Source organism: Kitasatospora sp. NPDC054939 (assembly GCF_053610105.1).
The window spans coordinates 51,379-103,825 of sequence record NZ_JBSGXP010000003.1 but is presented as its reverse complement, the minus strand read 5'-3'; the positions used below and the strand labels follow the sequence as shown (position 1 = coordinate 103,825).

General features: G+C 69.8%; 74 protein-coding genes (1 of these 74 cut by a window edge). 26 read left to right on the top strand and 48 right to left on the bottom strand.

Annotated elements, in window-relative coordinates; genetic code table 11:
• The 4 genes from ACWGB8_RS02120 to ACWGB8_RS02105 all read right to left on the bottom strand — a co-directional run.
• Positions 1-287, bottom strand: the 5' portion of a protein-coding gene (locus ACWGB8_RS02120) for a hypothetical protein (protein ID WP_452209318.1). It extends 124 nt beyond the left edge of the window; only the first 287 of its 411 coding nucleotides appear in the window; its start codon is at positions 285-287; its stop codon lies beyond the left edge, outside the window.
• A complete protein-coding gene (locus ACWGB8_RS02115; protein WP_452209317.1) occupies positions 241-591 on the bottom strand; it encodes a hypothetical protein in 351 nt (116 codons plus the stop codon). The genes ACWGB8_RS02120 and ACWGB8_RS02115 overlap by 47 nt, the downstream gene beginning before the upstream one ends.
• Positions 592-689: 98 nt before the next feature.
• Positions 690-1,046, bottom strand: a complete 357-nt coding sequence (locus tag ACWGB8_RS02110) for a hypothetical protein (protein ID WP_452209316.1) — start codon at positions 1,044-1,046, stop codon at positions 690-692.
• The gene (locus ACWGB8_RS02105) at positions 1,046-1,882 is read right to left on the bottom strand and encodes a peptidoglycan recognition protein family protein (RefSeq protein ID WP_452209314.1); all 837 of its coding nucleotides are present in this window, start codon (positions 1,880-1,882) and stop codon (positions 1,046-1,048) included. The genes ACWGB8_RS02110 and ACWGB8_RS02105 overlap by 1 nt, the downstream gene beginning before the upstream one ends.
• Positions 1,883-2,407: 525 nt before the next feature.
• On the opposite strand from ACWGB8_RS02105, the gene ACWGB8_RS02100 reads away from it, so the two are divergent.
• From ACWGB8_RS02100 to ACWGB8_RS02055, 10 genes are read left to right on the top strand one after another with little or no spacing between them, the layout of a single operon-like run.
• Complete coding sequence (locus ACWGB8_RS02100) at positions 2,408-3,265, top strand: glycosyltransferase family 4 protein (protein WP_452209312.1); 858 nt, start codon at positions 2,408-2,410, stop codon at positions 3,263-3,265.
• Positions 3,262-4,290, top strand: coding sequence for an NAD-dependent epimerase/dehydratase family protein (locus tag ACWGB8_RS02095; protein ID WP_452209310.1), 1,029 nt, complete (start codon positions 3,262-3,264; stop codon positions 4,288-4,290). Before ACWGB8_RS02100 ends, ACWGB8_RS02095 begins: the two co-directional genes overlap by 4 nt.
• Positions 4,287-4,985, top strand: coding sequence for a hypothetical protein (locus ACWGB8_RS02090; protein WP_452209308.1), 699 nt, complete (start codon positions 4,287-4,289; stop codon positions 4,983-4,985). The genes ACWGB8_RS02095 and ACWGB8_RS02090 overlap by 4 nt, the downstream gene beginning before the upstream one ends.
• Entirely contained in the window at positions 4,978-5,199 is a 222-nt protein-coding gene (locus tag ACWGB8_RS02085; RefSeq protein WP_452209306.1) for a hypothetical protein, read from the top strand. The genes ACWGB8_RS02090 and ACWGB8_RS02085 overlap by 8 nt, the downstream gene beginning before the upstream one ends.
• On the top strand, positions 5,196-5,831 hold the full coding sequence (locus ACWGB8_RS02080; RefSeq protein ID WP_452209304.1) for a class I SAM-dependent methyltransferase: 636 nt from the start codon (positions 5,196-5,198) through the stop codon (positions 5,829-5,831). Before ACWGB8_RS02085 ends, ACWGB8_RS02080 begins: the two co-directional genes overlap by 4 nt.
• Positions 5,824-6,372: a hypothetical protein gene (locus ACWGB8_RS02075; protein WP_452209302.1), complete on the top strand. Its 549-nt coding sequence runs from the start codon at positions 5,824-5,826 to the stop codon at positions 6,370-6,372. Before ACWGB8_RS02080 ends, ACWGB8_RS02075 begins: the two co-directional genes overlap by 8 nt.
• Positions 6,369-7,451, top strand: a complete 1,083-nt coding sequence (locus ACWGB8_RS02070; RefSeq protein ID WP_452209300.1) for a hypothetical protein — start codon at positions 6,369-6,371, stop codon at positions 7,449-7,451. The genes ACWGB8_RS02075 and ACWGB8_RS02070 overlap by 4 nt, the downstream gene beginning before the upstream one ends.
• 2 nt (positions 7,452-7,453) lie before the next feature.
• Positions 7,454-8,326 (top strand): NAD-dependent epimerase/dehydratase family protein, encoded by an 873-nt coding sequence (locus ACWGB8_RS02065; RefSeq protein ID WP_452209298.1) that lies wholly within the window; start codon positions 7,454-7,456, stop codon positions 8,324-8,326.
• On the top strand, positions 8,310-8,918 hold the full coding sequence (locus tag ACWGB8_RS02060; RefSeq protein WP_452209296.1) for a glycosyltransferase family 2 protein: 609 nt from the start codon (positions 8,310-8,312) through the stop codon (positions 8,916-8,918). The genes ACWGB8_RS02065 and ACWGB8_RS02060 overlap by 17 nt, the downstream gene beginning before the upstream one ends.
• A gap of 12 nt (positions 8,919-8,930) precedes the next feature.
• Positions 8,931-9,125, top strand: a complete 195-nt coding sequence (locus tag ACWGB8_RS02055; RefSeq protein ID WP_452209294.1) for a hypothetical protein — start codon at positions 8,931-8,933, stop codon at positions 9,123-9,125.
• Here ACWGB8_RS02055 and ACWGB8_RS02050 read toward each other — a convergent pair.
• The 43 genes from ACWGB8_RS02050 to ACWGB8_RS01840 form a co-directional block, all read right to left on the bottom strand.
• Positions 9,110-10,087, bottom strand: coding sequence for a hypothetical protein (locus ACWGB8_RS02050; protein ID WP_452209293.1), 978 nt, complete (start codon positions 10,085-10,087; stop codon positions 9,110-9,112). The genes ACWGB8_RS02055 and ACWGB8_RS02050 overlap by 16 nt on opposite strands.
• Positions 10,087-10,503, bottom strand: a complete 417-nt coding sequence (locus ACWGB8_RS02045; RefSeq protein WP_452209291.1) for a hypothetical protein — start codon at positions 10,501-10,503, stop codon at positions 10,087-10,089. The genes ACWGB8_RS02050 and ACWGB8_RS02045 overlap by 1 nt, the downstream gene beginning before the upstream one ends.
• Before the next feature lie 11 nt (positions 10,504-10,514).
• Positions 10,515-13,340, bottom strand: coding sequence for a fibronectin type III domain-containing protein (locus ACWGB8_RS02040; RefSeq protein WP_452209290.1), 2,826 nt, complete (start codon positions 13,338-13,340; stop codon positions 10,515-10,517).
• Complete coding sequence (locus ACWGB8_RS02035) at positions 13,340-14,554, bottom strand: hypothetical protein (protein WP_452209288.1); 1,215 nt, start codon at positions 14,552-14,554, stop codon at positions 13,340-13,342. The genes ACWGB8_RS02040 and ACWGB8_RS02035 overlap by 1 nt, the downstream gene beginning before the upstream one ends.
• A complete protein-coding gene (locus tag ACWGB8_RS02030) occupies positions 14,551-18,747 on the bottom strand; it encodes a hypothetical protein (RefSeq protein ID WP_452209286.1) in 4,197 nt (1,398 codons plus the stop codon). The genes ACWGB8_RS02035 and ACWGB8_RS02030 overlap by 4 nt, the downstream gene beginning before the upstream one ends.
• 22 nt (positions 18,748-18,769) lie before the next feature.
• Positions 18,770-19,045 (bottom strand): hypothetical protein, encoded by a 276-nt coding sequence (locus ACWGB8_RS02025; RefSeq protein WP_452209285.1) that lies wholly within the window; start codon positions 19,043-19,045, stop codon positions 18,770-18,772.
• 44 nt (positions 19,046-19,089) lie between these two features.
• Complete coding sequence (locus ACWGB8_RS02020; RefSeq protein WP_452209283.1) at positions 19,090-19,467, bottom strand: hypothetical protein; 378 nt, start codon at positions 19,465-19,467, stop codon at positions 19,090-19,092.
• A 77-nt stretch (positions 19,468-19,544) separates the two neighbouring features.
• Positions 19,545-20,111: a phage tail tube protein gene (locus ACWGB8_RS02015; protein ID WP_452209281.1), complete on the bottom strand. Its 567-nt coding sequence runs from the start codon at positions 20,109-20,111 to the stop codon at positions 19,545-19,547.
• Between the two features lie 71 nt (positions 20,112-20,182).
• Positions 20,183-20,410 (bottom strand): hypothetical protein, encoded by a 228-nt coding sequence (locus ACWGB8_RS02010; RefSeq protein WP_452209279.1) that lies wholly within the window; start codon positions 20,408-20,410, stop codon positions 20,183-20,185.
• Positions 20,407-20,853, bottom strand: coding sequence for a hypothetical protein (locus tag ACWGB8_RS02005; RefSeq protein WP_452209277.1), 447 nt, complete (start codon positions 20,851-20,853; stop codon positions 20,407-20,409). The genes ACWGB8_RS02010 and ACWGB8_RS02005 overlap by 4 nt, the downstream gene beginning before the upstream one ends.
• Positions 20,850-21,209 (bottom strand): HK97-gp10 family putative phage morphogenesis protein, encoded by a 360-nt coding sequence (locus tag ACWGB8_RS02000; RefSeq protein ID WP_452209276.1) that lies wholly within the window; start codon positions 21,207-21,209, stop codon positions 20,850-20,852. The genes ACWGB8_RS02005 and ACWGB8_RS02000 overlap by 4 nt, the downstream gene beginning before the upstream one ends.
• A gap of 66 nt (positions 21,210-21,275) precedes the next feature.
• Positions 21,276-21,611 (bottom strand): hypothetical protein, encoded by a 336-nt coding sequence (locus tag ACWGB8_RS01995; RefSeq protein ID WP_452209274.1) that lies wholly within the window; start codon positions 21,609-21,611, stop codon positions 21,276-21,278.
• Positions 21,608-22,060: a hypothetical protein gene (locus tag ACWGB8_RS01990; protein ID WP_452209272.1), complete on the bottom strand. Its 453-nt coding sequence runs from the start codon at positions 22,058-22,060 to the stop codon at positions 21,608-21,610. The genes ACWGB8_RS01995 and ACWGB8_RS01990 overlap by 4 nt, the downstream gene beginning before the upstream one ends.
• A gap of 72 nt (positions 22,061-22,132) precedes the next feature.
• A complete protein-coding gene (locus ACWGB8_RS01985; protein ID WP_452209388.1) occupies positions 22,133-23,062 on the bottom strand; it encodes a phage major capsid protein in 930 nt (309 codons plus the stop codon).
• Between the two features lie 106 nt (positions 23,063-23,168).
• Positions 23,169-23,888: a phage scaffolding protein gene (locus ACWGB8_RS01980; RefSeq protein ID WP_452209271.1), complete on the bottom strand. Its 720-nt coding sequence runs from the start codon at positions 23,886-23,888 to the stop codon at positions 23,169-23,171.
• Between the two features lie 83 nt (positions 23,889-23,971).
• A complete protein-coding gene (locus ACWGB8_RS01975; protein WP_452209269.1) occupies positions 23,972-24,958 on the bottom strand; it encodes a hypothetical protein in 987 nt (328 codons plus the stop codon).
• The gene (locus tag ACWGB8_RS01970; RefSeq protein ID WP_452209267.1) at positions 24,951-26,534 is read right to left on the bottom strand and encodes a phage portal protein; all 1,584 of its coding nucleotides are present in this window, start codon (positions 26,532-26,534) and stop codon (positions 24,951-24,953) included. The genes ACWGB8_RS01975 and ACWGB8_RS01970 overlap by 8 nt, the downstream gene beginning before the upstream one ends.
• Before the next feature lie 74 nt (positions 26,535-26,608).
• A complete protein-coding gene (locus ACWGB8_RS01965) occupies positions 26,609-28,171 on the bottom strand; it encodes a hypothetical protein (protein ID WP_452209266.1) in 1,563 nt (520 codons plus the stop codon).
• Positions 28,172-28,174: 3 nt separating this feature from the next.
• A complete protein-coding gene (locus ACWGB8_RS01960; protein WP_452209264.1) occupies positions 28,175-28,435 on the bottom strand; it encodes a hypothetical protein in 261 nt (86 codons plus the stop codon).
• On the bottom strand, positions 28,435-28,899 hold the full coding sequence (locus ACWGB8_RS01955; protein WP_452209262.1) for a hypothetical protein: 465 nt from the start codon (positions 28,897-28,899) through the stop codon (positions 28,435-28,437). Before ACWGB8_RS01955 ends, ACWGB8_RS01960 begins: the two co-directional genes overlap by 1 nt.
• A 57-nt stretch (positions 28,900-28,956) precedes the next feature.
• A complete protein-coding gene (locus tag ACWGB8_RS01950) occupies positions 28,957-29,121 on the bottom strand; it encodes a hypothetical protein (RefSeq protein WP_452209260.1) in 165 nt (54 codons plus the stop codon).
• A gap of 10 nt (positions 29,122-29,131) precedes the next feature.
• Positions 29,132-31,243, bottom strand: coding sequence for a hypothetical protein (locus tag ACWGB8_RS01945; protein WP_452209259.1), 2,112 nt, complete (start codon positions 31,241-31,243; stop codon positions 29,132-29,134).
• A gap of 28 nt (positions 31,244-31,271) precedes the next feature.
• Complete coding sequence (locus ACWGB8_RS01940) at positions 31,272-31,718, bottom strand: hypothetical protein (protein ID WP_452209257.1); 447 nt, start codon at positions 31,716-31,718, stop codon at positions 31,272-31,274.
• Positions 31,719-31,867: 149 nt separating this feature from the next.
• On the bottom strand, positions 31,868-32,245 hold the full coding sequence (locus ACWGB8_RS01935) for a DUF6221 family protein (RefSeq protein WP_452209255.1): 378 nt from the start codon (positions 32,243-32,245) through the stop codon (positions 31,868-31,870).
• On the bottom strand, positions 32,242-32,532 hold the full coding sequence (locus tag ACWGB8_RS01930; RefSeq protein ID WP_452209254.1) for a hypothetical protein: 291 nt from the start codon (positions 32,530-32,532) through the stop codon (positions 32,242-32,244). The genes ACWGB8_RS01935 and ACWGB8_RS01930 overlap by 4 nt, the downstream gene beginning before the upstream one ends.
• Positions 32,533-32,588: 56 nt before the next feature.
• A complete protein-coding gene (locus ACWGB8_RS01925; protein WP_452209252.1) occupies positions 32,589-34,283 on the bottom strand; it encodes a TROVE domain-containing protein in 1,695 nt (564 codons plus the stop codon).
• A 333-nt stretch (positions 34,284-34,616) separates the two neighbouring features.
• Positions 34,617-36,572, bottom strand: coding sequence for a hypothetical protein (locus ACWGB8_RS01920; protein ID WP_452209250.1), 1,956 nt, complete (start codon positions 36,570-36,572; stop codon positions 34,617-34,619).
• A gap of 96 nt (positions 36,573-36,668) precedes the next feature.
• Entirely contained in the window at positions 36,669-37,997 is a 1,329-nt protein-coding gene (locus ACWGB8_RS01915) for a DUF2637 domain-containing protein (RefSeq protein WP_452209248.1), read from the bottom strand.
• Between the two features lie 14 nt (positions 37,998-38,011).
• A complete protein-coding gene (locus ACWGB8_RS01910; RefSeq protein ID WP_452209247.1) occupies positions 38,012-38,347 on the bottom strand; it encodes a hypothetical protein in 336 nt (111 codons plus the stop codon).
• Between the two features lie 4 nt (positions 38,348-38,351).
• Complete coding sequence (locus ACWGB8_RS01905) at positions 38,352-38,546, bottom strand: hypothetical protein (protein ID WP_452209245.1); 195 nt, start codon at positions 38,544-38,546, stop codon at positions 38,352-38,354.
• 45 nt (positions 38,547-38,591) lie between these two features.
• A complete protein-coding gene (locus ACWGB8_RS01900) occupies positions 38,592-38,720 on the bottom strand; it encodes a hypothetical protein (RefSeq protein ID WP_452209244.1) in 129 nt (42 codons plus the stop codon).
• Positions 38,721-38,739: 19 nt separating this feature from the next.
• Positions 38,740-38,943: a hypothetical protein gene (locus ACWGB8_RS01895; protein ID WP_452209242.1), complete on the bottom strand. Its 204-nt coding sequence runs from the start codon at positions 38,941-38,943 to the stop codon at positions 38,740-38,742.
• A 19-nt stretch (positions 38,944-38,962) separates the two neighbouring features.
• Entirely contained in the window at positions 38,963-39,508 is a 546-nt protein-coding gene (locus ACWGB8_RS01890) for a DUF6197 family protein (protein WP_452209240.1), read from the bottom strand.
• Between the two features lie 45 nt (positions 39,509-39,553).
• Positions 39,554-39,763, bottom strand: a complete 210-nt coding sequence (locus ACWGB8_RS01885; protein WP_452209238.1) for a hypothetical protein — start codon at positions 39,761-39,763, stop codon at positions 39,554-39,556.
• Positions 39,764-39,780: 17 nt separating this feature from the next.
• The gene (locus ACWGB8_RS01880) at positions 39,781-40,101 is read right to left on the bottom strand and encodes a hypothetical protein (RefSeq protein ID WP_452209237.1); all 321 of its coding nucleotides are present in this window, start codon (positions 40,099-40,101) and stop codon (positions 39,781-39,783) included.
• Between the two features lie 3 nt (positions 40,102-40,104).
• The gene (locus ACWGB8_RS01875; protein ID WP_452209235.1) at positions 40,105-40,269 is read right to left on the bottom strand and encodes a hypothetical protein; all 165 of its coding nucleotides are present in this window, start codon (positions 40,267-40,269) and stop codon (positions 40,105-40,107) included.
• Between the two features lie 2 nt (positions 40,270-40,271).
• On the bottom strand, positions 40,272-40,706 hold the full coding sequence (locus ACWGB8_RS01870) for a hypothetical protein (RefSeq protein ID WP_452209233.1): 435 nt from the start codon (positions 40,704-40,706) through the stop codon (positions 40,272-40,274).
• Between the two features lie 92 nt (positions 40,707-40,798).
• Complete coding sequence (locus ACWGB8_RS01865) at positions 40,799-41,050, bottom strand: hypothetical protein (protein ID WP_452209231.1); 252 nt, start codon at positions 41,048-41,050, stop codon at positions 40,799-40,801.
• Position 41,051: 1 nt separating this feature from the next.
• Entirely contained in the window at positions 41,052-41,396 is a 345-nt protein-coding gene (locus ACWGB8_RS01860; RefSeq protein WP_452209229.1) for a hypothetical protein, read from the bottom strand.
• Entirely contained in the window at positions 41,396-41,590 is a 195-nt protein-coding gene (locus ACWGB8_RS01855; RefSeq protein ID WP_452209227.1) for a hypothetical protein, read from the bottom strand. The genes ACWGB8_RS01860 and ACWGB8_RS01855 overlap by 1 nt, the downstream gene beginning before the upstream one ends.
• Positions 41,590-41,814: a hypothetical protein gene (locus ACWGB8_RS01850; RefSeq protein ID WP_452209226.1), complete on the bottom strand. Its 225-nt coding sequence runs from the start codon at positions 41,812-41,814 to the stop codon at positions 41,590-41,592. The genes ACWGB8_RS01855 and ACWGB8_RS01850 overlap by 1 nt, the downstream gene beginning before the upstream one ends.
• On the bottom strand, positions 41,814-41,990 hold the full coding sequence (locus tag ACWGB8_RS01845; RefSeq protein ID WP_452209224.1) for a hypothetical protein: 177 nt from the start codon (positions 41,988-41,990) through the stop codon (positions 41,814-41,816). The genes ACWGB8_RS01850 and ACWGB8_RS01845 overlap by 1 nt, the downstream gene beginning before the upstream one ends.
• A gap of 315 nt (positions 41,991-42,305) precedes the next feature.
• A complete protein-coding gene (locus ACWGB8_RS01840) occupies positions 42,306-42,533 on the bottom strand; it encodes a helix-turn-helix domain-containing protein (RefSeq protein ID WP_452209223.1) in 228 nt (75 codons plus the stop codon).
• Positions 42,534-42,707: 174 nt separating this feature from the next.
• Between ACWGB8_RS01840 and ACWGB8_RS01835 the strand changes: the two genes are divergently transcribed.
• The 4 genes from ACWGB8_RS01835 (at position 42,708) to ACWGB8_RS01820 (ending at position 44,868) form a co-directional block, all read left to right on the top strand.
• Positions 42,708-43,247, top strand: a complete 540-nt coding sequence (locus ACWGB8_RS01835; RefSeq protein ID WP_452209221.1) for a GntR family transcriptional regulator — start codon at positions 42,708-42,710, stop codon at positions 43,245-43,247.
• A 3-nt stretch (positions 43,248-43,250) separates the two neighbouring features.
• Positions 43,251-44,063: a GntR family transcriptional regulator gene (locus ACWGB8_RS01830; RefSeq protein WP_452209220.1), complete on the top strand. Its 813-nt coding sequence runs from the start codon at positions 43,251-43,253 to the stop codon at positions 44,061-44,063.
• A 153-nt stretch (positions 44,064-44,216) separates the two neighbouring features.
• Entirely contained in the window at positions 44,217-44,504 is a 288-nt protein-coding gene (locus ACWGB8_RS01825) for a hypothetical protein (protein ID WP_452209218.1), read from the top strand.
• A 118-nt stretch (positions 44,505-44,622) separates the two neighbouring features.
• On the top strand, positions 44,623-44,868 hold the full coding sequence (locus tag ACWGB8_RS01820) for a hypothetical protein (RefSeq protein WP_452209216.1): 246 nt from the start codon (positions 44,623-44,625) through the stop codon (positions 44,866-44,868).
• Between the two features lie 57 nt (positions 44,869-44,925).
• On the opposite strand, the gene ACWGB8_RS01815 is transcribed toward ACWGB8_RS01820, so the two are convergent.
• Positions 44,926-45,348 carry a hypothetical protein gene (locus ACWGB8_RS01815; RefSeq protein ID WP_452209214.1) on the bottom strand — a complete coding sequence of 141 codons (423 nt, stop codon included), beginning with the start codon at positions 45,346-45,348 and terminating at the stop codon, positions 44,926-44,928.
• 126 nt (positions 45,349-45,474) lie between these two features.
• On the opposite strand from ACWGB8_RS01815, the gene ACWGB8_RS01810 reads away from it, so the two are divergent.
• From ACWGB8_RS01810 to ACWGB8_RS01755, 12 genes are all read left to right on the top strand, one after another.
• On the top strand, positions 45,475-46,020 hold the full coding sequence (locus ACWGB8_RS01810) for an endonuclease domain-containing protein (RefSeq protein WP_452209212.1): 546 nt from the start codon (positions 45,475-45,477) through the stop codon (positions 46,018-46,020).
• 164 nt (positions 46,021-46,184) lie between these two features.
• Positions 46,185-46,382, top strand: coding sequence for a hypothetical protein (locus ACWGB8_RS01805; RefSeq protein WP_452209210.1), 198 nt, complete (start codon positions 46,185-46,187; stop codon positions 46,380-46,382).
• Positions 46,383-46,387: 5 nt separating this feature from the next.
• Positions 46,388-46,600 carry a hypothetical protein gene (locus ACWGB8_RS01800; protein ID WP_452209209.1) on the top strand — a complete coding sequence of 71 codons (213 nt, stop codon included), beginning with the start codon at positions 46,388-46,390 and terminating at the stop codon, positions 46,598-46,600.
• On the top strand, positions 46,597-46,794 hold the full coding sequence (locus tag ACWGB8_RS01795) for a hypothetical protein (protein WP_452209207.1): 198 nt from the start codon (positions 46,597-46,599) through the stop codon (positions 46,792-46,794). Before ACWGB8_RS01800 ends, ACWGB8_RS01795 begins: the two co-directional genes overlap by 4 nt.
• Before the next feature lie 632 nt (positions 46,795-47,426).
• Positions 47,427-47,909: a hypothetical protein gene (locus tag ACWGB8_RS01790; RefSeq protein WP_452209205.1), complete on the top strand. Its 483-nt coding sequence runs from the start codon at positions 47,427-47,429 to the stop codon at positions 47,907-47,909.
• Between the two features lie 21 nt (positions 47,910-47,930).
• Positions 47,931-49,307 (top strand): replicative DNA helicase, encoded by a 1,377-nt coding sequence (dnaB, locus tag ACWGB8_RS01785; RefSeq protein ID WP_452209386.1) that lies wholly within the window; start codon positions 47,931-47,933, stop codon positions 49,305-49,307.
• An 84-nt stretch (positions 49,308-49,391) separates the two neighbouring features.
• A complete protein-coding gene (locus ACWGB8_RS01780) occupies positions 49,392-50,165 on the top strand; it encodes a hypothetical protein (protein WP_452209203.1) in 774 nt (257 codons plus the stop codon).
• Between the two features lie 3 nt (positions 50,166-50,168).
• Positions 50,169-50,399: a hypothetical protein gene (locus ACWGB8_RS01775; RefSeq protein ID WP_452209201.1), complete on the top strand. Its 231-nt coding sequence runs from the start codon at positions 50,169-50,171 to the stop codon at positions 50,397-50,399.
• Between the two features lie 3 nt (positions 50,400-50,402).
• On the top strand, positions 50,403-50,807 hold the full coding sequence (locus tag ACWGB8_RS01770; protein ID WP_452209199.1) for a hypothetical protein: 405 nt from the start codon (positions 50,403-50,405) through the stop codon (positions 50,805-50,807).
• Positions 50,807-51,010 (top strand): hypothetical protein, encoded by a 204-nt coding sequence (locus ACWGB8_RS01765; RefSeq protein ID WP_452209197.1) that lies wholly within the window; start codon positions 50,807-50,809, stop codon positions 51,008-51,010. Before ACWGB8_RS01770 ends, ACWGB8_RS01765 begins: the two co-directional genes overlap by 1 nt.
• Positions 51,011-51,047: 37 nt before the next feature.
• Complete coding sequence (locus tag ACWGB8_RS01760; protein WP_452209195.1) at positions 51,048-51,608, top strand: hypothetical protein; 561 nt, start codon at positions 51,048-51,050, stop codon at positions 51,606-51,608.
• A 208-nt stretch (positions 51,609-51,816) separates the two neighbouring features.
• The gene (locus ACWGB8_RS01755; RefSeq protein WP_452209193.1) at positions 51,817-52,047 is read left to right on the top strand and encodes a hypothetical protein; all 231 of its coding nucleotides are present in this window, start codon (positions 51,817-51,819) and stop codon (positions 52,045-52,047) included.
• Positions 52,048-52,447: the final 400 nt, after the last annotated feature.

Sequence of the window (52,447 nt, the reverse complement as noted above, 5' to 3'; positions counted from 1 at the left end):
GTCACCCGCTCGGTCTGCTGCTCGACCAGCTCGGTCAGGTGGTCGACCTTGGTCTCAAGATTCCCGATCTTGTTGTTGAAGTGCCGCCATATCTCCGGACTCACCTGAAGCTCATCGTGGGGAGGCTCCGGCACCTCGACCTGGCGGCCAACCTCACCCCGCGGCACCGACATCCGGGCGACCAGAACCGACCCGAACACGCCGACGACCGCGATGATCACCCCGATGACAGTGCCCTCGCTACCCGGCATGGCGACCACCACCTCCATGGCACTGCTGGCAGTCACGACGTCGTCGCCCCGTCACCTCCGCCACCACTACGAGCAGCAGGACGGGGGCGACCAGCAGCGGAACCGCTGCCCATGCCTGCGGGTACTGGCCTGTGATTGATGCCGCGATGTAGGCGAGGATCCAGATCAGGGGCGGCCCGGCGGCAGCGCCGAACCCCCAGGTGTCTCGGCCGGGGCGGAGCGCTGCGGCGATGCAGGCGAGGGCGCCGCAGCTGACCCAGACGATGCCCCAGCCTGGGAGGGCGAGTAAGTCGGTGAGCGCGGAGGCTGCGCGGGCGAGGCCGGCGCGTGTGGTCGTCATGAGGCCGACACCGTAGATCATCCACGGGATTCCGCATGACAGGAGAGCGGTGCCGCGCCAGCCGATGCGGCGCCGGAGCCGGGCCAGCGCGGCACCCATCAGACGTCCTGCGGGGTAGTGGCCTTGGCTGGTTCGGGTGCAGTGACCTGGGTGCGGGTCCACATGGCGACGGCGGCGGCGACAAGGGACATCACGACGGCCTGCTGGTCGGCGGACCATTCGAGCCCGAACCCGACGGCCAGGGCAAGGACTGCCTGGGCGGCGCCGAGGATCGCGGCGGACATGCCGTCCCGGGTCATGGCGGCGACGATGAGGCCGACCATGGCCGCGGCGACGGCGTTGATGAGGGTCTGCTGGTCGGAGGTGACGTCGAGGCCGAACGCCGAGAGGGTCTTGACGAGGATCGCGATGAGGCCGAGCCAGAGTGCAGGCTCGCGGCCGAGGATACGGGGCATCAGTTCTCCTTCGGGGTGACGGTGATCTGCAGTTCGATGCCGCTAGCGAGCGCCGCGGCGACGGCCGGTCCGACTACGGCCTGGACGACCTCGGCGAGCGTTGCCTTGAACTCCTCGTGCAGCTCCGGCACGATCTGCTGCATCCCCCACGGCGCGCCTTCCGGGACTTCGTTCTTCAGCACCGCCTTCTGCCAGTAGAGCTGGGCCCAGGCCAGGGTGTCCCTGACTTCGGGGCTCGCCGCGATCGCGGTGAGTTCTTGCTTGCTGTAGGGCATGTCGTCCTCCTCGGGGGCTGGGGTGGTGGGCTTGCCACTGGCGGCCGCGATGATCCCGGGCAGCACGATGTCGTGGAACTGTCGTACGCGTGCATCGCCGGGGCACGCGGTGCCGCCGTCGGACCACTGCGGGTACATGCGGTGGAAGCCGAAGCCGGGGTCGTCGTGGGAGCGGCAGGCCCTTAGGGGGATGCCGTGCTGGCGGTGCAGCCACAGGCCGAGTTCGATCAGGGCGCGCAGTTGGGCGTCCGTCCACGGGTCGGAGTGCGACGTGTTCGATGCCGTCTCCACCGACACAGCGCCGGTGCCGTCCGGGCGGCGGTTGGCGTACATGTTGGCGTCGGCCCTGGTCTCGGTGCCGATGTACTGCGCGAGCCGGCCGTCAAAGCCGAGCCCGAAGTGCGACTCCAGGCCCGTGGAGTCCCGCCAGAACTCGTAGGTCCGCTCGGGTGTCCACGGGGCCGCGATGCTGTGGAGGATGAGCTGGGTGGGGCGGATCGCGGGCTGCGCGTCACTTTCGGGCTGCAGCTCCAGCTTCTTCGCGCCTGGGTACCAGGCCATGTCGCGCTCCCGTCGTCACATTTGCTACCAGCAGTCCCCCGCGCACCGCCGATCCGGCCAGCCGGGCCCGTCCGCGCAGCTTCCACACGCCGATGGGCCCGGCCGCCACCAGAGCGGCACACGCGGACCCGGCGCAGGTCAGAGGGCCAACAGGTAGCCCTCCAGCCAGCCAGCACCTCATCTCCGCACCGGGCCCACACCACCACAGTCCCGCCCCCACGTGACCGGCCTGCAACGCCGTGACCTGCGTTTCTACCGGTTGTACGCCGCAGGATTACGGTCTGCGGCAGCAGTCCGGCGTCACCGTCCGCCGACGCTGCAGCGCGGGGCCCGGTCATGCGGGCCTGGGCCCCGCCGTCAAGCCCGCAACCGCCCGCAACAGGAGTCCTCGTGGCACCCCCTCTTCATGTCTTCGGCTGGCTCGCGGACAGGGCTGGCTGTGGATTCCTGCGGCTCCAGCTCCCTCTCGGCACGCTCGCGGCGGCCGGCTACCGGACCGTGTGCTCCGAAGGCATGGCGGAGGAGATGCAGACCGCCACACTCGTCGGGCAGCGGATCTGCAAGGAGCACCCGTCGGCCCGCTGGCAGCAGCTCTCCCGCCGTCCGGCAGGGGACCGGCCGCGGCTGGTCTTCGAGTTGGACGACGACCTGTGGCAGGTGGACTCCTCGTCGCCGGTCGCGCATGCCTTCTACACGCAGCCCGACGTGATGGAGCGCCTGGAGGCGAACATCCTGGCTGCCGACGTCGTGACGGTGACGATGGAGGCGCTGGCCGAGCAGGTCCGCCGGTACAACCCGAACGTCGTCGTGATCCCGAACTACCTGCCCGAGTGGCTGCTGACGCACGAGCGGCCCCGCCGCGAAGGCGTGGTCACGATCGGGTGGGGCGGGTCGGCGACGCACGCCATGGACGTGGCGGAGGTCGGCGGGCACCTGCGGCAGGTGATGCGCCGCAACCCTGGTACGGAGCTGCACCTCATCGGCTCCGACTACTCGCGGGAGCTCGGCGCCCGGGAACGGGTGCGGCACACCCAGTGGACGCGGACGGTGCCGGACTACTGGCGGGCGATCGATTTCGACATCATGCTCGCCCCGCTACGCGCCCACCCGTTCAACGCGAGCAAAAGCGCGCTGCGCCCGCTCGAAGCTGCCGCGCTCGGCATCCCCGTCATCGCCTCCGACTACGGGCCGTACGCCGACTTCGTGCAGCACGGCGTCACCGGCTACCTCGTCCGCCGCGACCACGAATGGGGCCGCTACCTGACCGAGTTGGTGAACGACGAGGCCATGCGCGAGGAGATGGGCGCCGCAGCCCGCCGCCAAGCCGCCGACTGGACGATCGAAGGCAACATCGACAAATGGAAGACGGTGCTGATCCCGTGACCAACGTCCTCCTCACCGGCGCCAGCGGCTTCGTCGGGGCCGCCGCCCTCGACCACCTCCTCACCCACACCGACTGGCAGATCACCTGCCCCGTCTCCTACCGGCACCACGGAGACGGCACCCGCATCACCGACGTCCTCGACCGTCACCCCAGCGAGCGCGGCCGTGTCACCGTCATCGCCCACGACCTGGCGCTGCCCATCACCGAGCCGCTGCGCCGACGTATCGGGCCCGTCGACTACATCTGGAACATCGCCTCCGAGTCCCACGTCGACAGGTCGCTCGCCGAGCCGACGCCGTTCATCCGCAACAACGTCGAACTGATGTTGAACGTCCTCGACTTCGCCCGCGAGGTCCAGCCCAAGCTGATGCTCCACATGTCCACGGACGAAGTCTTCGGACCGGCCGCCGGCGGCTACTCGCACCACGAGTGGGACGCGATCCGGCCGTCGAACCCGTACTCGGCGTCGAAGGCGGCGCAGGAGGCCATCGGTTACTCCTTCTGGAGGGCCTACAACCTGCCGCTGCTGGTCACGAACACGATGAACCTCATCGGGCCGGCGTTCCAGCACCCCGAGAAGTACCTGCCGAAGATCGCCCGCGCCGTCCTGCGCGGCGAGAAGCTGACCGTTCACGCCTCCCCCGAAGGGCAGTCCGGCAGCCGCTGCTGGCTCGACATCCGCGACTTCGCCGCAGCCTGGCTGTGGCTCACCAAGCTGTACACGGGCGACGACACGGTCACCTACTACCCGTCGATGCCTTCCGAGCTGCTGCGCTTCAACGTGGTCGGCGAGGAGGTGTCGAACCTCGACCTTGCGCTCCTGATGGCCGACGTCGCCGGGACGAGCCTGGACTACGAACTCGTCGACTACCACTCGCAGCGCCCCGGGCACGATCCCAGATACAGCCTCGACGGCTCCAAGCTGGCCGAGGCTGGCTGGGCTGGCCCGAGGCCGCTGCGGCAGACCCTGGCGGACATCGTGGCCTGGTACCGGGCGAACCCGCAGTGGCTGGAGGCGTCGTGACCGATCTGACGATCCTCGTTCCGACGCGCGGCCGGCCGGACAACCTCTGGCAGCTGTGGATGGCGTTCGTGGAGACCTGCACGGCCGACACGAAGTTGGTGGCGATCGTGGACGACGACGACCCGGCGCTGCCCGAGTACGAGCAGCGGATCGACTGGGCTGCCGGGCACCCCAATCTGCAGCTGCTGGTGGGGCCGCGGCTGCGCCTGGGCGGCACCCTCAACGCCGCGGCGCCGGTCTTCGCCGGGCAGTGTCCGCGGATCGGGTTCATGGGGGATGATCACCGGCCGCGAACCAACGGTTGGGACGCCTGCTACATCGAGGCGCTCGACCAGCTCGGCACTGGCATGGTGTATGCCGACGACCTGATTCAGGGGCGGGCGCTGCCGACGCAGATCGCGATGACCTCGGACCTCGTGCTCGCTACGGGCCACATGGTGCCGCCCGGCCTCGTACACCTGTGGATCGACAATGCGTGGCTGGCCCTGGGGCAGGCCCTGGAGGCGATCACCTACCTGCCGGACGTGATAGTCGAGCACGCCCACCCGATCGCGGGCCGCGCGGCGTGGGACGAGGGCTACGCCGAGGCCAACGCCGATGCCCGATTCGAAGCCGACCGGCAGACGTTCGAGCAGTGGCGTGACCAGGACCTGGTCCGCTGGGTCCAGCAGATCAAGGAGTACAGCGGTGACTGAGTCTCCTCAGCTCTTCTCCATCACGGCAATCGATCCTCGATCACTGCCTCACTCCATCACGATCAAGGGCGAGCAGGGCCAGGACCTGGTCACCATCCAGTCGACCGGCGAGCTGGAGTACGGCACCAACTACACCCCTGACGAAGCCGCCAAGGCGTTCTGGACCGCCGTCAGTGGATTCGCGCCCACGCGCCGCTGCGAGTGTGACCGATGACCGAATACAGGCTGTTCAACGGCAACGTCCCGCACGTCTCGACCGCTGCCTTCCACGCCAGCCGGGAGCGGGCCCCACACCTCGAACAGCCCGTGCACCGGCCCCGGCTGGACAAGGCCTACGAGCTGGTCCTGGACGCTGTCGAGCGCCACCAGCGATCCGGTGCCGGGCACCCGGCAGGAGTCACGGACCTCGGCTGCGGAGATGGTGGCCTGCTGTCCCTTCTGGCCCGGCACGAGGACAAGTACGACCGGTGCAACCTGAGCGCGTGGGGCTATGATTTCCAGCCGTCCAACCAGGCGGGCTGGGCGGAGCGGGGCGTCATGGCCGAGCTTCGCGACGCTTTCGCTCCGGACCATCCGGGCGTGATCCTCGGCGACATTGCGGTGATGACCGAGGTCCTGGAGCACCTTGCAGACCCCCACGGGGCTGTCCGGCGGGTGGGAGCGCGCTGCCGCTTCGTGGTGGCCTCCAGCCCGTGGACCGAGACCCCGGACAGCCACGACGAGTGCCATGCCTGGGCGTGGGACCACGACGGCTACCGGGCCCTGATCGAGCAGGGAGGCTACCAGGTGCTGCGGCACGAGACCGTCGGACAGTTCCAGGTCATCCTCGGAGAACGGCATGCGTAGGCAACTGCGCCCGTTCCACAGCCCAGCCGAACTCGCCCGCATCTACAGCCGGCCGTACGACCACACCCACTGGCCAGCGCATGTGGAGCGCGTCGCCCACACTGCCTCCGTCCTCGACCGGTTCGCCAGCTCGACGGGCGCCCGCACGGTGGCGGACATGTCGGCTGGCGACGGGGCCGTCCTTGCTCAGTCCCAGCACCAGTGGGAGGCCGTCTACACCGGTGACCTCACCACCAGCGGCTCCCTGGAGCTGACGATCCCGGCCCTACCGGACGTCGACATGTACGTGTGCTCCGAGACGCTGGAGCACGTCGAGGACCCCGATCTCGTCCTGCGGCTGATCCGCGAGAGGGCCGCGCACCTGCTGCTCACCACGCCGCACGGGGAGAAGACGGACGACAACCCGGAGCACTACTGGGGCTGGGACGCCCGCGGGCTCCTGTCGATGCTGCACGCCGCGGGCTGGCGGGACTGCGACGGGGGACTGTTCACCCCGCAGAGCAGCGACTACTACACCTTCCAGATCTGGACGTGCTCATGAACACTCGCTGGCACACCGTCGACCACGAGAAGCAAGACGGGCACCGGGCTGGGACCCTGTTGAACAGGTCGTTCTACCTGGACGGGACGCCGAGGCTGATCGCCCTGTGCAGGCTGTTCGGTCACCGCCCGGTGGTCGACGGCTACGGCTCCGGCGAGGATCGGCGCCAAGCCCGGTGGGTGGCATGCCGCCGATGCGGGATCCGCCCCGTCCCCCAGGGGAATCTCGACCCGGGGCAGTGGGCGCTCGGTCAGCGCTACGACGGGCCGTTCTCGCCCACCGCCCCCCAGGCCGAGACCAAGACCCCTGGCGCGATGTACAAGGCGCCCGGGGTGCCGGGCCCGTGGCCTACCAGCCCGAAGGCCGAGATCAGCGGCCAGCTGGTTATTGGGGGCGGGCAGTACCGGAGCCTCGGCGCGAAGTTCAAGGTCGGTAACTGCGGCAGCGAGAACGCGCTGAGCTGCCACGTTGCGTTCGGCCGGCTCGGCGCCCTCTACCTCAACTCGGGCAGCCACGCCCGGTGGGTGCAGCGGCGCCTCAACTCCGGCACTTACGCGTCCCGGGTGGTCGAAGCCACCGTCCACGACGGAAGCCTGTGGTGGAAGATCTGGGCGCCCCAGGACTCGTGGACCAAGGGAACGCCGCGGTGGATGGACGGCAGCACCGTTCTCGACCCCCGCGACCGCTGGCTCGGACCGGTCCGCTACTCCTACGAGGACGTTGGCCCCAAGCGCCCCGGGCGTGTGCTCATGCCCGAAGGGGACGGGCACACAGTCACCCTCCAGCTCCAGCGGCAGCGCAAGGGCCGACGCCGGGGACGACAGGTCGAGTCCTGGGTCGTCGACTGGTTGTGCCGCCCCGGCATTCCGGTCCGAAACCACGACTGGAAGGGTGACGAGATCATCAGCTCCAGCGTGGAGGTCTCCGAATCGGCCGTCGAGTACGGCCGGTGGCCGGAGGAGGCGTGCGCCCGAATCGCGGCGGACATGTCCCAGGACCGGTCGCGCCACCGCTGGCGTGGCGCGTCCACCTTTCCCCGGCCGGAGCCCGAGCCGGACTTCGACGTGGAGGTGGCCTGACGATGCGGGTCCTACTGACCGGGTCGGCCGGCTTCATCGGCCGCCACCTGTACCGCGCCTTCGACGCGCGCGGCTACCAGGTCACCACGTGCGACCTGCGGCCCGCACACCGCGGCGACGCCCTCGACCTGTTCCGCACCGACCGCACCCGCTACGACCTCGCGGTGCACTGCGCCGCGATCGTCGGCGGCCGGGCCAGCATCGACGGCTCCCCGCTCGGCGTCGGCACCAACCTGGCCCTCGACTCGTGGTTCATGCGCTGGCTCGTCGCGTCCCGCACCCGCAGGGCCGTCTACTACTCCAGCAGTGCCGCCTACCCCGTCGACCTCCAGGGGGAGGGCTCCGGGCATCGGCTGCGCGAGGACGACATCGACCTCGCCGCGCCCCGCCGGCCGGACGCCACCTACGGGCTCGCCAAGCTGACCGGCGAGCAGCTCGTGCCGTACGTCGAGGCGGAGGGCTGCCGGGTCCACGTGCTGCGCCCCATGTCCGGGTACGGCGCCGACCAGAGCATGGACTACCCGTTCCCCTCGTTCGTCGCCCGCGCCCTGCGCCGCGACGCCCCGTTCACGATCTGGGGCAGCGGCCGACAGGTCCGCGACTGGGTGCACGTCGACGACGTCGTAGGCGCCACCCTCGCCGCGGTCGACCAGGACGTCACCGGCCCGACGAACATCGGCACCGGCCGGCCGGTCAGCTTCAACCAGCTCGCCGAGATGGTCTGCGGCCAGGCCGGCTACCGGCCCCAGCTCAAGCACCTCCTCGACGCCCCCGACGGCGTCCAGTACCGCGTCGCCGACCCCACCAAGCTGTGCACCTTCTACCAGCCCCGCGTGACCCTGGAGGAGGGAATCCACCGTGCCCTCACCGCGTGAACCCCGCGTCACCGTCGTCATCCCCACACACCTCGCCCGGGTCCGCAGCGGCATGACCAAGCGTGCGATCGGCAGCGTCCTCGGCCAGACCCACCCTGCTGCCGCGCTCGTCGTCGAGCACGACCTCGCCCGGGCCGGCGCCGCGGCAACCCGGCACCGCGGGCTGATGAAGGCATCCACGGAGTGGGTGGCGTTCCTGGACTCAGACGACCAGTTCAAGCCCAGCCACCTCGCCGACCTGCTCGCTTGCGCCGAGGCAACCGGGGCCGACTACGTCTACTCGTGGTACGAGCCGGTCGGGTTCGGCGCTGACCCGCTGCCCCACTTCGGCAAGGCCTTCGACCCCGAGCACCCGACGCAGACCACGATCACGGTGCTCGTCCGTACCGAGCTTGCGCAGGCCGTGGGCTTCCGCGAGCCCCCGCCCGGCGCACTGATCAGAGGCGAGCGGTACGGCGAGGACTTCCAGTTCACCGTCGAATGCATCGCGGCCGGCGCCCGGATCGTGCACCTGCCGCGGCGAACCTGGCTGTGGAACTGCCACGGCGCGAACACGTCCGGCCAGCCGACCCGTGGCGACGCCGCAGCATAGGAAGGAGACGCAATGGCAACCGTCAGCAACGACCAGCTCGTCCCCGAGCTTCAGCGAAGGCTCGGCACCATGTGCAACGAAGTCGTGATCAGGGACGTAGCGATCGCGCAACTGGAGCACCGGATCGGGGAACTGGAGCACCGGATCGGGGAACTGGAGGCAGAGAAGGCCCTGCCCAGAGAGGCGCCCGGCTACGAGGCCGCCTGATAGGTGAGCGTCCAGAGCATGCGGTGCCCGCTTGCGATGGTGAGGGGGTCCGTCGGGCCGATGTTGCCGGCGCTGGCGCTGCTGCTGGTGGTCTTGACGACGAACGCGCACTTGTCCCCGTCCGAGGGGTTCGCGGAGGCGAGCCCGATGTAGTTGTTGCCGCTGGCAACGAGGTTCATGGAGCCGAGTCGGGTGAAGTCGTTGGCCTGCGACACCGGCAGGCTCATGAACCACAGGTTGGAACCGGTGGTCGTGGTGCTACCGATCAGGAGCTCGCCGGCCCAGTGGATGGTGCGCCCAATCCGGATCCACCGCGACGTCAACGTGCCATTGCCGAGCGACGGTTGCGCGCCGCCGCCGAGGCACGACCAGGTCGGCACGTAGGTGGTCCACGCGCCCATGCCGAGGTTGGCGGCGCCGGTGATGTTGCCGGTGACGGCGAGGGTGCCGCCGAGGCTGGTTGCGGAGCCGGTGCCGGAGACCGTGAGGTTGTTGCTCAGGGTGGTGGCGCCGGTGACGGCCAGGGTGGAGCTGAGGGTCGTGGCACCGGTGACTCCCAGAGTCGAGCTGAGCGTTGTGGCACCGGTGACGCCGAGGGTGGACGAGAGTGTCGTCCCGCCGGTCACCGCGAGCGTGGAGTTGAGCGAGACAGCGCCGGACACGGCGAGGGTCGAGCCGAGAGTCAGGGCCGACAGGAACGACCCGCCGGCTGCGGCGATCTGCTTCCACGAACCGGACGCTGGCACCGAGCCGTTGGAGACGTAGATGCGGCTGGTGTCCGACTCCTGGATGAGCTGCCCGCCGTACGGGCTGGACGGGCGGGTGCTGGAGGTGACGATGCGGGCTCCGATCGCGAGGTCCAGCTTGTCGTAGTTCTGGTTCAGGTCGGTCTGGACGTTGACCAGCTCGGAGCCGTCGTCAGCGGGCTTGTACAGGCCGAGGCGGGTTGTGGTGGTGGACATCAGGCAGCCTCTCCTCGGGCCGGGCGGGCGGCGCGGGCGTGCCGCAGGATGACATCGAGTGGGTCGGCCACTCCGGGGCCGGTTTTGGGGCGGACCACCTGCACACGCTGCTTGGCGGCGGCTACGCGCCCGAGGTGGAGCTCTGCCGGGCTCTCCTCGGGCCGGCCGCGCAGGGCAGGGCGCGGCTCCGCCTTCTCCGGGTGGTCCGCGGCGGGGATGTGCGGCTCGTGGAGGACGATGTCCAGCAGCGCCTCGGGGTCGTCGATCCCCAGCTCGGCCCCGCGCATGGCGAGGATGCCCACCGGCATGATGTGCAGGTGGTCCAGGCCGTCGGGCCGGCGCTGCCGTACGACCCAGCAGTCGGTGTTGCTGACCGTGGCCTGGGTGACGTCGAGGACGGTGTACGTCTCGGGCATGGCTGCTCCTCCTAGACCCTGAAGCACCAGAAGTTGATGTTGCCGGTCGCCGAGCCGCTGAAGGCCGCTGTGAACCCGGTCGAAGACTGCGCGGTGACCTGCGTGCTCTTGATTGAGCCGGGGTCGTAGAGGGTCACGATCGGGATCAGGGTGGAGTCCATGGTCGTCCCGTAGGACAGGGATACGGAGCTCGCGCCGGAGATGCTGAACGAGCCGGTGAACAGCGCCTGGGCGGTGGTGCTAGGGGCGCTGAAGTTGGCGAATCTCCCGACCAGGTTGAAGTGCCCTGAGCTGGAGAATTCCATCCAGTGCTGGACGGAGATCTCGTTGTAGTCGTAGCCGATCCGGGTGTAGTTGTCGTCACAGATCCAGTAGCCGCCAAAACTTGTGACGGATGTCTGGCTCTCGGCGACCGAGAGCCGGTGGGAACCGGTGCCCGGTGTTACGCCGAACCCGTTGACGCCTACGGTGATCATGGTTGGCCAGCCGACCGATCCGCTGCCGGACATGAGGAACAGGTCAGGCCCCTCACCGCCGCACATGATCTGCGCGACGTCGCCGGGCAGGAACGCGTCGGGGGTCTCGAAAGAGATGCGGGCCTGCGGGAGGAGGGCGCCGGCGGGGTTGATGACGACGCGGTTGACGTCGGCCGGGCCGGTGGCGAGTGTGCCGACGATGGAGACGTCGCCGGTGGCTGCGGAGATGTCGACGGTCTGCATGCCGGCCGAGTTGTAGGCTTCCAGGCCGCCGGAGCTGAGTTCGACGCGGGCGCCGGTGTCGGCTGTTTTGATGCGGGCGCCGACGATCCAGTCTGCAGCGATCGTGCCTGCCGTCACCTTGGAGACCGTGAGGTCGGAGATGTGGGCGTCGTCGATCAGCAGCGCGGTGGCGGTCGCAGCGTCACTGGGCCCGGACTTGTTGCCGGACTGGTCAACGGCGATCACCCTCACGTACCGGGCGGTCGTCTCCTCAACCTGGACGGTGCCGACAGCGGGGATCTGGGCCTGCATCATGCCCGCGGTCGCCGAGATCTTGCCCTTGAGGGTGCTCTCGGTGGGAGTGAACCAGGGCTCGTAGTCCACGTGCACCTCTAGGTGGTGCAGGTCGGACTCCAGGTTGTACGTGCCACCCGTCGCCTTACCGAGGCTGTGGGTGATCTGCAGGGCGATCCGGGAGCCAGCCACCGACGGTGCTGCCGGGCTGGTCGGGGCGATGTTGTCGATCGTGGCCACGAACGTCGTGATGGGGGACCACGTGCCGACATTGCCGGCCTTGTCGACGGCCCGGATCTGTACGTCGTACCCGACACCGGGGGAGAGGTCCTGCAGCTGGACGGACGTTTCGCTCCAGTTGGTGTAGACCGTCAGCCAGCGGCCGTTAGGGGCCGCGAAAGGCTGCGCCCACGTCTGGAGGTCCATCCACCGGACCTGCGAGATCTGGCCCCAGGTGGCGGGGTAGATCATGTCGGTGTCGACCGCGTACCGGATCTCGTAGTGGTCGCCGTCGAGGACCGTGGAGCCGTCGACGTTGTTCGGGGCGTTCCACGTGATGACGACCCGACTGCGGGTGAACCCGCGGGCGTCGAGGTAGGCACTGCCCTGGAAAGGCTCGACGAGCACGGGGATGCCGGGGACCGACGTGTCGGCAGCCGGTCTGCTGCCGACCGGTTCCATGGAGCTGTTGGAAAGCTGCCGGGCGAAGTCCCCGACGACCACGCTCGTGGCGCCCTGCTGCTCCCACGCCACGTAGTCCGTGAGGTCGGTCCAGGAGCCGTCCGCCGCCCGGTAGGCGACGGTGTGTCCGACGGTCACGGGCCAGGTGGCTTCGGTGACCTGCAGCCGGATGGGGTTGAGCCGCTGCCCCCGGAAGACGACTTCGTTCGAGGTGTCGACGAGGCCCTTGTCGGGGTCGTACGCCCACACGTAGTCGCCGGGGCTGAAGCTCCCCTCGATGTCGTAGTCGAGGGTGCTGAGGGTGAGCCCGCGTCGCGGGGCGACGAACTGGCTGAGGGCGAGCTGAGCCCGCACGGCGGCGTTGGTCTGGGAGGTGCCGGACTCGGAGACCATGCGGGTCATCACGAGACTGTTCCCGTGGATGTCCTTGTACGGGTTCGAGCCCGGGTTGATGTTCGCCGCACCGGTGGCGATGGACGGGCCCTCACCCTCGGCGAGGAGCACGACTCGGGTGGTGAAGTCTTCCGTGTCCTGCGCATAGTTGAGCTGCCCGGGCAGGGCGCGCAGGGACATGTCCTGGCCGGCTCCTCGGCGGACGATCGCGCACTGCGGGCTGGTGACGAACAGGCTGCTCTCGGGGCCGGCGTCGAGAGTGCCGTCCCCGTTCACCCGCCACGACACCGGCGTGTTCGTCGTCGACATCGTCTTGCACACGTACTGGATCGCCTTGCGGGGCGTCTCCCACTGGTGGCTGCCGCTGTACGTGCCGGTCACCGAGTACAGAGTGCCCTCGGCGACCGAGGACGGCAGGAGGTCCCGAATGGTGTCCGCGAACGACGCCGACGCGAACGGGGTCGCGTTCTCGATGACCGCGCCCTTGTCTTCCTCGTCGCCAAGCCACAGAGCCATGCCGGCCCCGCCGATGGTGACCTTGTCCCCCGCGGTGCGGGTACGGCCGTCGTCCGCGAGCTGCTTGGTGCGGACGACGCCGACGTACCGGGCCGCAGCCAGGAGATTGTCGCCCGCGGTGCGGACGTCCACGCGGCCGGGCGTGATCGCGAGGTGCCCGAACTCGACAAGGGCATCGAGAACATCGCGCGGGGTGGTCGGCGTGAGTTCGATCCGCCAGCTACCCAGGGCGGTCAGGACGTCAGTGACTGGCATCAGCGCCTCACCACGTAGGTAGTCTCGGCCAGACTCCCGATGTACATGTTCCGGAGGTCTGTGGCGGCATCGCCAGAAACAGCACTCCCGCCGCCAGCGACGACGCCGACCCAGAAGTCGAGCACGGCCGTCGACGCCTTGGACACGCCAAGGTTGGCGTGGGCCGTGAACGTGCGGGCCGAGCCGGCCGCCGCGCGGTTGCCGTCCGCATCGTTGCCCGACGCGACGACGTAGCCCGACGCTGCGGCGCTGGTGTTGGTCTCTGCGCTGCGCAGGTAGACGGCGAGCGTGGACGAGGCCCCCGACTGCAGGTAGCCCTCTACGATCCGCGAGCCCCGCCGCAGCGCAAGGTCGAGCGTGGCCCGGCCAGGCGAGCGGGGCGCGGTCAACCGCAGAATGCACTGCTCAGGATCGTTACGGAGCACGGTCGCGGTGTCCCAGGCAGGCACACCGGAACCGCCGATCGTGACGTTCCACAACTTGGTGTGCCACGCACCGCCGGTATACGACTGCACATCGATCACCCCGGCACTGGCAGTCGGGGTGATGTTGACGAGGGCATTGCCGAGCGTCCAGCCGGCCACGGGCAGGACCTGGTCGATGCCCTCCACCTCGAACCCCGCCCCGGTGGCGGCGGCGGTGTTGTTGATGCGAACCCGGCCAGCCAGGTAGTCGGCCGGGTCGCATCCCCACCGGGGTGACGCCCCCGTGGGGATGCCCCGGTAGATGGTCATGGCGCCGTCCGAGCCGGTTCGGGTCATGAGGGACGGGCTGGTGGCGCCGGTGTAGTAGGAGGTGTGGCCGATCGGCGGGGCGTGCCATGACTCGCCGCTCAGTGAGAAGTCGTTCGCCCGGACCACGCCGGTGAGCCTGCTCTGGAGGTCGACCTCGCCGGGGGCGCCGAGGCGCTCCAGGCTGATACGCCACGTGGAGGTGACGGTGTCGCCCGCGTGCTCCCTCAGAGCAGCGCTGCTGCCAGTCACCTGGTAGTAGCCGCTGCGCTCCGGCTTGTCGGTCCAGGTGACGGCGAGCGGTGCGCCCTGCTCAAGGGCGAGGATGTTGTTGTGCCTGGCCACGAGGACGGCGCGGGTGAGCGGCGGCGTCGACTCCTGGCCGTCGACGTCGAGAGTGCGTACGGCGGAGCTGGTTTCGGCGACGGTGAACGTCTCTCTCAGTTCTGTCCGGCCGACCTGTAGTACGCCCCAGTCGGTCACTGTGCCCTCCCGCGGTCGTAGTCCCTCAGCGCGCCGTTGATCTCGACGACGAGCGCCTCGGCGATTGCGCGCCGCTCAGCGGGCGAGGCGAGGTCGAAGCTGCCGGTGATGTTGATGGTCTCGATCTTCACGCCCGTGCCCTGCGGGGCCGGGATCGTCGGAGCCGCCGGGGAAGGCAAGGCAGGTGCGGGGGCGAGCGCTGCGGCACCGGCAGGGAGCAAGCCCCCCGCAGGCTGTCCGATCGCGGGGGCGGCCAGGCTTCCGAACTGCGCCGCGCCGACCTCTGCCGTGACTCCCTGCAGCATGCTTCGCAGGGCGGGCAGGCGGTCGCCGATGCCGACGAGGAGGCCGTCCATGATGGCCTGGCCGGCGGGGGTCAGCAGGACGGCGTCGCGGTCCTCGGGCCCCTTCCACTTGGGCATCAGGTCTGTGACGTTGCTCAGGACGTTCCGCAGGCTCTGTAGCTTGCTATTGATCCCGTCGATCAGGCCGGAGATCACGCGGGAGCCAGCGTTGTACAAGCTGCGTCCCAGGTCGCCGACAGCGTCTGCGATGGTGCCCGGGAGTCGGGAGAACCAGTCGCGCAGGCTGGGCCAGGCTTCCGCGGCGGCGCGGTTCATGGCCATGAAGGCGTCCCACATGGCGCGGGCGAGGGCGCCTCCGAGGTCCCAGAGGGCGCCGGCGACGCGGATCGGCAGCATGACGAACAGCTGGAGGCTTTCGGTGATCAGGCCCTTGATCAGCTCTTTCGTGGCCTTGGTCGCGGCGTCGACGTCGCCCCGCAGGAGGCTGGAGAAGAGCTGCAGCGCGGGGACGACGACGTTCGAGATGATGCCGGCCAGCTGGGTGGCGAAGATGGCCGCCAGCTCGCCGACCTTGGCGATCACGGGCAGCAGTAGCGGGACCATTTCGGCCAGCAACTGGGTGTTCAGGATGGCGAGTTGCTCCAGGAGCGGTGCGGCGGCGACGGCGATCTCGACGAACGCTTCGCCGAGTTCCTTGAGTGGCAGCTGCTTGATCATCTCGGCGAGGAGCGGCAGGACCTGGATCGCGAACTCGCTCATCAGTTTCGAGATCGGCTCCGTCAGCGATGGCAGCTCAGCCAGCACCGGCATCAGCAGATCCGACAGCCCCTTCGCCAGGGCCGCGACGACGGGGGCGGCGGCGGTCATCACCGAGCTCAGGGCCGTGAACAGCGGCACGGCGGCAGGCAGCGCCCCCGCGATCAGCTGTCCCGCCAGATTGATCAGCGGAACGCAGGCGATCGCGAACTGGGAGACCGCCTGCGCCGCGACCGTCAGGACCGGCCCCAAGGCGGCGATCACCGGCTGAAGCCCGCCGACGCCCAACGCCTTCACCAGTGCGACGACTCCGGGCTCCAGCGCCTGTACGACCGGGCCGAGCGCCATCAGGGCCTGCCCGAACAGCGGGACGACCGTGGCGGCGACCTGGTTGAGGATGCGGAACAGCGACTGGAGGGCGGCCTGCATCTCGGGCGAGCCGGTGACCTTGCGAAGCTCCTCGAATCCCTTGCTGAGGAGCCCGAGCGCGTCGCCGCCGACCGTCCCCGCGGCCTTCAGGATGTTGCCGAACGTGCCGGCGACGTCAGCGAGCAGGGACCCGAACTGCCTGACGAGGCCGAGCGCGGCGTTGATGGTCTCGGTCAGCTGCCCGGAGGAGAACGATTCGCTGAGGCGGGCACCGAACGATCCGACAGCCTCGCCAACCGCGGAGGTGATCCGCTGGAACGCCGGTGCGGCAGCGGCGGTGACCTGCCCGAACATCGTCAGCAACTGGGCGGGCACCTGCTGCAGCGGCGCCAAGCCGTCGTTGATGCTCGCGAACGCCGCCTTGAGCGTGCCCGTCTTCGAGAGGTTGTCGACCGCGGTCAGGGCGTTCAGGCCCATCTGGTTCAGCACCGTGGCTGTGCCGACCAGCCCGGTCTGCAGATCCGGCAGAACCTGCCGAGCCACCGTCGTCAGCCGCGCCCCGATGCCCTCGAACAGGGCCTGCTGCACGTCGAGCCTCAGCGCGTTCCACGCGGGCGCGAGCGCGAGCACCGCCTCCACGAACTCGCGTGCGGCCGGCGCCAACTTGGCCATCGCATCCGCAGCACCCGCCGCGCCCGCCGCCGTGGACTTCATGGCGTCCGCAATGGCCTGCTGCGCCTGGGCGACGCGCAACGCCCCGTCCTCCGCCGCACGATCCGCGCTGATCCGCGCCTCCGACAAGGCCAGGGTGCGGTCCTGGACGTCCTGCTGCGCGTCCGCCACATCCTGCGCGGCCGCAGCAACGCGGGCGTTGCCATCCACGCCGGCTGCCGTCGCCCGGGCGGCCTCCGCCCGCAGACGGGCCTGCGCGGTCTCCTGATCCTGAAGGCCCTGTACGGCCTGGTCCGCGGCCAGCTGCGCCTGGCGGCGCTGCAGGTCGGTTGCGGTCGGATCCGCAAGCGTCTTGTCGAGGTCCTGCTTCGCCTGCTCCACGTCCAGCAGCGCCTGCCGGTGGTCCAGCTCGGCGCCGGCGAGACGCGCCTGGTAGTCTTGGAGCTGCTCGGCGGCATCCTCACGCGCGGCGATCAGGTCGAGCTGGGCTTGGCGCTCCTGGCGCTGCGCCGTGGCGAGGTCCCGCTCGGCGGTGGTCACCTGCTGGATGGCCCTGCGGTTGGCGTCCGCACTGTCACGGATCGCGAGCTTGAGCTGCTGGTGGGCATCCGCGACCTGCCTGGCGGTGTCGACCGCGGCGCCGCCCCCGCCCGCGGCGGGGGCGAACGCGGCTTTGAAGGCCCCGCCAACTCCGCCGAGCCCGACCTTGAGCGCGCCGAAGATGCTGATCAGGCTGCCCAGCGCAGGGGCCGCGACCGCCGCGGCAGGCCCCATGCTGACGATCGCCTGTCCCAGCGCTACCACCGTCGGGATCGCACCCGCAGCGGACACCATCAGCAGCCGCATCCCACCAGCCGCCACCGACAAGCCACCGGCCGCAGCCCGCCCGCTTGATCCGGACTGCGTCAGCGCATCCCCCAGCCGGGCCACCTGCGCGACCTGCGACTGCTCGACCCGCACATCCACCTGCGCCGTACGACGCCGCGCGAGCCGGTCGAGCAGGGTGCCGGCCAGCATGTACGGGGCCTGCGCGATCTCGGCCTGCATGGCGGCGGTTAGGGGGCTGGCGAGCTGCCGCAGCCGCAACTGCACGTTGGTGGCGGCGCCCTGGTCCCAGACCGGGCGGATCGGCACGTCCACCGGCAGGCGGAAGATGTCGAGGTGTGCGGCGACGATCTGCCCCGCGGTGTCGTCCCACTCGGGCTTGACGGTGACTTCGATGGTCTCCCGGAGCCTGTCCAGTTCGGCCTGAATCACGGGGGTGCTGGTGGAGTCCCAGTTGGGCTCGACGGGGACCTGCACAGGGTCTTGAAGCGCCTGGATGTGCGCCTGGACCAGGGCCGCGGCCGTCGACTCCCACTCGGGAGAGACGTTCGGCCGGATGTCCGTATGCAGGGCCGTGAGCCTGGACTCGACCGTGGACGCTGCGATCTCGTCGATCTCCGGGGAGACCGAGACACGGATGTCGTCGCCGGTCTGGCGGCGCCACCGGTTGACGCGGAACTGTGCGAGCCGGCCGATCCGCGCGGTGATCGGGATCTCGATCGGCTGGGAGACCTGAGTGATGAACCGGGCGACGCTCGGCCCGACACTGAAGCTGCTGATGTTCGTGCCGGCTGCGGCACTTCCCGCCGCGGCGGCGAGGAGCGGCTGCAGGTTGGAGATGTAGTCGCTGACCTCCTGGGAGGTCGGGACGTGCAGGGTGGGGACGACGGCGACGTGCAGCGGCGCGGCGAGCTGCTGCAGCTCGGAGTGGGCCTGCGCGGTGTCGACGACCGCCATGATCGGCGCGACACGCTCCCGGGCCAGGGCGTCGAGGCTTGCCCGTGCCGCGCTGTCGTCGACGGTGATCTGGATCTCGCGCGACAGTTCTTCGATGCGGGCGCGGATCGCCGCGTCGTCGAGCTGCGCCCGGACCTGCACGGTGAGGGGGCGGGCGAGGGTGGCGAGCTGGGTGCGGGCGTGCGCGTCGTCCAACTCGACCAGCGCGTCGATGCTCAGCTTCTCGCCGAGCAGCCGGCGCTTGTCGGCCTCGTATCTAGCCTTGTTCATGGTGACTTCGACGTAGCCTTCGGCGACCCTGAACGCCACCTGCACTCACCTCCCTTGTCTGCTAGTCGCCTACTCGTGTCACGCTCATCAGCCCGGGGTGGGCGATCCTCAGCTCGGTCAGGCTCATCTCCTCCGCGTTGGTGGTCGTTCGGGCCGCCGTGGGGGCTGGCGTCGGGCTGTTGTCGTCTCGTTGCTGCTCGATCCGGCGGGCCAGCACCCCGCCGTACGCGGCGATCCGCTGGCCGAGCCGCACCCACCTGGGCCCGTCCAACTCGGCCTGGTCGACCCGGTGGAAGCGGCTGAAGTCAGACTCCAAGTCGTCCAAGTAGTCAGCCATCCACGCGTGCCGTCCCCATGACTCACGGACCGGCCGCGCCCAGGTCACGGGCGGCCTTTTCCCTCCGCATCCGGCGGGCCGACGAGCAGGCTCGTGACGGCGGCGAGGATCTGCTCCAGCGCCTCGTCGTCGATGTCGTCGGACTGCTCGACTTCGGCGTACGCCTCGGGGCCGAGGAGCCGTTCGAGGATGCGCTGCGCTGCGGCACTCTCGCCCATGGTGCGGGCGAGCCGGAGGTACTCCAGCGTCATGCCCTGGCTGACTCGGGAGGGGACGGAGAAGGGGCGGTCGTCGATGTAGAAGAGGACGACCTGGTTGTCCCCGGGCTCCTTCGTCTTGCTCTTGATGCGGATCGGCTCGAAGGGCGTGGGCTCGACCACGGGCGTCGGCTTGGGCTTCTTCGGGCTGGTACGAGTCGGCATGAGGTTCTCCAGGGAGGGCTACGGGCAGGATGGTTGGGCCCGGCGGCGAGGACGGCGCGCCGCCGGGAGACTGGTGACTACGAGGTGGCCTCGGCGATGTGCAGCGGCGCGATCACGTCGGAGACGTAGTGCGCGGAGAACTTCGCCTTGAGGACTGTCTGGGTGTCCTTGGTGTAGGCCAGCTCGATGCTGTCCGTGTTGAGGACCTTCCGGACGATGACGCGGCGCCGCAGGGAGCCGGCACCCCATCCGTCGAACAGGAGCGCCGAGTAGTTCGGCTGCGTGGCGGAGGAGGCGAAGCTCGGCTCGAACGTCTTGTAGCCCGAACCGCTGGCTGCGGTGCCGCCGTTCATCAGCAGCGACAGGTTCTCCAGCGTCGCCTCGGCCATGTTCGTCTCGACGCTCATGTCGCGCTTGGTGAGGCGGGATCCGGCCCGGTCGACGATCTGGTCGACCACCAGCTCGGTGTAGGTTTGGTCCACGATCAACTTCACGCCGTCGGTGGTTCCGCCTGCGTCCGTCCAGGCGGAGGCTGCGGGGGTGGCGTTGATGGCGGCGCTGCTGTCGGCAGGCTCCGTGGCCCCGAACGACCCCCGGTAGAGGGTGGCGGGGCCGAGCAGCAGGTTGGCGGTGTTGACGGCCATGGGTCAGTCCTCCGGTTCCGCGTCGCGGTGTGTGGTGGCGGGCGGGGTGGAGGGGCCCCGAGTTGTGTGGGTCATCGGCGGTAGTCCTCCCGCCGGAGCGGGAAGCGATGGTGCTCGAACTGTGGGTGGAGCCGTAACGGGATGGTCTGTTCGTCGGGGATGCTGCGCGGACACCGGACCGGCTTCGCGCCGGTGATGAGGAACTCCAGCTCCGGCTTGCTGTTGTGGACGAGGACCCGTCCCTGCCAGGTCCACAGCTCCCGGCTTCGCTCCCCCTGCAACGCCCACCGCTCGCTCATGCCGCCACCTCAACCCAGTTCACGGACAGGCCGAGGTTGATCCGGGCATAGCTGGCCTCGTCGTCCGGCACCCGCCGCGGCTCGTAGGTGCTGTACGCCGACAGCACTCGCGCCTGCGGGAACCCTGCTGGCAGGGTGAGGAGCCGGGGCGTTCCCTCGTGGTCCCAGCACCCGGCCTGCACCTGCTCGGCGAGGAGCGCGGCCTTGTTCCACGGCGGCCGGCCGGACGACGGGGACACTGCCCAGCAGTCCACCGATACGACAGGCGACCGCAACGGCACGTACATACCGGCGGTGCCGCCTACGGTGCCGACGGTCACGAACCCGCTCGCCGCCCAGGTGCTGTTGTTGCGGGGCAGGGTGGTCGCGACGATGTCGCCGACGACGCCGCGAAGCCATGCGACGGCGACAAGCTCGGTGGTGGCGCGCAAGGTGATGGTCATCGCAGTGCCCACGGCTTGAGGAGCGCGGGGCGGAGGAACGGCTGCGCCGGCGTCCCCGGGTGATTGACCATCGCGACGGGGTGGTCAGCGCCTTCCCAGTACAGGGCCCGCTTGGTCCGCGGCCGGATGATGTGCGGTCCGGTGCCGTACTCGACGTACCGCCAGTACGAGACGTCCGTGGACACCCGCATGACGAGGCCCTCGACCTCCGCCCGGATCGACTGCTTGAGGCGGCCGGTGTTCACGGGGGCCAGGCCCTGGGCCTCGGCGGCCATGTCCTCGCCCAGCCGCATCAGAGTGCGGTGCAGGGCGGCGTCCAGGTGGACGGCGGCGCTGGGGTCTTCGCGCAGGGTCATGGTCCGCCGTCCTCTCCGGATGGTGGGCTAGGTTGGCCGCCCGGTCTCCCCAGGCTGTGTGGCCGCTCAGTTGACGAGCTTGAGGTCCAGCCGCATGTGGGGCGTGAACCCCAGTGCTGTGGGCCGGGTGACCGCGGTGACCTCGTAGATGCGGCCGGTGGATTCGTCACGGATCCGGTCGTCCTCGGTCACGTCAGTGGCGGGGTGGAGCCGGGCGATGGTGTACCGGACGACGCGGGGGGTGAGGCTGTTCGGGGTGGTGATGGTCCGGGCGCTCTCGATCAGGCTGGCTGGGATGCTCGTCTGGTCGTCTCCGCCGGCCTCGGTAGGTAGGTCGTAGATATCTTCACAATTGCTACTGGCAGTCCCCCGCAGAACGGTTACCCGGGTGTTGGCGATCACGGGGCGCCTGCCATGGGCGTCCACGTCATGCTGTCGTCGGAGCCGTCCGCGAGCGGGTTGATGCCCCAGTTGTTGGTGCCGTCGACGAACGCGGAGCGGACGTGGAGCGTGCGGCTGCGCCTCCACGACAGCCGGTTGACGGCCCGTGCCGCGAGGGGTGCGAGCACGACCGCGTCGTTGGTGAGGTTCGCGGAGACGCCGTCCTGCGTGCTGGACGTCAAGTCCATGCGCGCCTCCAGGCCGGCCTGCTGCGCTGCCCACACTGCCTGCCAGGCGACGGCTCGGCCGAGCCAGTACTGGTCCCGGGTCCGCAGTCGTGCCGTGTCGTCGTAGGTCCGTCCGCACAGGATCTCGACCTGCGACTGGGCGGTGAGGATCTGCTGGTCCGTCGCTTCGACGCCGGTGATGGCGAGTACGGCGGCGGCGTCGGTCCACGCTTGGATCGGCACCTGGTCCTCCCTGGCTGTGCCGGGCCCGCGCCACCCTCAGGGGGTGTGGGTGGCGCGGGGGTCAGGGCTGGGTCAGCCGACGAGGATGGCGGCGCCGGCCGGGTGGCCGTACGCCCAGCCGCGGCGCGACCGCATCTTGAGGATGGACTCGTCCGTGAGGGCGCTGAGGCCGTCGCGGCCGTCGATGAGGACGGATTCGGGGCCGGAGCGGACGCCGAGGAGCATCATGTCGGTGCGCACGAACGCGAGGATCGGGCGTCCGGTCGGCGATGTGGTCGCGGTCGGCGAGGTGCGGGCACCCAGCGACCAGCGGATTTCCACCCCGAAGATCGTGTCCGGGGTCCCGGCGAGACCCTGCACGAAGATCGGGTTCCCCTGGCTGTCCTTGACGCCGCGCAGGTACTTGCGGAACGACGGGTGCGCGATGGCGACGAGGGTGGTCGGGTCGAAGTACTCGCCGGTCTCCACATCACCGAGCGCGGCGGAGTACTCGTCGTACTGGGCGTTGCCGGCGGTCGCGGCGATAGTGATGTTGTCGTTGCCGGTGTAGCCGAGGTTGTTGTCGGTGGTCGCCAGCAGGTAGTACAGGCTGGTGAACGGCACGCCAGTGCCCGGGGCCGCGGTGACGGCAAGGCACGAGTTGTCGAGGATCTTCGCGTACGAGGTGCCCCAGTCGACCATCTTCGTGGCGATCACGTTGGCGACCGAGTCGTCGATGTCCTCCTCGGCGATGCGAACCGCCTGCCCGAACTTCTTGACGGTGAGGACGACTTCGTCGTTGAGGCTGGCATCCTCGCCGTAGGTCCCACCCTTGTCGACGACACCCACGCCCATGCCCGCCGATCGGGGAACGTGCCGGGTGTCGGTGGACATGGCCGTACGGGAGGCGAGAGCCTCGACCACGGAGACCTGGTTGATGCGCTGGATGACCTGGGAGTCCCACTCCTCGGGGATCCATGCCTCAAGGGTGTTGCGTGCCACGGTGCCCTCCTGGGCGGTGATGGGGCGGAGCGGTTGAGTGGCTCGGGCCCCATCACGGGCGCCTCGGGCAGTACGTTCGGGCCTGGCCGATCACCGGACGGGCACGTGATCACGCTAGGTGTGTGGGTCAGTTGCCTCGCAAACGCGCCGCGTGCTGGTCCCAACTGCTCTTCGGCTTGCCGACCGACACCGGCTTCTGGGCACCGGTGGGGCGGGCGCGGGGCTTGGCAGGCTCGGGCCGGGAGAACAGTTCCGCGTACTCCTCCTTCAGCCGGTCGATCTCGGAGTCGAGGCCGATGACGTCGCCGTCGTCGTCGACGGACAGGGCGTCCAGGTCGAGGAGCTTCAGGAGCCGGGCCGGGGATCCGGCAACGCCGGCCTCCGCGAGCGCGGCGCGGGCGGCCTGGTTGATGATGCGCGGCTTCCAGCGTTCCTCAACGGCCTCGGCGGCCTCGCGGATGGCGCGCTCGTGGTCGCCCTCGTTCTCCCGGTCCCTGACCTCGCGGGCCTTGAGGGCGAGACGGTGGCGCTTCGCTTCCTCGTTCGCCTTCTTCAGGGCGGCGACGGTGCGGGCGTGCTCGGCCTGCAGCCGCTCCAGCTCCGGGTCTTTGGACTCGGTGGCGGGCGGCTTGGGCTTCGGCTTCTCCTCCGCCGTCTCGTCGACGTCGTCGTCCTCGATCTCGTCGGCGTCCGTCTCGTCGTCCTCGGTGTCGTCGTCGACCTCGATGTCCGTGCCGTCGTCGTCCTCGGCGCCGCCGGCGAGGTTGTAGATCGGGCGGCCGTCGGCGCGGTAGCCGAGGAGCGTCCACGGGGGCAGGCTGATGCGGGTGCTGGAGGGTCCGATCACCGGAGCGTCCACAGGGTGTCTCCCATCACGGGGGTGTCGTGTACTGGCCGTGACCGTAGCCGCGGCCCGGCAGGGGCTTGCGATCATCGGCGGGCGAAGCGGCCCTCGGCAACAGCCCGGCGGGCACGGGCTGCTACCCGCGGGGGCAGGGGCCGGCCGGACTTGAGGAGGTCACGGGCCGCACGGACACGGGCCGGCCCGGACTCGGACGGCAGGGACCATCCGCGGGCGACGGACCGGTCGGCCTGGCGCTGCAGGAGCGCGGGCATCCGGTCACCCCACTCCTCGGACCAGGGGATCGCGCGGCACCGGCAGTGCGGGTGAAGCGGCGGCCCGTCGATGGGGGCGGCGTCGGGCTGGCGCTGCTGGGGGTCGTACGACAGACCGCCCGGGAACGGCTGGCCATGCTCGGCAACCGTGCCCGAGTAGGCGGCGCACCTCACGCATGCGTCCGGCTCGGCGACCCACAGCAGCCCGAGGCCGAGGGCTTCCGCGACCTTGGTCGAGCCGGAGTTGACGCCCCGGTTGAGGAGCCAGCCGATCGCGGACTGGATATGGGAGACGGCCCGGCGCGCCGTCTTGAGGACGGCGAGGAGACGAGGGAACGCCGTCGGCTTCAGGCCGAGGAGCCGGTCCGCGAGCTCCAGGTAGTGGGCGACGGGCCGGCTGATCCGCTCTGCTTCCTCCAGGAGTTCACGGGAGGCCTCGATGTGCCCAGCTGCCTGCTGGCCGAGCCCTTCGAGGGTCTGGCGTGCCTGGTCGGCGCCGAGGCGGACGGCTTCCGGGAGGGCGGCAAGGACGGCACGTCGGGCGCGCGGGGCCAGGTCGAGGAGGGCGTCGTGGATGCGCTCTTGGACGACGGAGAGGATCCGGTCCAGCGCCGGGCCCTGCCCGGGTGCGTGGACGGACCCGAACTCGCGGATCCAGTCCGTCAGCGCGCTGGCGAGCGCGTCCGCGAGGAGGTCCTCGGCGCGGCCGGTGGCGGTGCGGATCGCCTCCTGCTCCATGCGGCGGGCGGAGTCGATGTGGACGTCCTGGATGAGGTCAGCCAGGTCGGAGAACCTAGTCACCGGCCGGGCCCGGATCCGGCGCGACGGTCGGCCTTCCGGTGATGGCGTCGACAACCGGGCCGATCAGCGCCTGCACCTGCGCCTCGTCGATCGCGCCCAACGTCACTGCCGCGCCCAGCTTCTGCACGGTGTCGGCGAGGCTTGACAGGTCGGCGAGGCGGCGGGTGAGTTCGGCGGCGTCGTCGGTGGGGGACTCCAGCCACACTGTCACCTGGTCGTCGCTGTAGCCGGCCTCCAGGAGGAGCTGGCGGTGCGGCACGCCGAGGTCCGACTTGATGCGGGCGGTCTCCCAGCTGTCCTTGTCGTCGACGGTCTCGGCGGCGTGCCAGCGCACGTCGACGACGGGGTCCTCGTGGTCGAGGAGGTGCAGGGCGAATCCTTGGGAGTCCTGCCAGATGTCGGTGGCGCCTTCCTGCCGGTCTCGGATCTTGTCGACGAACGGGGCGTCCTGTGCGCGGATCGACTGTCCGGACGGCTGGTCGCCGGACGGGTCGAAAAGGTGCAGCGGGGTCACGGTGAGCGTCGCGATGGAGCGAATGTTGAATTCGATCGGGTCGTAGAACACGGACGGCTGCGCCGCGTCGAACTGGCCTACCTGCCGGAACCCGCGGAGCGTCCACACCTCACCCGGGCCCGACTTGAGCGACGAGTCGTCCCCGCTGTCCGACGGGCCAGCGGCCGGGTCGGCCGGGAACATGTCGTCGTCGAAGTCGCTGGGGTCGAGGTCGCCGGTGTCGGTGTTCGCAGCCTCGGTGAGCGCGTACCGCTGGGGGAATCCCTGGTAGTCGACCGTGCCCATGTGAGTGGCGTCGAGCTTGTTGATCGTGTCCTGGGCGCCATAGCCGCGGCGGTGCTCCGGCACGCCGTACGGCTCGGCGTTGCGGAAGTGAAAGACGGGGATCTCCCCGTAGTCGTGAGAGATGATCCACGCGTCGCTGTCCGGCTCGACTACCCCACCGCCTTCATCGACGATCGCGTCCGGCAGCCAGGGCTCCCAGTCGCCCTGCGTGGTGCCGGGCGAGTCCACCTTGGTGGTCCACCGCTCGACCCGGTCGTCGTAGTAGAGCTCGGCCCGGTGGACCTGGTGGTCGATGCCGACTGCCTCGCACCACCGCTTGACGGCGTAGGCCTTCTCGCGGGGGTTCTCGGTGCTGTACATCATGCGGACGGTGAGCGGGTCGTTGGCGTACTGGTCGACGCCGATGACGTTGCCTTTGTCGTCTTCGTGGGGGAGGACGATCAGGTAGGCGTCGCCGTATTCGGCCTGCCAGCGGTGGATCTTGATGGCTTCGCGGCGCATCCGGTTGCTGTCCCAGACCTTCTGCAGTGCTTCGGCCTGCTCGGGGTTGGGGCTGGTGACGGCGGCGAGCTTCATGCGGTCGACGACGGCGTCGACGACCATGGCGATGTACGGCTTGCCGTGGTCGGTGCCAGTGCGGGCGATCGCGCGGCGGACACGGGTGGAGGCGAACACTTCGGGGACTTCGTCGTCGTAGTAGGCGGCGGCCTCAACGTACGCAGGCCGGGCCTCACGCAGCGCCTCCAGGCCCATCCACAGGTCGTCGCTAGCGGTCACCACGCCTCCTCAGGTCGCGATCACCGTAGGAGGAAGGTGCTTGCAGCTTGGAAACGGCAACATGCTTGCCGGCGCTACCGGGCGTAGGTGTGGCTGGTCGCGGACGGCACCGGCCGCTTCGCCTGGTCGAGGAATCTCGTCAGCGCCGATCCCGCAGCATCAACAAGATCGTCATGAGGGGCGCGCGGGAAGCCCACCATCTGCTCCTCCAGGTCCCGCAGTGCACGGGCGTGGAGGACACGGCCGCGCTGGTAGTGGTTGAGGGCCCGGGCCGCGCGCGTGGTCTTGTGCTCGCTCTGACTGACGGTCTTCACCTTCACCGGCATGTGGTGGAAGATCGCCCCCCACGTGTCGTGGCCCTGGTTCACCTCCAGGAGGATCAGCCCGACCTCCGGGTACTCGTCGAGCAGCGCCAGCACCCGCTCCCGCAACTTCGCGCCGGGCGGGATCCGAACCTGGACTGCCGCATGGACGGTGCAGCGGCGGGTCTCCGCTGACCAGGACACGACCGCGAGGCCGGTGTAGTCGCTGGTGGCCTTCGCCGTGACCGCCGGGTCGATGGAGAGGACCATGTGCGTGATCGGGTCGGGCCCGTCGGTACCGGGGTAGCGGAAGTCGTCGCTGCACCAGTAGTCGCCGTCGGCGCCCATCGGGTCGTTGGCGTAGTTCTTGGCGAACGACCGGGTGTGCTCGATCTTCTTCAGGTAGGTGAGCGGCCACTTCGCGGGCCACATGGACCGCTCGGTGCCGTCGTCCCTGCGGATGATCGGACGGCTGTGGTGGGTGACGAAGCCCTCGTCGGCGATCCACTCGGCGGTCTCGATGCCCTGGCCGTGCTTGACGAGCTGGTGGACGATGCTGCCCGGCATCGTCACGGTGCCGACGAGGACGACGCGCGCGTAGACGTTGAGTGGCAGGACGGCGTCTCGCAGGGTGACGAGCCGCTTGCGGGCCTGGTCGGGGGAGTACGAGGACTCGTCCGGTTCGACGTCGTCCAGCAGTAGGAGGTCGGGTCGGTGGTTGCGGACTTTGAGGCCGAGGGAGCTGGAGTCCATGCCGCGGGCGGCGAAAGCGAACCCCGACTCGGCGATGTACATGCGCTGGGTGTCGGCGACGTTGCCGCCGTTCGGGCGTTTCGCGGGGTTGCACAGCTCCGGGTAGTCGGTGCGCAGGATCTCGTTGTGGTCGATCTCCTGCTTGAACGTCGACAGGTGCGCCTCGGCCTGCGCTGCGCTGGCGCTGAATGCCGCCGTGAACTTCACCCAGCCGTGCGCCGCGGCCCACATCGGCAGGATCAGGAACCACCACGTGCTCTTGCCGGTCTCTCGCGGGGCCACGTACGCGTCCCGCTGCTCCGCCGGCATCACCGGCTTGCGCACCCACCTGCGTGCGGCACGGCACCAGTCCAGGTGCGCGTCGCCGAACGTCACCCGCCCTTCGGAGTCCCGCAGGTGGTGACGCAGGTACACGATTCCGAACAGCATCGGATCGAGCCGGGTGAACGTCCTACGCCCGTCCGGGTCGTCGAGCAGGCGGGCGTCCGGGACGGCTCGGGCCAGGTACCGGTGCAGGTCGAAGTCCTCGCCGGACTGCCCGGCGAGGTAGGAGTCGACGACGCCGGCGGCGAGGTCCGTCACGAGTTACTCCCCGGCGGCGCCGAACATGTCGTCCGCCATGTCGATGTCGTACTCCTCGACCATCACCTCGGCGCGCAGGAGTACGGTGCCGATCGGGATGCGGGCCTCACAGTCGGCGAGCGTGACGGCCGGCCCTCCGACGACCTGCCAGCCCTGGAGCTCGACGCGGGCGACGAGATGCTCACCCAAGGCAGCGACGTAGCCAGGGTCCTCGGCGAGCCAGGACGGCACCAGCGAGTCGAACGCGTAGCAGGTCGCAGCCATCAGCCCTGACCTCGCAGCTGCGCCTCCTCGGCGGCGACGCGCGCCTTGGCCTCGGCGATCATCTCGTGGAGCTCCAGGTCGACATCCGTCGGCGCCTGCGTCACAGTCACCTCCGCGCGGATCGGCGCGTACAGGCCCTGCACCTTCGCGATTTCCTTGCACACCATCACGGCGACCTCGATCGCCCGCGGCTCACCGCGCTCGACCCTGTCCGCTAGCCGGGAGAGGTAGTACTCCAGGCGGTCGACGTGCTGCTCCAGCCACAGGTCGCACATCTCCTGCTCTGCTTCCTTGGCGGCGCGCCGGGCCCGCGTGAAGTCCTTGCGGGCGTGTTCGGCGCTGCTGTAGCCGTAGCTGGGGTCGGCGGCGATCTGTTCGAAGCTCAGGCCGTCGATCCTGGCTCGGATCATGCGGGCGCGGCGCTGGGAGATCTCCACCTTCTCGTACCGGTTCGGTGACGTCACGGCTCCTCCTTGGGTCTCGGGGATGATCGCCTGAGGAGGGGCTGGGCCTGCGAACGGTCAGCGCTTGCGGGTGCTGCGCCGCGCCGGCAGCGTGCGGTAGCCGGTGGTGGTCCCTGCTGCACGCTTGCGGGCTCCCGCCCACCGGCGCGCGAAGGGCTGCTTGGTGGCGAACATCCATCGCCACTGAGCCTGCGAGCGGACCTTGCCCTGCTTCCTGGTCACCGCCGCCTCCTCAGGTGATGTCGAAGGGGGCGGTTGCGAGGACTGGCAGCTCCGGGGTGGCCTCCACACGGACCCAGGCCCGGTACCGTCCGGGCACGGGCGTGACCGAGCCGCCCGCGGGGCCGACGAGGAGCTTCGCGACGGTGCCGGTGCCGCCGCTGTCGGTGTCCCACGCGGCGGTGTGCCAGTCGCCGGTGTCGGGCTCGTGGCCCACGGACACGATGGCCATGTCGACGCCGTAGCTGGTGGGGGTGCCGCGGTCCCAGGTGACGCCGACCTCGTAGTACTCCGTGCTCAGCGCGTCCACGGGGGTTGTCCTTCCGGTGCAGGCCCACGGGGTGGTGGTGCCGTGGACGGTCCAGGGGGTGGTGGGTGTGCCGGTGAGCCGCAGGCCGTGGGTGGTCTGCTGGGAGGGCTGGGTGGCGGGGATCGCGGTCTCGATGCTGGTGGCGGGGGCGAGGTGGATGGTCTTCAGTCGGCCTGGGGTGAAGGCGGTAGCGGTCTCGACGGCTGGGTTGATGGCCCGGGCGTGGGTGCGGCCGGGGGCGAGGGCCGTGTCGACAGCGGCGGCGGTACCGAGGGCGATGGTCTTGGCAGCGGCGGGGGCGAGGGCGGTGCCGGTGTCGACGGCGGGGGAGAGGAGCCGGGCCTTCGCACGCCCCGGGGCCTGGACGGCGATCGTCTCTTGCGCGGAGGCGAGCGGGATGGCTCGGACCGCGGTGACGGACTGGACCTGCTCGATCTCCATGGCGGGGCTGGTCATGCGGGTCTTGGCCTTGCCGACGGCCTGGGCACTGGCGGTCTCGGCAGCGGGGGAAGGCGTCAGGGTCTTGGCCCGGCCAGCGGTCTGGGCAGTCTCGGACTCCAGCGCGGTGCCGGCAGTCAGGCGCTTGACCCGGCCGACAGGCTGCGCGGTCGCAGTCTCGGTGGCGGTGCCGAGGGCAATGCTCTGACCGGTCGTGTTGTTGACGTTGTCGATCTCAGCGTTATCCGCGGTGCCGCTGGTGCGCTGCGCCTCCAGGTAGAGGATCAGGCTGCCCTGGCGCATCCACTGGGTGGGGGTGGAGATGGTGCGGCGGGTGGTCCAGGTGCTGCCGTCGGGGCTGGTGTCCATGGTGATGGAGCCGCCCGTTTCGGCGAACCGCCACCAGGCGTGGTCCGTGGCGTTGTAGGTGAGGTTGGTCGGGGAGCCGTCGGAGCCGCCGACGTTGTTGCGCAGCTGCAGGTTGCTGGTCGCCGGGGTGTACAGGAACTCCAAGTTGGTGGTCTGCACGGTCGGGCCGGCGGACAGGTAGGCGGCGAAGAACGCGCCGGAGCCTCCGCCGGTGGCGGGCAGGGTGGGGACCTGGAACTTGACGGCGGTGCCCTGGATTTCGTACGCCGTGGCGGTGTACATGGACTCCAGGGTGGTGGTGCAGGGGATGCGGGCCCGGCCGCCGGTCGCACTGATGTTGGTGCTCTTGGTCCACTTCGAGTCGACGCTGCTGGTGAACGCGTCGACGAGCGTGCCGAACGCCGCCGTGTACAGGCCGTCCGCGCCGGAGAACTCGATCCAGCCCGGGTTCGTCGTGACCGCGGTGTCGCCGGAGCCGAGGTCGGTGGTGCCGCTCGACCCGTAGTTGATCGTGGCGTTGTACGTCGTGGACAGGCTGGTGGCGCGGTAGCCGATCTCCACGACGATCCGGTCCCCCACCTGCACGGCAACGGAGTTGACGGCCTGGGCGAGGACCTGGGTGCCGGTCGCGGTGGTCGTGAACTCGCTGCTGCCGATGTAGTCCGCCAGGAGGGTGCCGCGTGGGGTGTCGCTGTCGCCGGACGTCACGTACATGTGCAGGTGCCAGACGCCGTTGAGGTCGACGTTGGACTCGCGGGCGCCGATCGTCCACGACACTGTGCCTGAGATCGTGCCGGCCTTCACGGCTCCTGCGGAGATGGAGCGATGCAGCAGCACGTCCCGGTCCGCCGCGGTGGAGCCCGCGTTGATGCTGGACGTGCCGGCAGACCCGGCCGGCTTGCGGCCGAGGAGCTGCACGTCCTCCCCCGACGCGACGTCCCACGCCCCGCGCCGGGTCGTGGGCGTGTAGGGCGCGGCCGAGTTGGTCAGCCAGAACCGGGTCGCCATCAGCCACCCCCTCCCTCAGTGGTGGCGGTCAGGCTGCCGAGGTGGCGCGGTAGAAGTCGCTGATCGTTGCGGTGATGTCGCTGCCGTCCGGAGTGACGGCGAAGTCCAGCTTGACGAGCGGGATGAGGTCCGAGTCGCTGCCGCCGGTGGTGTCGGGGTCGTAGCAGATCACCAGCGCGGACACAGCGTTGCCGGTCGCGGCAGTCCAGGTGATGTCCGCGCAGTCGACGGCGACACGGTCGTTGGTGTCGTCGACGGTGACGGTGACCGAGGCGAGAGCCTTACGGGTCATGGTGGTCTGCTCGTTGGACGCGCCGGCGAGAAGGGCTGCGAGGTCGTCGTAGTCGCGCATGGTGGCGTCCGAGACGATGCCGGACGTTTCGATGGGGACGGCGACCAGGCCGTCGTTGGCAGCGGGGAGGCTGGCGTAGTAGGCGACTCGGCCGAGGGCTACGTTGAAGACGATGTTGGCCACGGGGATCCTCCGGGGGACGCGCGGGGGTGCTGGTCGGGTGGAGGGTCCCGGGGTGGTGCGGGTCTATCGGAGCATGGGCGTGGGCCGGTCCTGGAAACGACGAAGCCCTGCCCGGTCAGGGGCGGGGCTTCGGAGACCGGCACGGTCGGTCAGGCGTCGGGCGCCCACTCGGGCCGGTAATCGGGGTGCGACACGTAGACCGAAGCCAGGTAGCGGAGAGCCACGTGCAGCCCATGGAGCTCACCAGCGGGTGCGTGCCTGTTCTTGCCGTAGAAGGTGGCGGCCGTCTCGTATTCCACGAGGATCTGCCGCTTCGCCGCAACCTCGGCGCGCACCCGCGCCGGGTCGTGGCGGGCGATATGCCGGGCAGCGCAGAAGTCAGTTGTCTCGGCTACCAGTTCGTTGTCGCCCATCACGAAGATGCTGGGCGCGTCGGACTTCGTCCATGTCGTCGCCATGGGGTCGCATGCGATCTGCTCGTCTTCGTCCAGTCGGGCGTTCAAGAACGCCACCAGGCTGTCGCTCACAGGCCCAGCGCTCCGTACGGGTAGTCGAACGGCCGGAGCGCCTCGTTGAGCGCCTCGCGCAGGGTGGGCGGCGACAGGGTGGCGGTGATCTCCGGGCGGAGTTCCTTGACGATGGCCTCACCGAGTGACCGCAACAGGTCCGCCTTCATGGACTCCTGGTACTGCTCGTCCTGGCTCCACGGTTCGGCGTCGGCGAAGGCCTGCGCAGCGAGTCGCTTGCCGTTGATCTCGACGACGGTACTGATGGCCACCTTGCCGGGTGGCGGCGTGTATTCGTTGAGGGCCATGGCTCATCCTCCCGTAGGAGTGCCCGCCCCGGCGCGAACCGGGGCGGGCACTGCGACTACTTCGCCCAGGGCCAGTCCGCGTTGCGGCCCGCATCGAGCAGCGGGATCAGTGCGAACGCCGAGTCCGTCAGACCCCCCAGCGTGTGCCGGTTGCCCGAACCCGAGCGCATCGCGCCCGCCTTGTAGCCGGCCATGTTCCACATGTACACGGGGACGTGCGCCGGGATCAGGTCGTCGATCGCGGTCTCCCGAACGCCTCCATACAGGTACATGTTGGACGGCAGGTAGCCGGCACGGGTCTGCTCGTCCGTCACGATGACGACCCGGTCATGGCCGCGGAAGTGCTTAGCCACTGCCGACGGGATGTCGGTGCCGCCGATCTGGGTGAACGCCTCCATGAGCCGCAGCACGCTACTGCCACGCGGCACCGCAACCTCGCGGCTCTCGCCGCCGAACTCGACCAGCGTCGCATCCGCTGCACGTATCGCGAGCGCGGAACCGAAGAGAGCAGCCTGCTCGGCCAGGGTGATGTCGGACGCGTTCGAGGTGGAGTAGCTCCAGCCGGGGAACATCGAGGGCGACCGGTCGACGAGGATCAGCGTTCGTCCAGACAGGGCCGGCACCTGGGAGAGGGACGCGGAGAGGGCCTTCTCCAGGGCGTGGCCCCACCGCAACGACTGGACGTGCTTGTGCGCCGCCCAGAACCGGAACGGGAACTGGCGGGACTTCGCGACCTGCGCGGGGTCGGCGATCCGGGCCGCGACCTGCTCCGCGACCTTGTCACTGACGCCAGCCTCGTCGAAGTTCCGAAGGTTCCGCAGCAGCGCCGCGTAGCCCATCGACGGGATGATCGCTTCCCAGGCGGCGGCGTCCATCGGACCCTGCAGCCACCCGGCGAGGCGCTCCCACGTGAACCCGGCGCCGGCCAGGCCCCCGGGGGAGGTGACGAGAGTCGGGTCGAGAACGTAGGCGCGGCGCTGCTCCACGGGCAGGTTCGCAAGGGTACGAGCGGCCTGGAGGACGGGCAGCGAGTCCGGGATCGGGTTGTCGCGGTTGTGACGCCGGTCGATGGCGTGCTTGAACAGGTCGCCCTGCCACGATGCCTTCGGGCTCGGGTGGGTGAGCTCGATGACGTCGGCGAACCGGTAGCCCTTGGAGACGGTGTCGTACTTGAGCATGGTGCGCTCGGTGTACAGCCGGCCGATGGCGTCCTCGATGCCGCGCTTGACGGGCTTCGGCACGTTGCGGCCGAAGCGGGACGTCCAGTAGGCGAGGAGTTCACCGGGCTCGTCCGGGCGCTGCAGGACGGAGGCGATGACGGACCGGTTGGTGGAGGTGCGGTACGCGAGGGTATCGCCCTCCCACCGGCCCGCCGGGTCGTGGGTCTCGTGCCGGCGGGGCTCGCGGCTGCCGGCCGCGGCGAGACGGGCGTGGACGTACTCGGCGGCGCCGACCAGGGAGGCGGTGCGCATGTTGCCGTCGGTCCGCAGCCAGTGCAGGAGCGCGGCGGTCCAGTCCGGGTCCTCGACGGCCAGGCGCCGGACGAGCTGCTCGTAGCGGTCGTCGCGCTGCTCGGCGCCCTCGTAGAACGTGTCGGCGCCGACCTTGTTGGAGATCGCGAGGAGGAACAGCTCGGACTTCTCGTCGCGGAGGTGGCCGGTGGCTCCTTCGGCAGTGCGGGTCGTGGCACCGGTGGTGGCCACGGGCGACGTGCCGACCGGCCGGGTGGTGCGGGTGTTGAAGCGGGACATGAAGAAACCCCTCGCTGTGGAGGGGAGGCTTCAGCAGTGGGGTGCCCGAGTTCTGGGTCGGAGACGGCGACAAGGTGTCCTGGGCCGCTAGACGACACCAGCCTTGCGGCTGGCGGCGGGATTCGAACCCGCGTCTCCCCTTTTGCAGAGGAAGTAGCCGTCGCCTGCGCACCGGGCACCCCGGATGCTGTGCCTCCCGAGATCAATGCGGACTGCGGCGTGATTCAACCCAGAGAAGTAGCCGTAGTCCTGCGCACCGGGAGGTGCATGAAGTTGTTGCGCTGATAGTACTCCGAAAGGTGGCTTGTCAGCTCATTTGGAGCAGAGGGCGTGTCAGTCCAGTTCCGGGTCGGGCAGGTAGAACCTCTCGGTCTTGCTGGCCTTGCGGGCGAGAACACCGTGCTGCGCCCACGCGTCGAGGGCGTTCCGGACCGTATCCCGGCTGGAGTACGGCCCGCGCTCGACAAGGTCGTTCTTCGTCGCGTAGCCCTGCTCGGCGCACAGCTGGGTGAACACCTTGTACAGGTCCGGCCATTCGCTGCGGGGGACGCTGGTGCCGTCCGGGTAGACGGGCGGCGGCGGGCCTGCGGGCTTCGCCGGGGCGGGCTTGAACAGGCTGGGCTGCACCCCGCTGCCGACCGGCCGGGTCGCCGCCGGAGCCATGGCGTGGAGGTGCGCCACATCCTGGGCGATGTCCAGGTCAGTCACGTACTCGACCCGAATCCGGGCCGGCAGAACATCGTCTGGCATCTCCGGGCACGCGAGGAAGGCCTCCCCGGGACGGCGAAGCTTCGCCGGGTCCAGGCCGAGTGCCTGGTAGCGCTTGCCGAACACGAACTGTGCGTGGTCGGGTTCAGCGACCCGCGTGGAGATCCGGTTGACGTAGTTTCCGCGGGCGTCGGTCTTCCCGCCGAAGACGGACGATGACGGTTGCTGGGTGGCGGATACGAACTGGATCGCGTTACTCCGGGCGAGGGCCAGGCACGATTCGTAGATGTCGGTGATCTCCCGCTCCATCGGCCCGAGATCCGGGTCCAGCTTGCGCTGTTCGGCCTCGGCCTTGCGGAGTTCCTTGTCCTGTCGAACCAGCTCGGCCAGTTCGTCGGAGACGATGAACCAGGCAGGTCCGTGTACGCCGGGGATGAACTTGCGGATCACTTCGCGGCCGGCGGCCATCTCTCGCTTCGACAGCTCCTCCAGGTGGGCACCGCGACGGTCGCACTCGGCCCGGATGAAGAGGAGCAGGTCGCGCGCCTCTTCGGCAGTGCGGGCCAGCTTGCGCATCTTCGGCTCCCACGGGCCGAGCTCGACCGCGCCGGGCTTCATGTCGATGCCGAACAGTTCGACGTGCCGCTTCTTGAGGAGCTTCTTGATGATGAGGTTGATGATCCCGGACTTGCCCCAGTCGCTGGCGCCGGCGACGAGGGTGTGCCGGTAGAGCATGGTCAGCAGGACGGGCTGCCCGTACTCGTCCCAGCCGATGCGGATGGGGTCCTGGATGTCGTCGGAGTCGTCGTCGGCGTAGGGGATGACCTTGTCCCAGAACGGGCCGCCGGGGACGCGCTCGACGCTCTGGTCGCTGCTGCTGGTGGCGGTGGCGTTCAGCTCGGCACGACCTTGGTCCACCTGCAGGTTGACGGAGGCGTTCGCGTTCGCCGTAGCGCCCGCCTTCCCGGACAGGGCCTTCTGGTCCTTGCGGTACCCGACGAGCCACGGCACGTACACCGCGTACGCCGCGCCGGTGGTGACCGCGGTGGCGGTGAGGGAGACGCCGCCGGGGCCGGCGCCGACTGCAGTGGCGATGTCCGCGAAGACCAGCGTCAGCCCCGCGCCGCCGCGCGCCAGCATCTCGTTCCTCTTCTCCACCCCGACCCCGGTGATGGCCGCCCCGGCGACCGCCAGGCCCGCATAGGCGACAGTCCCCCACACACCGAGCCCGGCGAGGCTCTGCCACCAGCCAAGGCCGGTCACGACGCCGACGGACATGGCGGGGGCGAGCTCAACGCGCCGCCGGACGACGAGGGCACCGGCCCGGGTCGCGAGGTCTACGCACGCGGCGAGGAAGCGCTTCGACAGGGCAGGCTTGGCCTTGACCAGCGGAAACGCCGGTTCGGCGGTGGTTGGCGTCGACGACGACGGACCCGGATCGGGGTCCGATTCGGGGGGTGTCGGCGTCACGGCCGTCGTCGTCGCCATCGTCGGCGCGACCGTTGTCCCGTCCTCGCGCTTCGGGCGGGGCAGGAACTCAAGGATGCGGGCCCCTTCGGCGGGGGGCAGGTACTGGGCCACGAGGGGCTCCTCTCGATGCGGGGGTAGGGTGGTCTGAGTGCTCGCGGCGTCCGCCCAGCCGGGTCCCTGGCTGGGCGTCACCGTCGGGCCGTCAGGTCAGCCGTCCGTCCCTGTGAGCGGGCGGACGTTGTCCGAGCCGAGCGCGGCAAGCTCGGGGTGATCCTTCTCGATCTCCAGCCGGCGGGCGTTGGCGAACTGGCGGGAGTGGGGGAGCTTCGCGGCCTTCAGCTCGGCGATCATCTCGGACTCCAGGGGGCGCTTCCCGAGGGTGTCGTAGAGCGCCATGATGGCGTCCCGTGCAGCGTCTCGGCGCGACGCTCCGGGGCGCCCTGAGGTGGTCTGGCGGGGCGCCTTGGTGGCGCTTCGGTGGCGGGTGACGGGGCGCTTCGGGGGCGTCTCCGTGGCGCCCTGAACGGCGGCGGCGGGGCGCTCTGGTGGCGCCATGGCGGGCGCTTCGGTGGCGGCCTTGGGGCGCTTCGTGAGGTCGACCGTGGCGCCCTGCGGGGCGCTCTCGTGGCGGGCCTGGGTTAGCTCCTGTGGCGCCTTCGTGGCGCTCTCGATGGCGCCCTGGGCGGCTGGCCGGGGCGCCATGATGGCGGACGCCGTGGCGCTTTGGGGGCGCCCCGCGAGGGCGGCCCGTGGCGCTTCGGTGGCGCCTCCGGGGCGGCTGCTGGCAGCGTCTCGTGGCGCCTCGATGGCGGCCGCTTCCTGGGCCTCGTGAAGCGCAACGTTGATCGGCTTCCCAAGCCGGGCGAGCTTGATCGCGAGCCGCTCCTCCTTGGTGGCGCTCTTCCTCCAGCCGCGGCCGTGGCGCACCTTCAGCGTGGTCTGGAAGACCTTCGACTCCTGCTCCATCACGATCACGTCGGTGTACGAGCGGATGTTCCACATGCGCATGCGGCGCCACACGCGGTAGGTCGGCCAGGGGCTGATGATCCAGCGGACCAGCGGGGGGTTCTCGTAGAACGCGCCGCTGCTGATCTTTGCCATCCGGCCGACGGCATGACGGCCGGCCTCGACGATGAGGACGAACAGGATGGGCATGGTGGCGTGCATGCCGACGGAGATCTCGTCGCCCCAGGCGGCGGCGACGTTGAACGCGATCGTGGCGCCGGTGAGTCCCCAGGCGGCGTAGCGCAGGAGGGGGAACGGCATGCGGAAGTAGGTGAGGAGGAGGTCGAGGGCGAGGAGGGTGCTGATGCCGATGTCGACGCCGAGGGGGAAGACGTGGGCGAAGCTGCCGAAGTTCTTCTTGATGGCGAGCTGGACGACGGCCTTGTAGGAGCCGGCGAAGCCGATGCCGGCGATGGCGGTGGCGCCGGCCACGATGGCGGTGATGGTGAGCTTCTGGGGGGTGGTGAGCTCGCTGGTGGGGGTGTCGCCCGGCGGGGTGGTGTTGGCGAGCTCGGTGTTGCTGGGGGTCATGGCCGGGGCTCCTTTCAGGGCTGGCGTGGTGCGGGCGGCTGGGGGGTGATGTGGCGGGCGGTGGTGGTGAGTGCGTGGGTGGTGAGGGTGGTGATCGCGTGGAGGGCGGCGGCGATGGTGAGGAGGGTGCCGGCGGTGATGGCGCGGAGGGTGTCGTGGTGGCCGGCGAGGAGCTGCGCGGGGTCGAGGCGGAGGGTGAGGGCGGCGGTGTAGAGGATCAGGTAGTGGGCGAGGACCGCGGCGAGGACGGCGGTGAGGATGCCGGGTACGAGTTGGGCGGTGAGCGCGGCAAGCGCGAGGCTGCTGACGCTGAGGGCCTGCTGCTCGGCGGGGGTGGCGTGGCGGGCCATGGGGTCACCTGCCGGCGGGGGTGAGCTGGTCGGCGCGGTAGATCACGGGGCCGACGAGGGTGTGGACGAGTCGGCCGTGGAGGCCGGTGACCTCGTAGTCGCCGTCGCGGCGGATCAGGGTGATGGTGCCGGTCTTGCCGTGGTGGCGGTCGCGGGGGTCGGTGATGGTGACGCGGCTGCCGCGGGTGTAGGTGTTCATGGGTGGCCTCCGGTTGGTGCCCCGCCGGGTGGGCGGGGCGGTTTGTCAGTGGCTGTGGTGCTGTGGGCAGTGGTCGCGGAGTTCGGCGAAGGTGTCGGCGTCGGGGGTGGTGATCTGGGTGGTGCAGTCGTCGTGGTCGCAGCGGATGAGCAGCTGAAGGTTGGTCTCGGTCACGGTGGGTTTGGCTAGGAGGTCAGGCCTTGAAGGCGCGGGGTGGGGTGCGGTCGGCGGCCTCGTGGATGCGGTCCATGAGTGGCGGCTCGTCGGGGTTGGCTTTGTCGTGGTCGATGACGGCTTCGAGGATTGCGGTGGTCATGGCCAGGTCGCCGTCGAGGCGGGCGCAGGTGTAGAGGTCGACGATCCGGTCGCCGTCCGGGGTGTCGCGAGCATCCGTCATGGGGGCCTCGCTCCGTGGTTCAGGCTGCGGCAGCTGCGCGCAGCAGGTGGTGGACGTCGGCCTGGCAGGTGGCGGGCTGGTCGTTCCAGGTGTCGACAGGGACCGGTGCACCCTGCCTGCCGAGCGCGTTGCCGATGTAGAGGCGGGCCTGCCAGGCGACGGCCGCCGTTCCGTAGCCGGCGGCGAGGACTCGGAGGTGGGCGCCGAGGACGCACACCCGGCCGTCCTCGTCCCAGAGCTGGCCCTGGGTCCAGCCGTGGACGGTGATGTAGCGGTCCATCAGCTGGAGGTGCTGCGCCGCGGTCACGGGGACTGCGGGGGCCGGGCGGCGGAGGAGCCGGTCCGCGAGGCCGCGGGCGGGTTGGGGGTGCCCGGCCCACCACGGGCCGGCCGCCGGTGTGTTGGCGCGGCCGGAGGTGTGGTGGGCGTCGGCGATCGCGGTACGGAGGTGGGCGCGCCACGCGGGCTGCGGGGCAACGGTGCGCAGGTAGTTCTCGACCTCGGCGACCAGGAGCGGGCCGAGGAGGTCCGGGTCCAGGTCGAGTGTGGTGGTGGCGGTGGGCATCTCGGTCTCCTCTCCTGGCCGGCGAGCGGGTGGTCGGTGGTGCGGTCAGGAACGGTGGCGCCGGCAGCGCTGGACGTTGGCCGCCCCGTAGTCGGGGGAGGTGACGCAGCACAGGCAGGTCTCGCAGACGGCCCCGGCCACGGGCAGGGCCTCGGTGGCGTGGGCGACCCGGGCAGGGTGGCCGCAGCAGGTGAGGGCGTCGTAGTCGGCCGGGGTGAGGGTGGCGCCGTCGGTGAGGGTGGCGAGCTGGGGCATGGCTACTCCTTCGTGGGTCAGCTGGCGAGCCGGATATCGGCGGCGACCTTGGTGATGGCGGTCAGGTACTTCGCGGCGATGTCGAGCACCGCGGACCGGTGGTCGTCATCGATCTCGATGGCGGTACGCAGGAGGGAGGCGGTTTCCTGGAGCTGGTCGGCCTCGTAGTGGAGGACGAGCCTCGGGTGGTGCCTCAGCACGTCGACCGCGTCCTGGACCTGCTCGGCGAACCGCTCGGGGGTGAGGCCGGTGGAGGGCTGCGGGGTGCCGATGAGGTCGGCGGCGAGGTAGGCGACGTCCTCGCCGTAGCGGTCCATCAGGTCCTTGAACGTGGTCACGGGTCAGTCCTCCTCGTTGGCGGGCTCGGCCGGCGGCCGGTAGTGGGGGTGGGTGGTGGGGATGCGGGCGATGCCGGTGTTGGCGGGGTTGTGCGGGTCGCACAGCCAGCCGGCCGCGTACAGGCGGGCGTTGGGGTTGCGGCAGACGCCGCAGGGCTTGGTGTCCATGGCTAGGCCGCGGCGAGGACGAGTTCGACGTACGCAGGGAACTCGGCCTCCAGGCGGCGCTGGAGCTCCTCCTGGTGGCTCGCGTCCAGGTCCTCCAGGCGCTGGTGCTCCTCCCGGTGGGTCCACTGGGGCAGCAGGGTGAGCGGGCCGTTCTGCAGCCACAGCGCCCAGGAGGGGCTACCCGTGCTGGAGATCAGCTGGCCGGTGTGCGGGCCCCAGTTGACGCGCTTGTCGAACACGTACGAGCTGTGCGAGGCCTTGCCCGAGGAGGCGAGGAGGGCGTTCGGCAGCAGCGTGTAGTACGCGACGCCCAGCTGCGCCTTGCGGGTCCAGGCGTCGTGCTCGGCGCGGGCGGCGTCCATCGCGCGCTGGGTCGGGGTGCGGTGCAGAGTGGTGGCGGCGGTGCCGGCCTGACGGAGGAACTGGGCGAGGCGCATACTGGTGTCTCCCTGTCTGCTGTGGTGGGCGGTGGAGCACCCCGGGGCGGCCGACTCGTGCTTGGCGGCTGGGCGGCCGCCCCGGGGCGGGTTCAGGCGAACAGCTGCTGGTAGCGGTGGCCCTCGCCCTTGCGGTGCTTGATCCCGCTGTAGGTCACGACCTCCGCGGTGAACTTCTCGTTGACCTTCCAGCTGCGGTGGGCGTCCACCGCGTTGGTGGTGAGGATCTGTGCGGCGTCCGGGTCTTCGCGGATGAGCTGCTGCCGGTTGGACTCGATCCGTTGGGCGTCGTCGATCTCGAACGGCTCGGGGCGCATCCGGTCCCGGCGGGCGAAGATCCCCATGTCAGACCTCCTCGATGTGCGGGACGAGACCGGCGTCACGGACGAGCTGCGCCCGCTGCTCCAGATCGCCGAGGTCGTAGATGGTCACCCCTTCGTCCCGGCCCCACGGCGGCAGGTACGGGCTGCCGTCGGGGGTGGTGACGGTGAGAATCCAGTACTTGCGGTCGTGACGGCGCACCCACAGACCGGCAAGGTCGAGGGCGGCAAGCCCGGCGAGCAGCGTGATGGCCCAGGTGCGGTGGCTGCCGGTGATCGGCGCGTCGAAGACCGCCACGGTTCCCATACCGGCGGCGAGCGCGAGCGCCTTGTGCGGGCTGTCCCAGAGGGCGTACAGGGCGCGGCGCATCAGGCGGCGGCCGGGTAGCGGTCGGTCGGGGCGCCGAGCCGGTGCAGCAGGACCGTGGCGAGCGCGTCGACCTGGTGCTCGGCCTCGTCGATCGCGGCGTCACGCTCCGCGGGCGTCGCGTCCGGGCGGAGCCGGCCGAGCGCGATCTGCAGGGCCGCGACGTTGCCGCGGTGCTCCTGGTAGGTGGTGGCCATCAGAGGGTCCTCCAGTCGGGTGCGGTCTCCCAGGTGGCGGTGTAGCCGCCGGCCTGGGCGTTGGCGATCATCTGGTCTCGCTGCTCCACGCTGTAGGCGCTGTAGCCGGTCGCAGCCGGGGAGACGCCCTGCTTGGCGAGGGACTTGCCGAGGGTGTCGAGGTACGGGGTGCCGTCGGGGTTGAAGACCTGGACGATGTAGACGGTGGTGTCGGGCGCGGCCATCAGCGCTCGGCCAGCGGGGTGTCGCGGTTCGCCCGGTACAGGGCGGCCAGCTCGCTGCCGTCGGTGGTCCGGGTGTTGAACCGGTCCGTGACCTGCTTCAGGATCTTCTGACAGGTCGCGTCGTCACCGGCGCGGCGGGCGGCCCGATAGGCGTCGGCGGTCTCGTGGGGCTTCACGGTTGCTCCTTCTTGGGCGGCGGGATCGGGTCGATGGGCTTCCGCGGGCCGGGGATCTTCGGGATCGCCGGCCGGTTGTCCCAGGCGCTCACTTGGGCTGCGGCAGGGGCGGGAGCGGCTGGTGGCCGTAGCCGCCGTTCGCGGAGTGGTCGCCCTTCGGCTCGTCACTGTTGGCGTGCATGGGGGTCTCCTTCGTGGAGTGGATGGTGCGCTGACCGATGTGCGGGGCCCCGAACCAGGGGTTGGGACGGGAGGGGTGCGGGGCGGGCTGGGCGGGATCGAGGCCGGCCCAGGCGGGGTTGTACGGGCCGGGCATCAGGCGGCGTCAATCAAGTCGGTGACGGCCTGGAGCTTGGCGGCGACAACAGCAGCGGGGATTCGGATTGCGCCTCCGCGACCGGGCTGACCGCGCGACCACTGCTTGCCGTGGCGAATGGATTCGAGCTCGCCGTCCTGCACCCACCGATAGACGGTGGGGACGCTGACTCGGAGTAGCTGCGCCACCTCCTTGACGGTGAGGAGGGGCGGGCTTTCAGGCAGCATGCTGAAGCCCTCCTTCCGAGGGGTTCTCGTTGGCTGATGACCTCAACTGTATAGCTGTTCTTGAAAGGTTGCAAGGTTCTCATTCGATTCCCGGCTACCGCCCACGCAACCTGGTGGCTTAACTTGATATGCAGCAAGGTGTTGGAAACTGCAGGCGAGGGGAGGTGCGCGGCCATGGCGAGCGACGGGCTCGACGCTTCGGAGGCGTACCTTCGACCCCCGGCGGATGGGTCGCCCGATCCCTGGACGCGGCAGGCCAAAGCCGCCGGCAGGGTCGGCAGTCAGCAACTGATCTCTGCCGGCATCGTTCCGGCCCCGACCCGTGTCGCTGCGGCACTCGGACTCGCGAGCGGCAAGACAGTGGTTTCGCGCAAGCGGCTTGTGCTACTCGACGGCCAAGCCGTCGAACTGGTGGCCTCGTACTTCCCCGTCGAGATAGCGGGGGGAACGGCGCTTGCGGAGCCTCGCCGGATCAAAGGTGGCGCTGTATCGCTGCTGGCTGATCTGGGCTTCGTCGCGGCCTCTGCAACTGAAGAGGTCGAGGCCCGGCCCGCGTCCAGCGAAGAGCTGAGACTCCTGGATGCATCGGCCGATGACTGGGTTCTCGATGTCTTCAGGGTCGCTGTCGACCAGGTCGGCACTCCATTCGAGGCCACCGAGATGACCATGCTCGCCCGCGGGCGGACCCTCCACTACACCGTCGAGATCGGCTGAACCATGACAGACCAAGATGACCCCACCGCCGCCGAGGAAACCGCTGAGCTGAAGCCCGCGAAGCCGAAGCTCACCTACGAGCCCTGGTCTCAGCACGAGCTGATGGCCAGCTACGTACGGGAGGGCATCCTCAACGGAGACTTCCCTCCTGGGGGCCGGCTGCCCTCAACCAGCGACATGAAAGCGATGTTCGGGGCGGCCCCGCAGACCATCAAGCACGCGAACGAGCTGCTGGCAAAGGAAGGCCTGGCCGAGAGCCGAAGGGGCAGCGGTGTCTACGCTCGCCCGCACCGCCAGCGAACGATGATCCCCGCGGCCTACAAGGCTCCCGCGGCTGAAGGCGAGAAGTACCGCTGGTTGGCCGAAGTCGAGAAGCAGGGCGTCCAAGCGCAGAGTGAGCTTCTCGACGTGTCCCGAGTGGAAGCACCAGCCGATGTGTGCGAGCTGCTCGGCCTCCCCAGGAAGGGGATCGCCCTGGTCCGAGTCCAGGTCCTCAAGATCGACGGAGAGCCAGCTGAGCTGGTGAAGAACTACTATCCGCTTGAGCTTGCGGAGGGCACTGCCCTTGAGGAGCCCAACCGAATTCGCGGGGGCTCTCCCCGCCTGCTGGCCGATCTGGGGTACCCGACGGTTCGATGCGTGGACAAGGTCGCCGCGCGGATGCCGACCCTTGAGCAGTTCAAGGCCCTCGGGATGCCGACCCGTGAGCCGATCTTGAGGACACTGCGCGCGACATACAGCACGGATGATCGCGTGATCGAGGTGAGCGTCATGGCCAAGGCTGGCTACCGGTACGAGCTGCAGTACGAGTTCTAGTATCGGTAGCCTCCACGCGCCTTTCGGTGAGATTCACTGGCCTTGCCGCCGGGCAGCAACCGGAAGCGCTACGGTGGCTGAGCGCCGTTCGCCACGCGGCGCTGGCCAGCCCCGCCGGCCCATGCCAAAACCCGTTGCCACCGGGAGACACTAATGACCGCCCGCCAGCCGTGGACCATCGAGCTGATCGCTGACGCGCTCGGCAACCCCACCCTTGCCAAGCGCTTCATCGGCGAGATCAACAAGGCCCCGGCCCATCTCGTGATGGACACCTTCGCCAAGTGGCAGGGCATCGCGGAGCGCCTTTCCGAAGCGATGGTCAGGGTCGAAGAGGCCCGCGCCGCCCAGGAAGCCGGAGAGCCCATTCCGGGCGAGTGGTTCGACATCACCGAGGAGACGCAGGCGACTGCCTCGCGGCTCCGTTCTCGCGGCGCGGCGTGATCCTGCTGTTCGGGTGACGGCTGTCAACGCGGCACGCTACGCTCACGCTCGGTAGCCCATCTGCCACTAGATGCCACTCGCGCGACCCTCCGGGCGCCGCTGATCACCTGGACAGCGAATGACCTACACACTGCAGTGCAGCCCGACCGTGGCGGCGGTCTGGGACTCGCTTCCGCAGCCCGTGTCTGAGCGGCTCGCCATTGCGATCGCCCGTGCTTGCGACGATCCGATCGGGGAGACGGAGGTGTGGGGGGTTGATGACGGGGTTGCCCGGATGCTCGTGCTCGCAGACGTCCTTGCCGCGGTCTATCTGGACCACTCAACGAAGTCACTGCACATCTACCAGATCGACTACATCGGCTGACCGTTGAGCAATGTCGCGCCCCACCCTGGGATGTCTGGGGGTGGGGCGTAGCTGTGTTCAGCGGATGTGGTTGATGAACGCCTTCGCGCCGTCGTGGAAGGTGATCGTAGCGCCGTGCCCGACGACGGGCGGGGTCGGCTGGGCCGAGTAGATCTCGACCGCGGCGATCTCGCCCGGGTCTGCGGCCAGTAGCGCTGCGACCAATGCGTGCTCGACCGTGGCCGGGCTGTCCAGTTGCTTCGGGGCCTCCGGCCCGGCCGGCTTCTCGCCCAACGTCGGCTCCGGATCGGGATGGTCACCCCACTTCTCATCCCTGGCGCGCATGGCGGTGATCTGCCAGCGGCTGGTGCGCCCTCCAGCCTCAACGGCGACGCCAAAGGGGCGCTGGGTGTCGCCGGTGTCGGCAAGGGTCTTTGCTGCGACACCGGACAGGCTGCCGGCGGCATCGAGCAGGAGCTGCTGGAAACGGGCAGGGCGCATGAACGTTCCTTCGATCTTGGGGGAGCAGTTCCAACGCTACATCGACCGGTGTGGGGGCAGACGGAGGCGCGGTCCGACCATACAGAGAGCATTGCTACATATCAAGAAACCCTGTATGGTTTCCCCATGCCTCCTCACCCGATCGGTACCCGCTGCGCCGTGCACAGGTCGTACCGCCTCACGTGCGAGGACTGCGACAGCCTCTGGGAGCGTGCCGGGGGCGCGTGCGAAGTCTGCGGAACGACCGGCAACCTCGTGATCGACCATGACCACCGATACGGTCGGGCCGCTGTGCGAGGTCTGCTCTGCAACCGGTGCAACCAGAACCTTGGCGTCTACGACCGGCTGCTGCCGTTCCCGGCGGTGATGAACCACAACCCGAGCCACTCGTTCCGCGACTACTACGAGCGCGCATGGTTCGTCGGGAATGCCCGCGACGAGCCGACCGCGAGAAAGGTCCACCGGACGCCCGCCGCGGTCTGGCAGGACATCGTCTACTACCGGCGGGCAGTGTCGGCCCTCATGAACAGCAGGTCCACTGATCTCCTCCTGCCGCTGAGTAGCCCGCGCGAGACTGCTCACGCCCTTCGCGAGCACATGAGCCCTCAGGGCTTCGCGATTCTCGTGCGACTCCTCATCAAGATGCGCGAGACCCCTAAGCGGGAGAAGTAGTAGAGCTGCTAAGCAAAACGGCCGGACGGCGCCAACCGTCCGACCGCTGTTCGACCAGCGAGTTAGCAGCTCGCTGACCAGTGACCACTCCACGTCCATGAAAGAGGCAGGTCAATGAACCACTGTACGCCCACCGTCAAGGCGAGCACCCCGGCGGTGGCCCGATGATCGCCGTCACCGTCTCCCGCCCGACCGAGAACGCCGCTATCGGCCTGGCCTTCCGCCGGCCGACTTCCGCCTCCCAGCCGAGTCTGCTGCTGCGCCTGTCGAACTGGGCGCTGAGCCGCGGTGACCGCGAGGGCGCCCGCCTGTTCGCGCACCGCTACCTGCGCGCGGTGAACAGCGACCGGGTGGGGGAGTGATCGCCGTGCAGACGACCGCTACCGCTCCGCGGATCACCGCTGGCCTCGTTGCCGTCCACCTGCCCGACGGCGGGCCCGCGATGCGATCGACCTGGATCGAGCCGGACGCCGTGATCGTCGGCTACGACCCGCGGGTCCTCGACGAGGACCTGGTCCGCACGATCCTCCAGTCCGTCCACAGCGACAGCATCGTGATCGTCGCGGGGGTGCCCGAGTGAGCCTCATCCAGCGCCTCCACGCCAGCAAGCCCGGCGCCCCCTCCCAGATCGCCGCCACGGCCGCTGACGCCCGCAAGCTCGGGTTCCGCAACGTCGAGACGCACTACGAGCCGGCCACACGCGAGCACACCGTGACCGGTGACCTGCCGCCGGAGAAGGCGCAGCGCACGCTCGACCGGATCCTCGGCCGCTGAACCACCCCCTGGGCCGCCCCGCGACGGGGCGGCCCTCGTTCACCCTCACCTTCACGTTCAGCTGGAGAAGCCGTGTACCTGCGTACCCCCGGCACCGCACAGGCGGTGCGCTGATGGGGATCAGACTGATGGTCGAGGTGCTGGACCACTGGCAGGACGCCGGCCTGACTGCGGGAGAGCGTTCGGACCTGCTCGTCGTTGCGGAGAATGCCAACGAGGTGACCCGGGAGACTGTCGGGCCGATGCACGAGCCGTACCTGCTCAAGCGGGCGGGGAAGACGTCGCCGGCGGCGTGGCGGAACGCGCTCGGGAAGTTGATGAAGAAGGGCGTGTTGGAGTACGCCGTTCACGACGGTCGGCAGATGTCCGGGTTCCCGGGGCGGTGGGCGGTGTACCGGCTTGCCGAGATGTGCGCGGAGGGGCCGCACGATGGTTTGCACGGGCAGTGCACCCGGTCGGAGAGGGTCACCTCTGAGGTGACCCAATCGGGGTCGGAGGAGCTGGAATCGGGTCACCCCACAGGTGACCCAATCGGTGAAACGGGTCACCTGACAGGTGACCCGATCGAGGGAACGGGTCACCTCTCAGGTGCGAACGGGTCACCTGACAGGTGCGAACGGGTCACCTCTCAGGTGACCCCTAACCCTCCTATCCCTCAATACCCCTCCTCCTCCCGTCCCCCCACCCGGCAGACCCGACCCGCCGTCCCTCCGGACGACCTGGAGGAGGAGGACTCGAACCAGAACATCAACCGCGCCAGACTCCTCCTCGCCCGGCTGCCGGACCCCTGGACCCTCGGCCCGCTCGACGCCCGAGCCCTCGCCCCCCGGCTCGCCGCCGCAGCGCACCGCCTCGGCTGGAAGCTCGACGACCAACTCGTCAACGAGCTCTGCACGAACCCGGGCGGCATGACCAATCCGGTCGAAGTGCTCGCCAAGCGCCGGATTCCGAACCTCCGACCGTACGCCGAAGTCCACGGCTGCCGCGGCAGCCTCCCGCCGGCCTGCCAGCCCTGCCTCGACCGCAACCCCTTCGCCGCCCACAACCGCCGCTGGCGCACCCACAACGGCCGGCCCTGCCCCGACTGCCACCCCGACGCCCGCGCCGCGGCCTGACCCCGGGAGACCCCAGTGACCATGCACCTCGTCAAGCCCCACCCCGACCAGCCCGACAACCACGACGCCGACGACATTCCCGACGGCGGGCCCAGCAACCTGTGGGCCGAGGAAGCCACCGTCGGCGGCATGATGTTCGACCGCGACAAGGTCGGCGACGTGTGCACCGTCCTCAAGCCTCGCGACTACCTGAGGCCCGCCCACGAGGCGATCCACTTGGCGATCGTCCGGCTGTTCACCCGCGGCGAGCCGACCGACCCGATCGCCGTGGCCGCCGAGCTCACCAAGGCCGGCGACCTGGCGCGGTGCGGCGGGCCCGGCTACCTGCACAAGCTGCTGCAGACCGCCAGCACCGCCCTGGACCCCGTGTACTGCGCCGGGATCGTCCACGAGCAGGCCGTTCTGCGGCGCCTGGTCGAGGCGGGTACCCGGATCGCGGCGATGGGCCGGGCCGGCGAGGGCGAGGTCCAGGAGATCGTCGACGCGGCGCAGTCCGAGCTGTTCGCCGTCGCTGACGAGCACGCCGACGAGGACATGGTCCTGCTCGCGGACAGCATGGAGGGGCACCTGGACGAGCTCGAAGCCCGCCGCGACACCAGCGGGAAGCTCGTCGGCGTTCCGACCGGGTTCACGGACCTCGACAAGCTCACCGGCGGGCTGCGCCCCGGCCAGATGATCGTTGTCGCGGCGCGGCCGGGTATGGGTAAGTCGACGCTGGCGCTGGACGTCGCCCGGGCCGCGGCGATCCGGCACGGCATCCACACGGTGATCTTCAGTCTGGAGATGAACCGAAGCGAGATCACCGACCGGCTCCTGTCTGCCGAAGCCCGAGTCCTCCTCGACCACATCCGCTCGGGTGAGCTCACCGACGACGACTGGACGCGGATCGCCCGCCACCTCCCGGCGATCACTGAGGCGCCGCTGTACATCGACGCGTCGTCGAACCTCACCGGTATGGACATCCGCACCAAGTCCCGCCGGCTCGCCGCGCGGCACAAGCTCGGCCTGATCGTCGTGGACTACCTGCAGCTGATGCAGTCCGGTGGCGGGAAGGCCGAGAACCGGCAGCTGGAAGTCTCGGAGATCTCCCGCGGGTTGAAGACGCTGGCGAAGGAGCTGAACGTGCCGGTGATCGCACTGTCACAGCTGAACCGTGGTCCCGAGCAGCGCACCGACAAGCGGCCGGTGGTGTCGGACCTGCGTGAGTCGGGGTCGATCGAGCAGGACGCGGACATGGTGATCCTGCTGCACCGTGAGGACGCGTACGAGAAGGAGTCGGAGCGGGCCGGCGAGGTCGACGTGATCGTCGGTAAGCACCGGAACGGGCCGACGTGCACGATCACGGTCGCGAACCAGCTCCACTACTCGCACTTCGTGGACATGGCCGCCGAGCACTGACCTGCCGTCACATCTGTCGCGGGGGTACCCGTGTGCCCCCGCGGCTGGAACAATCCACCACACACCCCCGCAAAGGAGACCCGCATGGGACTCGCCCTCCACACCGACCCCTACGCCGACCAGGCCGTCGCCCGCCTCCACGCCCTGTGGGACAACACGCACCGGCACCGCTTCGAGACGCCCGCCGCCCGGATCGCCGGCAGCCCCGAGGACCAGCGCACCCCCGAAGGCCGGCCCAACCCGCTGTGGGAGATCGTCCGGCTCATGCCCGCCGAAACCTCGTGGCGGTACGGCACGCTGGAGCCCGAGCTGTCGACCTGGTCGATCAACCGGCAGCGGGCCCTCGACGACGACCCGCGGCGCGGTGACCTGTCCTCCCGCTACGCCTGGTCGATCATCACGCCGGGCGACGTCGACTGGATCGTCGAACAGCTCGCCGGTCGGTCGGTTGTGGAGATCGGCGCGGGCACCGGGTACTGGGCGTGGCAGCTGCAGCAGGCCGGCGTCGACGTCGCCGCGTACGATCCGAACCCTCCCGCGGCGGGCAACGAGTACTGCAAGCACGGCCCGTACGCCGACGTCCAGCAGGGTGGCGCCGAGGCCGTGCGCGCGCACCAGGACCGGGCGCTGCTCATGGTCTGGCCCCCGTACGGCGGCCAGCACGCCGAGGAGACACTGCGCGCGTACGACGGCGGCCTGCTGATCTACGCGGGGGAGGGCTACGGCGGCTGTACCGCGGACGACGGGTTCTACGAGCTGCTGCACGCGGAGTGGGACGAGGTGTCGGTCGCGCCGCGGCACGTGTCGTGGTCGGGCATCAACTGCTCGCTGTCCGCCTGGCGCCGGAAGGAGGGCTGACCGATGCCGAAGCGCTCCCCGCGGGAGCGGATCGAGCGGGCGTTCCACGTCAGCTTCATGCTCCCCGACCAGGCCGGCGACCTCCTCGACGACTACGCCGAACAGGTCCGGTACACGGTGCTCACCGAAGCCGCGGAGATGCTCCGCAATGCCGACGTCTCTCCGAACGAGACCGACGGCGTGGACGCCGCGGCCGACCTCCTCCTCGCCGCCCGCACCCGGAAGGAGACCTGACCAATGATCCGCAGTGACAAGTTCCGCATCTCCGACAAACCGTTCGCCATCGACCTCGCCACCATCACCGCCAAGCAAGGCCCGCAAGGCGACCGCTGGTACCTCGGCGGCGGGGCCAACGCCCTCTGGTTCCGGCGCAAGGACGGCACCACCCGAGCCTGCATCGGCACGCTCGGCCTGTGGCGCCACCACATGGTCGACCAGATCGACATCACCGACCAGCAGGCGATCCTCACCGCCGACCTCGACGGCCGGTACGGGGGCGACTGCCACGGCCGGTGGGACGGCGCCCGGTACTGGGGCGCCCAGGAACCGAAGGTGATGGAGGAGCACCTCGCCGTCCTGCAGCCGATGCTCGCAAACTACCCGGCGGTCCCGGACGGCTACGACGGATGGTGGCGGTTCTGATGGCCTTCAACGCTGGTGACGAGGTTCTGATCGTGTCCTGCGTCGACGACCCCCGCGCTGCGGGGCGTACCGGCCGGATCGTCGACGAGGTCCCGCCCGGCCCGCTGACCGACTACCGGTGGACTGTCAACCAGATCGGCTGGCTCATAGGCTCGGTCCTCTGCCATGGCAGCGAGCTGGAGCTGAACCGCCCCGGCGCGTAGCACCTCCCCACCCCGAACGACCCGAAGGAGCACCATCATGGGCTGGGCCTCAGCCACCGGCATCTTCAACCCCGTCGCGCAGGCACTCATCGACTCCGGCGCCACCGACGAGCTCAAGACCCGCGTCCTCGGCGAGCTGATCGGCAAGCTCCTCGACGGCGACTGGGACACCGAGCACGAGTCCCTCAACGAGTTCAAGGGCGACCCGGCGATTGTCGCGGCGTTCCGCCTCCACGGCGTCCACCTGACGTGCGAAGCCGAGACGGACACCGCCTCGTGCGAGCTGGAGGCCGGCCACGTCGGCGACCACCTCGACTACCAGGGCAACGTGATTCACGTGCCAGCGAGTCACGCGGCCACGCTCCGGCCGGACAGTGACGGCTCCGACACGATCCTGTGGCAGGTCCACTGTCCGCGCTGCGCCGACGCGGGCGTGGAGCGCGGCTTGCCGGGCGAGGATGAGCAGCCGGCTCGGGCGGATGCCGATCCGGGGCGGGCCCGGGACGTGTGGGTGGACATGTACTGCGCCGCGGGCCACGTGTTCCACGTGATCGTGGCGAACCGCAAGGGCGCGGAGTTCATCGGGATCGTGCCCTGACACGACAGCGCCCCGACGTGGTGTGACAACGTCGGGGCGCCGCAGTGGGAGGCTGCCGGTCTTCGCCGCAGACGCTACGCCCTGGCGATCACCGAGTCCAGAGGTGTCGGGGCTTGTATCACACCATCAGCAGCCCGTGGCCGACCTGGCTGGGCGCGGGTAGCGTCCGCCTGGCCCGAACCGGGCGCTACTACTTGGAGGTTGAGACATGGACATCGCAATCACACGAGCGAACGTGACCGGAGTTCTTCTGGCCGACGGATGGCACGACGTCCAGCACGGCTCGTTCGACCTGGGCCCGCGGAAGTTCATCGCAGACCAGCCCAAGCCCCTCGACAAGCTGCTCGCCTTCGATGCCGGCATGGGGTTCACGTTCAAGGACCAGAACGGGCGCATGATCGAGGGCCCGCTCGCGTCGGTGCTGGCCACCCGTTCCTGAGCAGTACTGCGCCCCGCCGCACTTGGGAGCGGCGGGGCGTAGTCGTGGTGTCCGGCGGGCAATTCCGGCACCGCGGGGTCCGGTCGCCAACGAGCCTGGCGTCCGGCTGGCCCCCCTGGCGGGGACGCTACGCTTCCGGAACCGGATCGTCCAGATCCTGCGCAGCACCTTTCCCGCCCTTGCCGGCCCGACCCGCCCGAACGCGACAGCGCCCCGACGTGGTGTGGTCACGTCGGGGCGCAGCGCTGTGGCCGGCTGGCGCGCCGCCACCGTGCTCCTCAGGCGTTGGAACGCTACGCCCGCGGAACTCGATCGTCCAGATCCCGCGCAGACTTCACTGCCGCGGCGGCTGCTGACCCCACCCCGGACGCGGCGTCTGCCCCTGCGCCGGGAACTGCCC

Excerpts from the sequence above, each read along its gene's own strand:
- ACWGB8_RS02115 (WP_452209317.1), bottom strand. The coding sequence starts at position 591 with ATGACGACCACACGCGCCGGCCTCGCCCGCGCAGCCTCCGCGCTCACC.
- ACWGB8_RS02110 (WP_452209316.1), bottom strand. The coding sequence starts at position 1,046 with ATGCCCCGTATCCTCGGCCGCGAGCCTGCACTCTGGCTCGGCCTCATC.
- ACWGB8_RS02105 (WP_452209314.1), bottom strand. The coding sequence starts at position 1,882 with ATGGCCTGGTACCCAGGCGCGAAGAAGCTGGAGCTGCAGCCCGAAAGT.
- ACWGB8_RS02100 (WP_452209312.1), top strand. The coding sequence starts at position 2,408 with ATGCAGACCGCCACACTCGTCGGGCAGCGGATCTGCAAGGAGCACCCG.
- ACWGB8_RS02080 (WP_452209304.1), top strand. The coding sequence starts at position 5,196 with ATGACCGAATACAGGCTGTTCAACGGCAACGTCCCGCACGTCTCGACC.
- ACWGB8_RS02075 (WP_452209302.1), top strand. The coding sequence starts at position 5,824 with ATGCGTAGGCAACTGCGCCCGTTCCACAGCCCAGCCGAACTCGCCCGC.
- ACWGB8_RS02070 (WP_452209300.1), top strand. The coding sequence starts at position 6,369 with ATGAACACTCGCTGGCACACCGTCGACCACGAGAAGCAAGACGGGCAC.
- ACWGB8_RS02065 (WP_452209298.1), top strand. The coding sequence starts at position 7,454 with ATGCGGGTCCTACTGACCGGGTCGGCCGGCTTCATCGGCCGCCACCTG.
- ACWGB8_RS02055 (WP_452209294.1), top strand. The coding sequence starts at position 8,931 with ATGGCAACCGTCAGCAACGACCAGCTCGTCCCCGAGCTTCAGCGAAGG.
- ACWGB8_RS02050 (WP_452209293.1), bottom strand. The coding sequence starts at position 10,087 with ATGTCCACCACCACAACCCGCCTCGGCCTGTACAAGCCCGCTGACGAC.
- ACWGB8_RS02045 (WP_452209291.1), bottom strand. The coding sequence starts at position 10,503 with ATGCCCGAGACGTACACCGTCCTCGACGTCACCCAGGCCACGGTCAGC.
- ACWGB8_RS02040 (WP_452209290.1), bottom strand. The coding sequence starts at position 13,340 with ATGCCAGTCACTGACGTCCTGACCGCCCTGGGTAGCTGGCGGATCGAA.
- ACWGB8_RS02025 (WP_452209285.1), bottom strand. The coding sequence starts at position 19,045 with ATGGCTGACTACTTGGACGACTTGGAGTCTGACTTCAGCCGCTTCCAC.
- ACWGB8_RS02020 (WP_452209283.1), bottom strand. The coding sequence starts at position 19,467 with ATGCCGACTCGTACCAGCCCGAAGAAGCCCAAGCCGACGCCCGTGGTC.
- ACWGB8_RS02015 (WP_452209281.1), bottom strand. The coding sequence starts at position 20,111 with ATGGCCGTCAACACCGCCAACCTGCTGCTCGGCCCCGCCACCCTCTAC.
- ACWGB8_RS02010 (WP_452209279.1), bottom strand. The coding sequence starts at position 20,410 with ATGAGCGAGCGGTGGGCGTTGCAGGGGGAGCGAAGCCGGGAGCTGTGG.
- ACWGB8_RS02005 (WP_452209277.1), bottom strand. The coding sequence starts at position 20,853 with ATGACCATCACCTTGCGCGCCACCACCGAGCTTGTCGCCGTCGCATGG.
- ACWGB8_RS02000 (WP_452209276.1), bottom strand. The coding sequence starts at position 21,209 with ATGACCCTGCGCGAAGACCCCAGCGCCGCCGTCCACCTGGACGCCGCC.
- ACWGB8_RS01960 (WP_452209264.1), bottom strand. The coding sequence starts at position 28,435 with ATGGCTGCGACCTGCTACGCGTTCGACTCGCTGGTGCCGTCCTGGCTC.
- ACWGB8_RS01945 (WP_452209259.1), bottom strand. The coding sequence starts at position 31,243 with ATGGCGACCCGGTTCTGGCTGACCAACTCGGCCGCGCCCTACACGCCC.
- ACWGB8_RS01930 (WP_452209254.1), bottom strand. The coding sequence starts at position 32,532 with ATGGCCCTCAACGAATACACGCCGCCACCCGGCAAGGTGGCCATCAGT.
- ACWGB8_RS01925 (WP_452209252.1), bottom strand. The coding sequence starts at position 34,283 with ATGTCCCGCTTCAACACCCGCACCACCCGGCCGGTCGGCACGTCGCCC.
- ACWGB8_RS01915 (WP_452209248.1), bottom strand. The coding sequence starts at position 37,997 with ATGACCCCCAGCAACACCGAGCTCGCCAACACCACCCCGCCGGGCGAC.
- ACWGB8_RS01910 (WP_452209247.1), bottom strand. The coding sequence starts at position 38,347 with ATGGCCCGCCACGCCACCCCCGCCGAGCAGCAGGCCCTCAGCGTCAGC.
- ACWGB8_RS01905 (WP_452209245.1), bottom strand. The coding sequence starts at position 38,546 with ATGAACACCTACACCCGCGGCAGCCGCGTCACCATCACCGACCCCCGC.
- ACWGB8_RS01895 (WP_452209242.1), bottom strand. The coding sequence starts at position 38,943 with ATGACGGATGCTCGCGACACCCCGGACGGCGACCGGATCGTCGACCTC.
- ACWGB8_RS01890 (WP_452209240.1), bottom strand. The coding sequence starts at position 39,508 with ATGCCCACCGCCACCACCACACTCGACCTGGACCCGGACCTCCTCGGC.
- ACWGB8_RS01885 (WP_452209238.1), bottom strand. The coding sequence starts at position 39,763 with ATGCCCCAGCTCGCCACCCTCACCGACGGCGCCACCCTCACCCCGGCC.
- ACWGB8_RS01875 (WP_452209235.1), bottom strand. The coding sequence starts at position 40,269 with ATGGACACCAAGCCCTGCGGCGTCTGCCGCAACCCCAACGCCCGCCTG.
- ACWGB8_RS01870 (WP_452209233.1), bottom strand. The coding sequence starts at position 40,706 with ATGCGCCTCGCCCAGTTCCTCCGTCAGGCCGGCACCGCCGCCACCACT.
- ACWGB8_RS01865 (WP_452209231.1), bottom strand. The coding sequence starts at position 41,050 with ATGGGGATCTTCGCCCGCCGGGACCGGATGCGCCCCGAGCCGTTCGAG.
- ACWGB8_RS01860 (WP_452209229.1), bottom strand. The coding sequence starts at position 41,396 with ATGCGCCGCGCCCTGTACGCCCTCTGGGACAGCCCGCACAAGGCGCTC.
- ACWGB8_RS01855 (WP_452209227.1), bottom strand. The coding sequence starts at position 41,590 with ATGGCCACCACCTACCAGGAGCACCGCGGCAACGTCGCGGCCCTGCAG.
- ACWGB8_RS01850 (WP_452209226.1), bottom strand. The coding sequence starts at position 41,814 with ATGGCCGCGCCCGACACCACCGTCTACATCGTCCAGGTCTTCAACCCC.
- ACWGB8_RS01840 (WP_452209223.1), bottom strand. The coding sequence starts at position 42,533 with ATGCTGCCTGAAAGCCCGCCCCTCCTCACCGTCAAGGAGGTGGCGCAG.
- ACWGB8_RS01835 (WP_452209221.1), top strand. The coding sequence starts at position 42,708 with ATGGCGAGCGACGGGCTCGACGCTTCGGAGGCGTACCTTCGACCCCCG.
- ACWGB8_RS01830 (WP_452209220.1), top strand. The coding sequence starts at position 43,251 with ATGACAGACCAAGATGACCCCACCGCCGCCGAGGAAACCGCTGAGCTG.
- ACWGB8_RS01825 (WP_452209218.1), top strand. The coding sequence starts at position 44,217 with ATGACCGCCCGCCAGCCGTGGACCATCGAGCTGATCGCTGACGCGCTC.
- ACWGB8_RS01820 (WP_452209216.1), top strand. The coding sequence starts at position 44,623 with ATGACCTACACACTGCAGTGCAGCCCGACCGTGGCGGCGGTCTGGGAC.
- ACWGB8_RS01815 (WP_452209214.1), bottom strand. The coding sequence starts at position 45,348 with ATGCGCCCTGCCCGTTTCCAGCAGCTCCTGCTCGATGCCGCCGGCAGC.
- ACWGB8_RS01810 (WP_452209212.1), top strand. The coding sequence starts at position 45,475 with ATGCCTCCTCACCCGATCGGTACCCGCTGCGCCGTGCACAGGTCGTAC.
- ACWGB8_RS01805 (WP_452209210.1), top strand. The coding sequence starts at position 46,185 with ATGATCGCCGTCACCGTCTCCCGCCCGACCGAGAACGCCGCTATCGGC.
- dnaB (WP_452209386.1), top strand. The coding sequence starts at position 47,931 with ATGCACCTCGTCAAGCCCCACCCCGACCAGCCCGACAACCACGACGCC.
- ACWGB8_RS01780 (WP_452209203.1), top strand. The coding sequence starts at position 49,392 with ATGGGACTCGCCCTCCACACCGACCCCTACGCCGACCAGGCCGTCGCC.
- ACWGB8_RS01775 (WP_452209201.1), top strand. The coding sequence starts at position 50,169 with ATGCCGAAGCGCTCCCCGCGGGAGCGGATCGAGCGGGCGTTCCACGTC.
- ACWGB8_RS01770 (WP_452209199.1), top strand. The coding sequence starts at position 50,403 with ATGATCCGCAGTGACAAGTTCCGCATCTCCGACAAACCGTTCGCCATC.
- ACWGB8_RS01765 (WP_452209197.1), top strand. The coding sequence starts at position 50,807 with ATGGCCTTCAACGCTGGTGACGAGGTTCTGATCGTGTCCTGCGTCGAC.
- ACWGB8_RS01760 (WP_452209195.1), top strand. The coding sequence starts at position 51,048 with ATGGGCTGGGCCTCAGCCACCGGCATCTTCAACCCCGTCGCGCAGGCA.
- ACWGB8_RS01755 (WP_452209193.1), top strand. The coding sequence starts at position 51,817 with ATGGACATCGCAATCACACGAGCGAACGTGACCGGAGTTCTTCTGGCC.